A 56,003-nucleotide genomic window follows, 5' to 3' on the forward strand; every position below is an offset into this window, starting at 1 on the left:
GCCCGAGGCTTCGGCCCGGGTGCGCGAGCTCCTCGCGCGCATGACCATCGAGGAGAAGGTCGCCCAGCTGGTCGGCTTCTGGGTCGACCAGGGCGGCGAGGTGGTCGCTCCGATGGCCGGTGAGATGGCCACGTCGGGGCGGCTAGCCGAGGCCACGCAGCACGGTCTGGGACACCTCACCCGCGTCTACGGCACCAGGCCGGTCGACCCGGCCGAGCGCATGGCGTGGCTCTGGGCGGAGCAGCGTCGGCTGCGCAGCCAGACCCGTCTCGGCATCCCGGCGCTCGTCCACGAGGAGTGCCTGACGGGACTCGCCGCGTGGCAGGCCGCGACGTATCCGACCCCCCTGGCCTGGGGGGCCACGTTCGACCCGGACCTGGTGCGCGAAGCCGCCGGGTTGATCGGTGCCAGCATGCGCGACCTCGGCGTGCACCAGGGGTTGGCACCGGTGCTCGACGTCATCCGCGACCCGCGGTGGGGCCGGGTGGACGAGTGCATCGCCGAGGACCCCTACCTGGTCGGGACGGTCGGCACCGCCTACGTCCAGGGCCTGCAGGGAGCGGGCGTGCACGCGACCCTCAAGCACTTCCTCGGGTACTCGGCGTCGCGTGCGGGGCGCAACCACGCGCCGGTCGAGGCCGGCCCGCGCACCATCGCCGACGTCTTCCTCCCGCCGTTCGAGATGGCGCTGCTGGACGGCGGCGCGCGATCGGTCATGAACGCCTACGTCGAGCTGGACGGCATCCCGGTGGCGTCGAGCTCGCAGTACCTCACCGACGTGCTGCGTGACGGGCTCGGCTTCGACGGCGTCGTGGTCGCGGACTACTTCGCGGTCGCCTTCCTGCACCTCATGCACGCCGTCGCGGCGGACCGGGCCGAGGCCGCGACGCTGGCACTCACGGCCGGCATCGACGTGGAGCTGCCCGGGGCCGACGCGTACCCGGAGCTCGTCGAGCTCGTGCGCAGCGGCACGCTCGACGAGTCGTGGGTCGACCGTGCCGTGCTGCGCGTCCTGAACCAGAAGGAGTCGCTCGGGCTGCTCGACGCGACCTTCGAGGACGCCCCGCCGACCGAGATCGATCTCGACCCGCCCGAGCAGCGCGAGATGGCCCGCCGCCTCGCCGAGGAGTCCGTGGTGCTGCTCACCAACGACGGGCACCTGCCGTTGGCCGGCCCTGCCCGGGTGGCCGTGATCGGGCCGAACGCTGACCGGTCCGAGGCCCTCATGGGCTGCTACTCGTTCGTCAACCACGTCATGCCGTACCACCCGGACGAGCCCGCGGGCATCGAGGTGCCCACCGTGCTCGAGGCGCTTCGTTCGGAGCTGCCCGGTTCCACCGTCCGGTACGCCCCCGGGTGCACGGTCGAGGGCGAGGATCGCTCGGCCTTCGATGAGGCGGTCGCGCTCGCACGCGAGAGCGACGTCGCCATCCTCGTGATGGGCGACCAGGCAGGCCTGTTCGGCCGCGGCACCGTCGGCGAGGGCAACGACAGCGAGAGCCTCGAGCTGCCGGGCGTGCAGCGCGAGCTGGTCGAGGCCGTCCAGGCCACCGGCACCCCGGTCGTGCTCGTGCTCGTCACCGGCAGGCCGTACGCGATCGGCTGGGCCGTCGAGGGGCCGGGAGCGGCCGCCGCCGTCGTCCAGTCGTTCTTCCCGGGCGAGGAGGGCGGCACCGCGATCGCCCGGGTGCTGTCGGGCCGGGTCAACCCGTCCGGTCGGCTCCCCATCACGATGCCGCGCTCTGCGGGCGCCCAGCCCTACTCCTACCTGCACCCGATCCTGGGCGGTCCGTCGGACGTGACGGCCGCGACGAGCGCGCCGGTCCTGCCGTTCGGGCACGGTCTGTCCTACACGACGGTCGAGCACAGCGGCCTGGCGGTGGACCCGGAGGTGCCTACCGACGGCACGGTGGTGGTGGACGTCGTGGTCCGCAACACCGGCGACCGGGCGGGCACCGACGTGGTCCAGCTCTACGGGCGCGACGTGCACGCGGCCGTGACGCGCCCGGTCGCCCAGCTCCTGGGCTACCGCCGTGTCGACCTCGAGCCCGGCGAGTCGGCGTCGGTGCGGTTCGCGGTCCCGACTGCGCGGCTGGCCTACACCGACCGTTCGATGCGCAAGGTCGTCGAGCCCGGCGAGGTCGAGCTGTGGGTGGGTCCGTCCTGCGAGGCGAAGGAGACCTCGGCCACCGTCCGGCTCACCGGTGCGGTGCACGCCGTCACGACCGCGGACCCCCGCCTGACGACCAGCGAGGTGCTCGGCGACGGCCTCGGGGAGGTGGCGCTGGCCGACGCGGCCGTGCCGCTCGACGAGGCGGGAGCGCTCTGACCCGCCCCCAGCGACCATCGCGCGACCGGGCCGTCCGGTGCGCCCGTCCACCCGGAAGGACCCTCCGCCGTGCCAGACCTCACCGCCACCGTCGTCGTGGATGCCGACATCCCCGGCCCTGCGATCAGCCGTCACCTGTACGGGCAGTTCGCCGAGCACCTGGGACGGTGCGTGTACGGCGGGTTCTGGGTGGGCGAGGACTCGCCGATCCCCAACGTCGGTGGCATCCGGTCGGACGTGGTCGAGGCGCTGCGCGAGCTGGACATCCCGAACCTGCGGTGGCCCGGGGGCTGCTTCGCCGACGAGTACCACTGGCGTGACGGCATCGGGCCGCGCTCCGAGCGGCCCCGGATGGTCAACACCCACTGGGGCGACGTGGTCGAGGACAACGCGTTCGGCACGCACGAGTTCATGGCGCTGTGCGAGCTCCTCGGCGCCGAGCCGTACATCTCGGGCAACGTCGGGTCCGGCACGGTGCGCGAGATGGCCGACTGGGTCGAGTACCTCACCCGCCCGGGGACCGCGCCGATGGCCGACCTGCGGCGCGCGAACGGTCGCGACGAGCCCTGGCGTCTCCGGTTCTGGGGCCTGGGTAACGAGCCGTGGGGCTGTGGCGGGCGGATGAGCGCCCAGGCCTACGCCGACCTCGCACGCCAGTACGGCACCTACAGCCGCGACCACGGCGACAACGTCCTGTACCGGATCGCCGCGGGCGCCTCGGACTGGGACGTGGAGTGGACCGAGGCGCTCATGAAGGCGGTTGCCGATCTGGACCGCGGGCCGTTCCCGGCGCTGCCGTTCCAGGCCGCCTCGGTGCACTACTACACGATCGGCGGCACCTGGACGGCCAAGGGCAGCGCCACCGAGTTCGGTGCCGACGACTACTGGCGCACGATCGTGGCCGCCCGGGACGTCGAGCCGCTGCTCCGCCGGCACATCGCCGTGATGGACCGCTACGACCCGCAGCGCCGCGTCGGGCTCGTCCTGGACGAGTGGGGCACCTGGTGGGACGTCGAGCCGGGCACCAACCCGGGCTTCCTGTACCAGCAGAACACCATGCGCGACGCGATGGTGGCGGCACTGCACCTGGACGTGTTCCACCGGCTCGCGGACCGGCTCGTGATGGCGAACATCGCGCAGACCGTCAACGTGCTCCAGGCGATGATCCTCACGGACGAGGAGACTGGCGCGCTGGTGCGCACGCCCACCTACCACGTGTTCGAGATGAACAAGGTGCACCAGGACGCGACCGCCGTGCCGACGTACGTCAAGGCGCCGGACCTGGTGCGCGAGGTCGGGGACCGGCAGGTCCCGACCCTGTCGGCCTCGGCAAGCGTCCGGGACGGACGGTGCCACGTGTCGCTCACCAACACCGACCTCGAGCAGGCGGTCGAGGTCACGCTCGACCTGCGCGGCGCGGACGTGTCCGCGGTGCGCGGCAGGCTGCTCAGCGCGCCGGGGGTCGCCGCGGCCAACACTCCCGCCGAGCCGGACGCAGTGGCCCCGCGCGAGGTCGCGCTGGGTGCCGGGCCGGGTGGTGTCACCGTGGTGCTGCCCCCGCACTCGTTCGCCGTCCTGGAGGTCGACGTCCCCGGGCTCACCCTGCCGTCCGTGCCAGCCGTCGAGGAGCGCCGCCCGTGCCCGACCTGCCCGTGATCGTCCCCGCCACCCCGATCGGTCCGATGCCCGACGCGTGGCGGCAGTGCGTGGGCACCGGCCGGATGAACCTCGCCCTGCGCGCGGACTACCAGGAATCCCTGGCTCGCGTGCAGCGGGAGATCGGCTTCGCGCACATCCGCGGGCACGGCCTGCTCAGCGACGACATGGGCGTGCTGCGCGAGTCGAGCGTGGCCGGCCGGACCCACCGTCGGCACTCGTTCACGTACGTCGACCAGGTGCACGACCGCTTCCTCGAGCTCGGGCTGCGGCCGTTCGTCGAGCTCGGCTTCATGCCGTCCGCGCTGGCGTCGGGCCACGACTCGGTGTTCTGGTGGCGTGGCAACATCACCCCGCCGTCCTCGATGGCCGAGTGGGTCGAGCTGGTCCAGACCCTGGTACGCCACCTGGTCGACCGGTACGGGCCGGCCGAGGTCCGTCGCTGGCCGATCGAGGTGTGGAACGAGCCCAACCTCGACGTCTTCTGGAAGGGCGCCGACCAGGCCGCGTACTTCGACCTGTACGCCGCTACCGCGCGCGCGATCAAGGACGTCGACGCCGACCTCCAGGTCGGCGGCCCCGGCCTGGCTCCCGGACCCACCTGCGAGGCGTGGTGGCCGCCGTTCGCGGACTTCGTCGAGCGGCACGACGTGCCCATCGACTTCGTGAGCCGGCACGCGTACTCCGCGCTCGACCCGGAGCACGTCCCGTTCGGCACCTACCAGGGCCTGCGCCCACCGCAGGACCTGCTCGACCAGTTCGCCGAGCCCCACGAGCACCTCGCGGGCACGCGGCTGGCCGGGCTGCCGGTGCACATCACGGAGTTCAACACCTCCTACCGGCCCGACAACCCGGTGCACGACACCGCGTACAACGCCGCGTACCTCGCGCCCGTGCTGGCCGGGGGAGGGGACCTCGTCGACTCGTTCTCCTACTGGACGTTCAGCGACGTGTTCGAGGAGTCCGACGTCCCGACGTCGTTCTTCCACGGCGGCTTCGGCATGCTCACCCATCGTCAGGTCGCCAAGCCGACGTTCCACCTCTTCGCGTTCATGGCCCGGATGGGCGCACACGTGCTCGACCGCGGCGCCGACCACCTGGTCTGCGCCGACGACGACGGTCGGGTCACGGTGCTGGCCTGGCAGCCGGTGGGCGGAACCGACGAGCCGGCCGCTGAGCGGCACGAGGTCGCGCTGTCGCTGCCGATCTCCCGGCACGGTGTGGCCGCAGAGGACGGCACCGGGGTGTTCGTGCTCCGGGAGCGCGTCGGCGAGGTGGACGGCAACGCGTTCGCGGCGTGGCGCGAGCTCGGCCGGCCGATGTCGCCGACCGCGCGAGAGCTCGACGTGCTGCGGGCCTGCGAGCGTCCTGCGGTGGAGCACTCCCGCCTGACGGCCGCCGGTGGGCGCGTCGAGCTCCGGCTGCCGCTCAGCCGCCACGAGGTCACGTTCGTCGAGCTGACCGCGGTGGTGGACACCCACCACGAGGGCCTGGACGACCGCCGCCTGGGCGCGGCCGTCGCCCGTCCCTGACCCCACCCGGTGCGTCACCACCCCGTGCGCGACCACCCCGTGCACGACCACGCCGTGCGCGACCACCCCTCGGTGATCAAGGAACTCATGTCCGCCGGGTGAGCACGAGTTCCTTGATCACCGGGAAGGGTGGGCCCCGGGGGGCTGTGCTGGGTGGGCCCCGGGGGGCTGTGCTGGGTGGGCCGGGGGTCAGGCGGGGCGGTCGGCCACCATGTCGCGGACCTGGGCGTACCGCGCGCGGACCTGCGGGGTCGGCTCGGCCGTGCGCAGCTCCTCGCCCGCCAGGACCCAGCCCGGCGCCGGTGCGGCCGGGTCGGACTCCCGGGCCAGGGCCCACGCTGCCTGCCGTGCAGCGCCGTCGGCGACGTATTCGCCGGCCTCCGGCACCAGGACGTCCAGCCCCAGGACCGCGGGCGCGATCGCGCGCACGGCCTCGGACCGGGCACCGCCGCCGATCAGCCGGACCCGCTCGACGGGGACACCCTGGTCCCGCAGTGCGTCCAGCCCGTCGGCGAGGGCGCAGAGCATGCCCTCGACGAAGGCCCTCGCGAGGTGTGCCGGGTCGGTGTTGGCCAGCTGGATGCCGTGCAGCGCGCCGGTGGCATCCGGCTTGTTCGGGGTGCGCTCGCCCTCGAGATAGGGGACGAGCACCAGACCGTCGGCACCGGCGGGGGCGGACAGCGCCAGCGCGGACAGGGCGGCGTGGTCCACGCCCAGCAGGCGGCACGCCGCGTCCAGCACGCGTGACGCGTTGAGCGTGCAGGCGAGCGGCAGGTAGGCCCCGGTCGCGTCGGCGAAGCCGGTCACCAGGCCTGAGGCGTCCGCGGTGGCGTGCGGACTGATCGCCGAGACCACCCCCGACGTGCCGATGGACACCGTGACGTCGCCGGGCACCATGCCCAGACCCAGTGCCGCGGCGGCGTTGTCCCCGGCGCCGGGGGAGAGCAGCAGGTCCCCGGCGGCGTTGCCCGGCCGCGCGACCCGCTGGGCGACCTCGGCCGCACCGACGACGCGCGGCAGGACGACCTCGTGACCGAGCGCCCGCTCGACGAGCTCGGGCAGGTACTCGCCGGTCGCTGCCGACCAGTACCCGGTCCCGGAGGCGTCCGAGCGGTCGGTGGTCAGCGCCGACAGGTCGGGGACACCGCCCTCGGCGGCCGGGCCGTAGCCGGCCAGCCGCCAGGTCAGCCAGTCGTGCGGCAGCGCTACGGCGGCGACCCTCGCGGCGAGCTCGGGCTCGTGGTCCCGCAACCAGCGCAGCTTGGTCACGGTGAACGACGCGACGGGTACGGAGCCGATCGCGTCCGCCCAGGCCTTGGCGCCTGCGGCGGGGTCCCCGTCCCCGAGCTCGGCGATCAGGTCGACGGCGGCCTGCGCCGAGCGGGTGTCGTTCCACAGCAGGGCGTCGCGCACCACGCTGCCGTCGGCGTCCAGGGCGACCATGCCGTGCTGCTGGCCGCCGACGCCCACCGCGGAGACGTCGTCCAGCCCGCCGGCCTCGGCCAGGGCGGTGGCCAGCGCATCCCACCAGAACCGGGGGGCGACCTCGGTACCGTCGGGGTGGGTGGCACGGCCGGTGCGGACCAGCTCCCCGGTCGCTGCGTCCCGGATCACGACCTTGCAGGACTGGGTGGACGAGTCCACCCCGGCGACGAGAGTCATCGCTCCTCCTCGGGCATCGCGCCGGGGTGGATGCGCCGGCGCATGGGTGGGTCTTGCGGGTATGGAACAGCCCGCCGGGCGATGGGATCAGCCACCGCCCGGCGGGCCGGGGTGGTCAGCGGGCGCCGAGGGCGTGCTCGAGGGCCAGCTGGTTGAGGCGGACGAAGCCGTAGTTGCGCTCGGCGACTGCGTCGACGTCGAGGTCCTCGTAGGCGGACCGGTCGGCCAGCAGGTCGGCGAAGGTCTCGCCCTCGGACATCGTCGGGATGGCGAGGTCGAACACGCCGGCCTCCTCCATGGCGGCCTTGACCTCGGGGTCCTCGCGGAACGCCTTGGCGCGCTCGGCGAGCAGGATGTAGGTCGCCATGTTGGCTGCGGCGGAGTCCCACACGCCCTGCAGGTGCTCGGTGCGCGACGGCTTGTAGTCGAAGTGCCGCGGGCCGTCGTAGGTGGGGCCGCCGCTCGGGAAGCCGTTCTCGAGCAGGTCGACGGTGGCGAACGCGGAGAACAGGTCGCCGTGACCGAACACCAGGTCCTGGTCGTACTTGATGGACTTCTGGCCGTTGAGGTCGATGTGGAAGAGCTTCTCGGCCCACAGCGCCTCGGCGATGCCGGTCGTGTAGTTCAGGCCGGCCATCTGCTCGTGCCCGACCTCGGGGTTCAGGCCGACGATGTCGGCGTTGTCGAGCCGGTCGATCAGCGCCAGGGCATGCCCGATGGTCGGCAGCAGGATGTCGCCGCGGGGCTCGTTCGGCTTGGGCTCCAGGGCGATCTTGAGGTCGTAGCCCTGCTCCTTGATGTAGCCGGCGACCGCGTCGATGCCCTCGGCGTAGCGGTCGTGGGCGGCCTTGAGGTCCTTGGCGCTGTCGTACTCGGCGCCCTCGCGGCCGCCCCACATGACGAAGGTCTTGGCGCCCAGCCGGCCGGCCAGGTCGACGTTGCGCAGCACCTTGCGCAGACCGTAGCGACGCACCCGGCGGTCGTTGGACGTGAACGCGCCGTCCTTGAAGATCGGGTGGGTGAAGGTGTTGGTGGTCACCATCTCCACCTCGATGCCGGTCTCCGTCAGAGCGGCCTGGAAGCGCTCCAGGATGCGCTCGCGGTCGGCGTCGTTCGACCCGAACGGGACGACGTCGTCGTCGTGGAAGGTGACGTAGGACGCGCCGAGCTCGGCGAGCTTGTGGACGGACTCGACCGGGTCCAGGTCGGGACGGGTGGCGTCGCCGAACTGGTCCCGGGCGGGCCACCCGACGGTCCAGAGGCCGAAGGAGAACTTGTCCTCGGGGGTAGGGGTGCGCACCATGGCGGGCTCCTCGCTGAGCAGGATTTGTTGTGTGAATGAACTTATCGACCGCGGTGCGGTATGGTCAAGCGGTGGCCGTCGATCCGACCCCGGCGCCGCTGGCAGCGGCAGCGCGCGATCGACTGCGCATCCCCGCCCGCGCCGCGCGGCAGCAGAGCCTGCGGTCGCACAACCTCGGTCTGGTGTTCCGCGAGGTCCTCGAGGCCCCGTCACCGGTCTCGCGCGCCGATGTGGCAGCGCTGACCGGGCTCACCCGGGCCACGGTCTCGGCTCTGGTCGAGCAGCTCGTGGCGGCGCGTCTGGTGGGCGAGCTGACCCCTGTCGCGGGCCAGCGTGCCGGACGCCCAGCCGTGCCGCTGGTGCCGGCGCGCGGGACGGTGGCCGCGGTCGGCATGGAGGTCAACGTCGACTACCTCGGCGTGTGCGCCGTGGACATGGCGGGGGAGACCCTGGTCGAGCACATCGTGCGCGACGACTTCCGGCACTCCGATCCCGAGCCGGTCCTGGACCGGCTCGCCGGGCTCGCCGCCGGGGTCGTCGACGAGCTCCAGGCGCGCGGCGTTGCGATCGTCGGGACGGCACTGGCGATCCCCGGACTGGTGGACAGCGTCACGGGACCGCTCCGTCTGGCGCCGAACCTCGGGTGGCGCGACCTCGACGTGCTCGCAGTGGTCGCCCGCCACCCCGTGCTCGCAGCGGTACCGCCGCGACTGGGCAACGACGCGAAGCTCGCGGCGATCGCGGAGTCGCGGGCACGACGCCGTACGGGCCCGAGCAGCTTCGTCTACGTGTCGGGGGAGGTCGGCATCGGTGGCGCGATCGTGCTGGACGGCGCGATCTTCCGCGGTGTGCACGGCTGGAGCGGCGAGATCGGTCACGTCGCGGTGGGCACCGACGGCCCGCCGGACGTCGGGGGGACGCTCGAGAGCTACGCCGGCCAGGACGCCCTGATGGACGCGGCAGGGCTGCCGCGCACGGCGCCCATCTCGGAGCTGTTGGCGGGCGGCCAGACGGCGGACCGCGCCATGGATGCCGCGGCGGGCGCCCTCGGGGTCGTGCTGTCGTCGGTGGTGAACATCGTCGATGTCGATCACGTCGTCCTCGGCGGGATCTACGCCGAGCTGGCCGACCGGCTGGGCCCGGCCGTCGAGGCACAGCTGCGTGACCGGGTGATCGCCGCGTCGTGGACGGAGGTGGCCGTGGAGGCCGCCATCGCGGGCCGTTACCCGGCGATGACGGGGGGAGCGCTGTCGGTGCTCGAGGCGATCGCCGAGGACCCAGCGGAGTGGATCGGGTCCGAGGAGGACACCGCTCTCGCGCAGTGATCGCGAGCCTCCACCTCCTTGCGTTCAACTTGTGATCGAATCGTGACCCACTTCCCCCCGGAAGGACCTTGTGCACGATGTCGACGTTGATATGTTCAGTGAACCAACAAACATCCCCTCGCGGGGTGACCACGTGCGCCGCAGCGGTTGCGGTGCACACCTACCGGAAGGTGACAAAGATGTCGTGGAAGTGGAAGAGGGCGGCTGCGGGTCTCGCGGCTGCCTCCCTCCTGATGACCGGCCTGGCTGCATGCTCCTCGTCGCGCACCGACGAGGGCGGCGCAGCGAGCAGCAGCGCCGCGGCCTCGGGTGACGCGACGAACCTCGCCGTGGGCATCGCGATGCCCACCCGTAGCCTCGAGCGCTGGAACAAGGACGGCGCGAACCTCGAGAAGCTCCTCAAGGACAAGGGCTACACCACCAACCTGCAGTACGCCGACAACAAGGTTGACCAGCAGATCTCGCAGATCCAGAACATGATCAACGAGGGTGACAACATCCTCGTGATCGCGTCGATCGACGGCACCGCGCTCGCGCCGATCCTGCAGACCGCTGCGGACCAGGGCATCAAGGTCATCGCGTACGACCGCCTGATCAACGGCACCCCGAACGTCGACTACTACGCGACCTTCGACAACTACATGGTCGGCCAGATGCAGGGGAAGTTCATCGAGGACGCCCTGGACCTGAAGAACCAGGCCGGCCCGTTCAACATCGAGCCCTTCGCCGGCTCGCCCGACGACAACAACGCGAAGTTCTTCTTCGCCGGTGCGTGGGACGTCCTGCTCCCGTACGTCCAGAAGGGCGTGCTGAAGGTCCCGTCCGGCAAGTCGCCGGCCAGTGACGACGAGTGGCAGTCCATCGGTATCCCCGGATGGGCCTCCGACTCCGCGCAGAACGAGATGACCACCCGGCTGAACTCCTTCTACGCCGGTGGCACCAAGCTCGACGCCGTGCTGTCCCCGAACGACTCCCTCGCGCTGGGCATCGCCCAGGCCCTCGAGGGTGCCGGCTACAAGCCGGGCCCGGACTACCCGGTGCTGACCGGCCAGGACGGCGACAAGGCGAACGTGCTGAACATCCTCGCCGGCAAGCAGTCGATGACGGTCTGGAAGGACACCCGTGAGCTCGCCAAGCGGGTCGCCACCATGGTCGACGAGATCGCGACCGGCGCCGACGTCGAGGTGAACGACACCTCGACCTACAACAACGGGATCAAGGTCGTCCCGACCTACCTGATCTCGCCGGTCGTCGTGACCAAGGACAACGTGCAGGACACGCTGGTCGCGTCCGGCTTCTACTCCGCGAGCGACCTCGGTCTCTGACGGGTAGCGCGCGTCCGTCCTGCCCGGTGGCACCCGCCACCGGGCAGGATGGTGCGGCGCCGCGAACCATCCCCCGAGTCCCGCGACCGAGGAGAAGCACATGTCGTACACGACGACGCCCTACAGCGCGCAGCCGAGCGCACCGCACGCTGAGACGATCCTTGAGATGCGCTCGATCACCAAGACGTTCCCCGGCGTCATCGCGCTGCAGGACGTGAACCTCGCGGTCCGCAAGGGTGAGATCCACGCGATCTGCGGGGAGAACGGCGCCGGGAAGTCGACGCTGATGAAGGTGCTGTCCGGGGTCTACCCGCACGGCACCTACGACGGCTCGATCGTGTTCGAGGGCAGCCCGGTGCAGTTCCGCAACATCCGGGACTCCGAGCACCACGGCATCGTGATCATCCACCAGGAGCTCGCCCTGAGCCCGTACCTGTCGATCGCGGAGAACCTCTTCCTCGGCAACGAGCGGTCCAGCCGGGGTGTGATCGACTGGAACAAGACCAACGCCGAGGCGACCAAGCTGCTCGCCCAGGTGGGCCTGAAGGACAGCCCCGAGACCCGGATCTACGACATCGGCGTCGGCAAGCAGCAGCTGGTCGAGATCGCCAAGGCGCTGAGCAAGGACGTCAAGCTGCTCATCCTCGACGAGCCGACCGCCGCGCTGAACGACGAGGACAGCGCCCACCTGCTCGGCCTCATCGAGACGCTGCGCCAGCGTGGCATCACGTCGATCATCATCAGCCACAAGCTCGCCGAGATCATCCGGATCGCCGACCGGACGACCGTCATCCGCGACGGGCGGACGATCAAGACCCTGGACATGAAGGCCGACGCGGTGACCGAGGAGGTCCTCATCCGGTCCATGGTCGGCCGCGAGATGGGCAGCCGTTTCCCCACCCGCACGCCGAACATCGGCAGCGAGGTGCTGCGGGTCGAGGACTGGACCGTCCACCACCCGATCCAGCAGGACCGCAAGGTCGTCGACAACGCGTCGATCACCGTGCGACGGGGCGAGGTCGTGGGCCTGGCCGGCCTGATGGGCGCCGGGCGCACCGAGTTCGCGATGAGCGTCTTCGGCCGTGCCTACGGCACCAGGATCACGGGTCGTGTGATCAAGGACGGCAAGGACGTCACGCCGCACTCGGTCGGCGCCGCGATCGACGTGGGCATCGCGTACGCGACCGAGGACCGCAAGCGCTACGGGCTCAACCTGCTCACCGACATCAAGCGGAACATCGCCTCGGCGTCGCTCAAGAAGGTCTCCAAGTACGGCGTCGTCGACGGTGGTGCCGAGGCCAAGGTGGCCGAGCGGTACCGCACCGAGATGAACATCAAGGCGCCCAACGTGGACGTCGTCACCGGCAACCTGTCCGGCGGCAACCAGCAGAAGGTCGTCCTGAGCAAGTGGATCTACACCGACGCGGACGTGCTCATCCTCGACGAGCCGACGCGAGGCATCGACGTCGGTGCGAAGTACGAGATCTACACGATCATCAACGACCTGGCCAGCGCGGGTAAGGCCATCATCATGATCTCCTCGGAGCTTCCCGAGCTGCTGGGGATGTGCGACCGGATCTACGCGATCAGCGAGGGCCGGGTGACCGGCGAGGTGCTTCGCGAGGACGCGAACGAGGAGACGCTCATGCGTTACATGACCATGGAGAACGACACGGACCAGGAGGTGGCCCGGTGAGCGCGGTGAAGCAGATGCTGGGCGGCAACATCCGTCAGTACGGCATCGTCGGCGCGCTGTTCGCCATCGTGCTGATCTTCCAGTTCCTCACGGACGGCAAGCTGCTGCTGCCGAACAACGTGGCGAGCCTGATCCAGCAGAACGCCTACGTGATGATCCTCGCGGCGGGCATGGTGATCGTCATCATCGCCGGGCACATCGACCTGTCGGTCGGCTCGATCGTCGGGTTCATCGGCGGCGTGGTGGCGATCATGATGCAGCACTGGGGCTGGCCGTGGTGGCTCGCGATCCTCGCGGGGCTCGCGCTGGGTGCCGTGGTCGGCACCTGGCAGGGCTTCTGGGTCGCCTACGTCGGGGTCCCGGCGTTCATCGTGACCCTGGCAGGATGGCTCGCCTTCCGCGGCCTGGCGATCCTGCTGGTCGGGGTCACTGTGTCGATCGGCACGCAGCCGCAGTTCGTGGCGATCTCGAACGGCTCGATCGCCAACTTCCTCGGCTACATCGACAACCGGGACGTCGTGACCCTGGTGATCGGTGCCCTCGTCATCGCCCTGATGGTGTTCAGCCAGCTGCGTTCGCGCCGGATCATGCAGAGCCACGGCCTCGCCGTGGAGCCCGCCGTCGCGGTGTGGGCCCGCCTGGCGGTGCTCACCGTCCTCGTGGCGTTCTTCGCCTGGACCCTGGCGGGCAGCCGCGGCGGCACCCCGATCGTGCTCATCATCGTGGGCATCGTGATCGTCACCTACTCGTTCGTCACACGCCGCACGGTCTTCGGCCGCAACGTGTACGCGATGGGCGGCAACCTGCAGGGCGCGATGCTGTCCGGCGTCGACACCAAGAAGATGAACTTCTTCATCTTCGTCAACATCGGCTTCCTCGCCTCGATCGCCGCGGTCGTCACGACCTCGAAGGCCGGTGCCGCGGTCGGCAGCGCCGGCAACCTGTACGAGCTCGACGCGATCGCCGCGTGCTTCATCGGTGGCACCTCGGTGTCCGGCGGCATCGGCCGGATCTCCGGTGTGATGGTCGGTGCGCTCATCATGGGCGTGCTGAACATCGGCCTGTCGATCCTGCAGGTCGACCCGGCCTGGCAGCAGGTCCTCAAGGGCCTCGTGCTGCTGCTGGCCGTCGCGTTCGACCTGAACGCGAAGCGGCGCGCCGGCACCCGCTGAACCGCGGGCGCTCGTGCCACGAGCGTCGACGGCCCCGGGCACCCTCACGGTGTCCGGGGCCGTTCTCGTCCGAGGTGCCCCCGGCCGCCCGGGTGTGGTCAGATCGCTGCGTGCCAGCTGCGACCGGACCCCAGCCCGATGACCGCCCCGCCCCCGCGCTGCGCGCCTGGGTCGGGACCTACCCCGCGGTGGGCGCGGGCTCGGCCGTGGACACCGGTGAAGGCATCTGGGCGGTCACCGAGGACTCGGCGGGCCGGTTCGATGCCCGCCAGGTCTCCCGCGGACCGGCGCCTTCGTTCCTGGCCCTGAGCCCCGACGGGTCGACCCTCCTCGCGGTCGGGGAGACCAGCCCCGGCATGGTCGTGCGCTACGCGGTGCAGCCGGGTGGCGGGCTGGTCGAGCGCGAACGCGTCACCTCCGGCGGCGCCGACCCGTGCCACCTCCTGGTGCATCCGTCGGGTCGGTCGGTGTACGTCTCCCAGTACGGCAGCGGGTCGCTCGCTGTCCTGCCGCTGGAGCCGGACGCGGACGAGTGGCGGTTCGCCGGTGGCATCGGGCAGGTCTTCGAGCACTCCGGGCGCGGTCCGCGCGAACGACAGGCCGGCCCGCACGTGCACTCGAGCGTGCTCCTGGGGGACTGGCTGCTCGCGCTGGACCTGGGGACCGACGAGCTTCGCCGGTACCGCGTCGCGCCGGACGGTGCGCTGACCGTCGAGGGCGTCGCGGGTCGGCTGCCGCACGGCGCCGGCCCCCGGCATGCCGCGGTCACCTCCGAGGGCCATCTCGCCGTGACCGCAGAGCTCGACGCACACCTGTACCTGCTGCGGTGGGACGCCGAGGCCGGCGTCGTCGAGCCGCTGGACCGCATCGCGCTCGGCGAGCCCGGCGCCGCGCTGCCGGCCCACGTGGTCGCCCACGGCGACCGGCTCGTGGTCGGCGTGCGCGGTCCGGACGAGGTGGTGACGGTCCGGGCGGCGGGCGGCCGGCTGGCCGAGGTCGGGCGCCGCGTCGTAGCGACGTGGCCGCGCCACCACGCCCTGCTGGGCGACAGGTTGCTCGTCGCGGGCGAGCGCGCGCACCGGGTCGACGTCCACCTCCAGGGGCGTGACGGCACGGACTCGGGCGAGGCTGTGCAGGCGCTCACCATCCCGTCACCCGCATGCGTGCTGGCGGTCTGAGCCATGGCGGACGGTGGAACGCGCCGTGCCGCCGAGGTCAGCCGACGAACAGCGTCGCGTCGAACGTGTAGCGCGACGCCCGGTACACGTGCCGGCCGAACTCCACGGGCGTGCCGGTCTCGTCGAACGCGGTGCCCTCGACCGTGAGCAGCGCCGCCCGGGCAGGTTCGCCGAGGAGGCGGGCCTCGGCGGCGGTCGCGCTGCGCGCCCCGATGCGCCGGTTGGCGACCCGCGGCATCACGCCGCGGGTCCGCAGACAGGCGTACAGCCCGTCCGACTCCAGCTCGACGCGGTCCGGTGCGATCGACACCGGCAGGAAGTTGCCGAGCACCGCCAGTGGCTCGCCGTCCGCGAGCCGTAGCCGGCGCGTGGCCACCACTGCCGCGCCTTCGGCGAGGTCGAGGGCCTCTGCGACCTCGGGTGATGCAGGAACGGTTCTGTGCTCCAGCACCGTGGTGGACGGGGACCGGCCCGCGCGGTTCAGGTCGTCGAACAGCGAGGTGAGGTCTGCCGGGCGGCGGATGGCGGCCGGTGCCACCCGAGTGCCGGCGCCGCGCCGCCGGACGAGTCGCCCCTTGTCGACCAGCTCGCGCAGGGCCTGGCGCGCGGTGGGTCGGGAGATGCCCAGGCGGGCGGCCAACGAGACCTCGTTCTCCAGAAGGGCCCCGGAGGGAAGCCGCCCGTCGTCGATCGCGGCCTGGATGGCCTGAGCGACCTGGTGGTAGAGCGGTACGGGGCTCGACCTGTCGAGCTCGACGCGCAACGGCTGCGGCACAGCTCCTCCAGGGGGGTACCCGGCGTCGAGGTGGGCGGCGTCACGCTAGCACTGTCCGCAGCGTGGCCCGTGCGGCGGCATCGCGCCCGACGCACCACAATGGTGCGGCGGTCGAGGAAGGGATGAGGGCATGGTCCGGCGGGTTGCGATGCTGTCGGTGCACACGTCGCCGCTCGACCAGCCCGGCACCGGTGACGCCGGCGGGATGAACGTCTACGTCGCGGGCCTCGCGACAGCCCTGGCCGCGCAGGGCACCTGCGTCGAGGTCTTCACGCGCGCCACCTCCCCGCGCCAGCCCGCGTGCGTCGAGCTCGCGGACGGGGTGCTCGTGCGGCACGTGCCCGCGGGACCGCTCCACGGCCTGGGCAAGGACGACCTGCCGGGCCAGCTCTGTGCGTTCACGGCCGGTGTGCTGCGGTGGGCGGCCGCTCGACGCCCCGGCTGGTTCGACGCCGTGCACGCGCACTACTGGTTGTCCGGACAGGTCGGCTGGCTGCTCGCCGAGCGCTGGGACGTGCCCCTCGTGCACACCATGCACACCATGGCGAAGGTGAAGAACGCTGCCCTCGGGCCGGACGACCGGCCTGAACCTGCGGGCCGCGTGATCGGGGAGGAGCAGGTGGTAGCGGCGGCCGACGCCCTGGTGGCCAGCACCGCGGAGGAGGCGACGGACCTGGTCGACCTGTACGACGCCGACCCCGACCGGGTGCACGTCGTGGCACCTGGCGTCGACCTCGAGGTCTTCCACCCCGGCACCGAGGCCACCGACGCGCGTGCGCTCGCCGCCGCCCAGGCCGCGGCCCGGGCGGAGCTCGGCGTGCCGCGGGGGGAGCAGGTCGTGCTGTTCGCCGGCCGGGTGCAGCCGCTCAAGGGCCCGGACGTCCTGGTCCGGATGCTCGCCGAGCTGCGGCGCGCCGGGCGGTGCGTCCCCGTGCTGTGGGTCATCGGCGGCCCGAGCGGGGACCCGGAGGCACTGCACCGGCTCGCCCGGTACGCGGCGGAGCTCGGCGTGGGCGACCGGGTCCGCTTCGGGCCGCCCGTGCCCCAGGAGCAGCTGGCCCGGTGGTTCCGCGCCGCGGACCTGGTGGCGATGCCCTCCAGGTCCGAGTCGTTCGGGCTGGTCGCGGCGGAGGCGCAGGCATGCGGCACGCCGGTGGTCGCCACGGGTGTCGGCGGCCTGCGGACCGCGGTCGCCGACGGGGTGGGCGGCGTGCTGGTGCGCGGGCACGACCCGCTGCTGTGGGCCGACGCCGTGGGTGGCCTGCTGGCCGACGCCCAGCGGCGTGCTGAGCTCGCAGCCGGGGCCCGCCGGCACGCTCTGCGGATGGGCTGGGACGCCGCCGCGGAGGCGATGGCGAAGGTCTACGCCCTGGCCGCCCAGTGCCGGGGCGCGGGGCCCGAGGTCCCGTCGGCCTCCGCGGCCCGATGAGGCAGGATGGTCCCATGACCTACACCCTGGTGCTCCTCCGCCACGGCGAGAGCGAGTGGAACGCGAAGAACCTGTTCACCGGCTGGGTGGACGTCCCCCTGTCCGCCAAGGGCGTCGAGGAGGCGACCCGTGGTGGGACGTTGCTGACCGACGCGGGTGTGCTGCCCGACGTGGTGCACACCTCGCTGCTGCGGCGCGCGATCACGACCGCCAACCTCGCGCTGGACACCGCGGACCGGCACTGGATCCCGGTCAAGCGCAGCTGGCGGCTCAACGAGCGGCACTACGGTGCGCTGCAGGGCAAGGACAAGAAGCAGACGCTCGAGGAGTTCGGCGAGGAGCAGTTCATGCTCTGGCGTCGTTCCTACGACGTGCCCCCGCCCGCGATCGAGGCAGGCGCCGAGTTCTCCCAGGACTCCGACCCGCGCTACGCCGGCGAGCCCATCCCGGCCTCGGAGTGCCTCAAGGACGTCCTCGAGCGCGCCCTGCCGTACTGGGAGTCGGACATCGTGCCGGACCTCAAGGCCGGCAAGACCGTGCTGGTCGCAGCGCACGGCAACTCGATCCGGGCGATCGTGAAGTACCTGGACGACATCAGTGACGCGGACATCGCCGGCTTGAACATCCCGACCGGTATCCCGCTGCTGTACGAGCTCGACGAGACCACGCTCAAGCCCGTCACGCGCGGCGGGACCTACCTGGACCCCGACGCCGCCGCCGAGGCGATCAAGGCGGTCGCGAACCAGGGTCGCTGACCGCGCACGGAGCCGAGAGGAGCGAGGGCCCGGGGCAGCCGATCGGCTGCCCCGGGCCCTCGTCCGTCCGTCTGAGGATCAGTGCGCGTGGTGCTCCTCGACCTCACCGGTGACGAGGTAGACCACACGGGAGGCCACCGAGACCCCGTGGTCGCCGAACCGCTCGAAGTACCGCGCGAGCAGCGTGACGTCGACGACGGCCTGCGCCGTCATCGCCGCCGACCCGCTGGTGGTCAGCGTGAACGTCTGGGCCAGGAGGTCGTCGAGGGTGTCGTCGTCGGACTCGATCTCGGCGGCCAGGTCGAGGTCCAGGTTCTCGATCACGGTGGTGACCTTGCGGGCCACGTCGACCGCAGCGTGGTGCATCGCCGTGAACGTGGGTTCCACCTCGGCGGGCAGCGCCGCTGCGGGGTATCGCAGCCGCGCGAGCTCGGCGACGTGCCGCGCGAGGTCGCCCATGCGCTCGAGCGACGCGCTCATCCGCAGGCCCGCGATGATGATGCGCAGGTCGCGCGCGACGGGCTGCTGCTGGGCGATGAGCTGCACGCAGCGCTCGTCCAGGTCGCGCTCCATCGCGTCGATGGTGTGGTCGTCGGCGATGACGCCCTCCGCGAGCGCCAGGTCCTTGGTGAGCAGCGCCGTGCCGGCCGAGGAGATGGCGGTCTCGACGAGGCGGCTCATCGCGACGAGGTCTTCGCCGAGCGCGGTGAGCTCGGCGGTGAAGATGTCCCGCATGTGTTCCCTTCCGGTCGTCGGGCCACGTTCGCAGCACAACGTGAACGGCGACTCACCGTCAGGTGAACATCCTGTCCCACCCGGGGATACGTTCGCCCTCGGGCGCGCCGGGCGCCACGGGCCCAACCGTACGCTGTGCGCGTGAGCATCGGACTGGAGCTGTTGGTCGCGGGCGTGCTCGGCGTCGTCGTCGGCGTGGTGGCCGCGTTCGCGTTCCGGTCCTCCGAGCGGGAGCAGCACGACGTCGTGCCTACGCCCGACCCGGAGCTGGAGGACGCGGCCGCCGCCGTCCTCGCCCTGCTGCGCTCGGCCACCGTCGTGGTGCGCACGGACCTGACCGTGGTCCGGGCCAGCAGCGGCGCGCACGCGTTCGGGCTGGTCGTCGGTAACCAGGTCGCCCCCGGGCCCGTGCGGGACCTCGTGGCGGCGGTGGTCGGCGACGGGGAGACCCGAGACGCCGAGGTCGACCTGCCTCGCGGCCGGTTCGGCCAGAGCACCCGCGTGCTCCAGGTGCGGGTCGCGGCGCTCGGCTCAGCGCTGGTGCTGGTGCTCGCGGACGACCACACCGAGGCGCGGCGGGTCGAGGAGGTCCGGCGGGACTTCGTGGTCAACGTGTCGCACGAGCTCAAGACGCCGATCGGGGCGATGTCCCTGCTCGCCGAGACCGTCGAGCAGGCGGCCGACGACCCGGAGGCGGTGCGCCGGTTCGCGGGCAAGATCCAGGTCGAGGCGGCCCGGTTGTCGGCGCTCGTCGCCGAGATCCTCGAGCTCTCCCGGCTCCAGGTGGCCGACTCCCTGGTCGAGCCGGCGGCGGTGCGCGTGGTGGACGTCGTCGCCGAGGCGGTGGACCGGGCCAGGACCGGGGCGACCGCGAAGGACATCGTGCTGGAGGCCGGCGAGGATCCCGGGGTCTCGGTGTGGGGCGACCGCGACCTGCTGGTGACGGCGCTGCGCAACCTGGTGGACAACGCGATCTCCTACTCCGACCCCGGGACGCAGGTGGGGGTCGGGGCCACGGTGCGCGACGGCGTGGTCGAGATCGCGGTGGTGGACCAGGGGATCGGGATCGACGCGCGGGACGTGCCGCGGCTCTTCGAACGGTTCTACCGGGTGGACCCGGCGCGCTCGCGCGACACGGGGGGTACGGGGCTCGGGCTGAGCATCGTCAAGCACGTGGTCGCCGACCACGGGGGCGAGGTCACGGTCTGGTCGGAGCCCGGCAAGGGCTCGACGTTCACCATCCGGCTACCGTTGCTGGGCGAGGACGCCGACACGGAGCCCACCGTGCCGCCGCGGCTGGTGCCGCACACCGCGGAAGGAGAACCCGGACGATGACGCGCATCCTCGTGGTCGAGGACGAGGAGTCCTACCGCGACCCGTTGGCCTACCTGCTGCGCAAGGAGGGCTTCGACGTCTCCCTGGCGGCGACCGGCCCTCAGGCGCTGGACGAGTTCGACCGGGGCGGGGCCGACCTCGTGCTGCTCGACCTGATGCTGCCGGGCATGAGCGGTACCGACGTGTGCCGCGCGCTGCGCGCCCACAGCTCGGTCCCGGTCATCATGCTGACCGCGAAGGACAGCGAGATCGACAAGGTCGTCGGCCTGGAGATCGGCGCGGACGACTACGTCACCAAGCCGTACTCGTCGCGCGAGCTGCTGGCCAGGATCCGCGCCGTGCTCCGCCGTCAGGCCGAGGCGCCCGCCACCGAGCGCGCCGCGATCGAGGTGGGCAACGTCACGTTGGACCCGGAGCGGCACACCGTGGAGGTCGACGGCGAGCCGACGGCGTTCCCCCTCAAGGAGTTCGAGCTCCTCGAGGTGCTGATGCGCAACGCGGGCCGCGTCCTGACCCGCGGACAGCTCATCGACCGGGTCTGGGGTTCGGACTACGTCGGCGACACCAAGACGCTCGACGTCCACGTCAAGCGGATCCGGGCCAAGATCGAGCCCGACCCGGCCAACCCCGTACGGTTGGTGACCGTCCGCGGCCTGGGGTACAAGGTCGTGGACGACTGAACCGTCGAGGGACGCCGCCCACGCGAGGCCGTCGGGCCTGCGTGTCGGCTCCCGCGCATGACAACTCGCCCCCGGGTGTTCACTGCCTGTTCACCGTGCATGGGCCAACGGGTCACCGTCCATGCCTAGCGTCGGTACCAGCCCCGGGCGCCCGCCTGGGCTGATCACGACAGGACGGGACACAGTGAAGCTCAACCGACACAGCCGGATGGCTGGGGCCGCCGCCGTGATGGGTGCACTCGCGCTGACCCTCGCAGCGTGCGGTTCGGACAACAACACGACGCCGGGCGCGAGCGGCAGCTCCGCGGACACCTCGGCCTCGGCGAGCGGCGGCACGAGCCTGAGCGGCGAGCTCGTCGGCGCCGGCTCGTCGGCGCAGGAGAAGGCGATGGACGCCTGGCGTGCGGGCTTCCAGAACGCCAACCCGGACGTGACGGTCAGCTACGACCCGATCGGCTCGGGTGGTGGTCGGACCAAGTTCATCTCCGGTGCCACCGACTTCGCGGGCTCGGACGCCGCCCTGAGCGGTGACGAGATCTCCAAGGCCGACGCCCGGTGCGCCCCCGGCACCGCGATGGACCTTCCGGTCTACATCTCCCCGATCGCGATCGTGTACAACCTGCCGAGCGTGAAGGACCTCCAGCTCTCGCCCGACACGATCGCCAAGATCTTCGACAACAAGATCACCACGTGGGACGACCCGGCGATCAAGGCGGACAACCCGGACGCCACGCTGCCGTCCGACCCGATCGTCATGGTGCACCGCTCCGACGAGTCCGGAACGACGCACAACTTCACGGACTACCTTGCCCAGGCCGCCCCCGACGCGTGGCCGTACAAGGCGAGCGGTGACTGGCCGAACAACGGTGGCCAGTCCGCGCAGGGCACCTCGGGCATCATCCAGACCGTGCAGGGCGCGAAGGGCACGATCAGCTACGCCGACGCCTCGCAGGCCGGCTCGCTGGGCGTGGCCAAGGTGAAGGTGGGTGACACGTACGTGGCCTACACCGCCGACGCGGCGGCGGCCGTGGTGGCGGACTCGCCGCGGGACACGAGCCGCGCCGCAGGTGACATCGTGGTCAACATCGACCGCAAGACGACCGACCCGACGCACTACCCGATCGTGCTGCTCTCGTACCAGATCGCCTGCACGAGCTACCAGGACCAGGCCACCGCCGACAAGGTCAAGGCATGGCTGACCTGGGTGTCCAGCTCCGAGGGCCAGCAGGCCGGTTCGCAGGCCTCGGGCTCGGCGCCGATCTCGGACGCGCTGCGCGCTGACATCCAGAAGTCGATCGACATGATCTCCGCGGGCTGACCGTCGGATGACCAGCGGGTGTGGCCGGCCCTACGCTGCGTAGGGTCGGCCACACCCGTCCGCACAGATCACGGAGACTCCAGGTGACCACCACCCCGACCCGATCCCCCCAGGGGGCTGAGGGGCTGCGCAGGTCGCGACGGTCCGGCGTCGGCAGCGGGCTGTTCGCCGGCCTCTCCGTCGGCTCGGGCGCGCTGATCCTCGTCGTCCTCGCCGCGGTCGCCGCCTTCCTGCTCATCCAGGCGTGGCCCGCGTTGACGAGCGCCCCCGCCACCCTGCACGAGTCCATCGCCTGGTTCCCCGACAAGACCTCGCTGGTGTCCTTCGTCGGCCCCCTGGTCTTCGGCACGCTGCTCGCCGCCGCGATCGCCCTGGTGATCGCCACACCGATCGCGGTGGGGATCGCGCTCTTCATCTCGCACTACGCACCCCGGCGCTTCGCGGCGGGGCTGGGCTACCTGATCGACCTGCTCGCGGCGATCCCCAGCGTGGTCTACGGCCTGTGGGGGGTCCGGGTCCTGGTGGGCCAGAACGGTATCGGCCAGCCCATCCAGCAGGTCCTGCACGACGTGCTCGGGTTCATCCCGCTGTTCGCCGGGACACCGGCCCGGCCGGCTCGCAGCCTGTTCATCGCCGGCATGGTGCTCGCGGTGATGATCCTGCCGATCATCACCGCTGTCGCGCGCGAGGTGTTCCTGCAGACCCCCCGCCTGCACGAGGAGGCGTCGCTGGCCCTGGGCGCGACCCGCTGGGAGATGATCCGGATGGCCGTGCTGCCCTTCGGGCGGTCCGGCGTGGTGTCCGCCGCGATGCTGGGCCTCGGCCGGGCGCTGGGGGAGACGATGGCCGTGCTGATGATCCTCTCGCCGGGCTTCACCTACAGCTGGCACATCCTCGAGGCGGGCAAGCAGCAGACCATCGCCGCGAACATCGCCGCGCAGTTCCCCGAGGCGAACCCGCTGGGCGTCAACACCCTGATCGCCACGGGCCTCGCGCTGTTCGTCATCACGCTGGCCGTCAACATGCTCGCGCGCTGGATCGTCTCGCGCCGGGCCGAGTTCTCGGGAGCCAACTGACATGGCCACCGCGACGGCCGCGCCGGCCTTCCAGGTGCACCGGATCGAGACCCGTCGTCGGGTCACCAACCACGTGATGACCGGGCTGGTCGTCCTGGCGTTCCTGCTGGCGATGACCCCCTTGGTCTCTGTGACCTGGTCCGTGATCGCCGAGGGGTACAAGCAGCTCTCCCCGTACTTCCTGACCCACTCGATGCGTGGGGTGTTCGGGGGCTCGGAGAGCGGCGGCATCTACCACGCGATGCTCGGCACCGTGCTCATCACCCTGGCAGCGACGGTGATCTCGGTCCCGATCGGGTTGTTCACGGCGATCTACCTGGTCGAGTACGGCAGGGGCCCGTTGGCCCGCGCGGTGACGTTCTTCGTCGACGTGATGACCGGCATCCCGTCGATCGTCGCCGGGCTGTTCGCGTACGCGCTGTTCGCGGTGATCCTGGGGCCGGGCGCGACGTTCGGGCTGATCGGCGGGATCGCACTGAGCGTGCTCATGACCCCCGTCGTGGTCCGGTCGAGCGAGGAGATGCTCCGGCTGGTGCCCAACGAGCTGCGCGAGGCCGCGCTCGCGCTGGGCGTCCCCAAGTGGCTCACCGTCGTGAAGGTGGTGCTGCGCACCGCCGTGGCGGGCCTGACCACGGGCGTGATGATCGCGATCGCCCGGGTCATCGGCGAGACGGCACCGCTGCTGCTCACGGCAGGGTTCTCCGACTCGATCAACAGCGACCTGTTCCACGGACGCATGATGACCCTGCCCGTGTTCATCTACTCCTCGTGGCACAAGGGCTACGTGCCGTGCAACGCGGGCGACGTGGCCTGCAACCCGAACATCAACTTCGAGCGGGCCTGGGCGGCGGCGTTGACGCTGATCGTCATCGTGATGCTGCTGAACCTGGTCGCCCGGCTCGTCGCCAGGTTCTTCGCCCCCAAGACCGGAACCCACTGACAGGACCCCGATGGCACAGCGGATCGACGTCAAGGACCTCAACATCTACTACGGCTCGTTCCTGGCCGTGGCGGACGTGACGATGAACATCCCGGCCCGGTCGGTGACGGCGTTCATCGGGCCGTCCGGCTGCGGGAAGTCGACCTTCCTGCGCACCCTCAACCGGATGCACGAGGTGATCCCCGGGGCCCGGGTCGAGGGCTCGGTGTCGGTCGAGGGCGTCAGCCTCTACAGCTCGGACGTCGACCCGGTGGCCGTACGCCGCCAGATCGGCATGGTGTTCCAGCGGCCCAACCCGTTCCCCACGATGTCGATCGCCGAGAACGTGCTCGCCGGCGTTCGGCTCAACAACCGGCGGATGTCCAGGTCCGACGCGGCGGACCTGGTGGAGGAGTCGCTGACCGGCGCCAACCTGTGGAACGAGGTCAAGGACCGGCTCGACAAGCCCGGGTCCTCGCTGTCCGGCGGCCAGCAGCAGCGGCTGTGCATCGCCCGGGCGATCGCGGTGCGCCCGCAGATCCTGCTCATGGACGAGCCGTGCTCGGCCCTCGACCCGATCTCGACGCTGGCGATCGAGGATCTCATCCAGGACCTCAAGGACGAGTACACGATCGTGATCGTCACCCACAACATGCAGCAGGCGGCGCGCGTCAGCGAGCAGACCGCGTTCTTCAACATCGAGGGCACCGGCAAGCCCGGGCGGCTCATCGAGATGGACGACACCCGGGTGATGTTCTCCTCGCCGAGTCGCAAGGAGACCGAGGACTACATCTCGGGCCGGTTCGGCTGAGCCGCTCGCCGGTTCGCCGGCGTCAGCTCGAGGGGACCAGGCTCGCGTAGGCCGGCAGGGTTCCGTCGAGCACCGGCACCTGGACCGTCGTCCTGCCGGACACGTCCGAGGCGACCGAGACGGAGACGAGGGCGCCGGGTGGCGCGGGCACCGAGCGCACGTCCACCGTGGTGGCCGGCGGCGCGGCGGGCGCGTTCTGCTGCGGGCCGAGCAGCACCGTCGACCTCGCGGGGACCTGGACCGGGACCACAGCCGATCCCACGCCGAGCTGGACCGTCATCGGCTGGTCGCCGTCGTTGATCAACGCGCCGAGCATGGTGCCCGGGTCGCCCTTCGCCGCGGTGAGCACCATGAGGTTGTCGCCCGTGAGGTGCCCGAGCGTGACGTCCACCCCGTCCGAGGCCGCGTAGTTGGTCGTCTCGCTGGCCCCGCAGCCGGCGAGGACCGCCGCGGACGCCAGGGCGGCGGTGGCGAGCAGGGCGCGGCGGGTGCGCGTCGAACGTGTCACGGTCTCTCCAGTGTCCCGGGGCGTGCTGCGCGTCAGCCTAACGGTCGGCCAGGATCGCGGCTCGTCGGAGCCGGCCTGTGGCCGCCCCGATGGCCTCCCACCTGCGGGCCTACCGGGTACGGCCCGCTGACCAGCGCAAACGGTCCTGCAACCGGATCGGTGCGGGGCAGGGCGTGCTAGTATGGGTCTCCGCGAAAGGGGACTCCTGCACATGACCTTCACCGTCGGCGAGACCGTCGTCTACCCGCATCACGGCGCAGCACTCATCGAGGAGATCAAGACCAGGACCATCCGCGGCGAGGAGAAGCAGTACCTCAAGCTCAAGGTGGCCCAGGGCGACCTGACCATCGAGGTTCCCGCGGACAACGTCGACCTGGTCGGGGTCCGTGACGTCGTCGGTGCCGAGGGGCTGGAGCGCGTGTTCGACGTGCTGCGCGCGCCGTACACCGAGGAGCCCACCAACTGGTCGCGCCGGTACAAGGCGAACCTCGAGAAGCTGGCCTCCGGCGACGTCATCAAGGTCGCCGAGGTCGTCCGCGACCTGTCGCGCCGGGACGCCGACCGGGGGCTCTCCGCCGGTGAGAAGCGGATGCTCGCCAAGGCGCGGCAGATCCTCGTCTCGGAGCTCGCCCTCGCGGAGCACACCGAGGAGGACAAGGCCGAGGCCATCCTCGACGAGGTCCTCGCCTCCTGACGCGGCGGGTCGACCCCACCAGGACAGGCGGACCGAGGTGACGCTGGCCGCGGTGCTCGTGGCCGCCGGCAGCGGGACGCGGCTCGGCCGTCCGATGCCCAAGGCGTTGGTGCCGCTGGGCGGCGAGACGATCCTGGCGCGTGCGGCGCGGGCCCTGGTCTGCGGGTGTGACGCACGCGAGCTCTCGGTGCTCGTGGTCACGGCGCCGCCGGAGCACGTCGCACCCTTCACCGACCTGGTCGAGGCCCTGCATCTCGGCGTGCCCACGGTCGTGGTCGCGGGGCGCGCGACCCGCCAGGGGTCGGTGGCCGCGGCACTCGAAGCCCTGGAGCCCTTCCCGGCGGTCGACCTCGTGCTCGTGCACGACGCGGCGCGCCCCGGCGTCCCGCCGGAGGTCGTCGACCGGGTGGTGCGGGCGCTGCGCGCCGGCCACGGGGCCGTGGTGCCCGCCGTTGCCGTGGTCGACACCGTCAAGCGCGTCGGGGCGGGCGACGGCGACGCGGAACCGGTCCTGGAGACCGTCCCCCGGCTCAGCCTGCGGGCGGTGCAGACCCCGCAGGGGTTCGACCGTGCCCTGCTCGAGCGGGCGCACGCGGCTGCCGCCCGGCACGCGCACGACGAGGCCGTCGCGGCCTCGGACGACGCCGGCCTGGTCGAGATGCTCGACGAGCAGGTCTGGGTCGTCGCCGGTGACGAACGGTCTGCCAAGATCACCACGCCGCGGGACCTGACCGTCGCCGAGCTGCTCCTGGGGCGGGAGGACCGATGAGCGGACTGCCTCGGACGGGGATCGGTGTCGACGTGCACGCTTTCGCGCCCGCCGGGTCGGACCGGGAGATGTGGCTCGCCGGCCTGCGCTGGCCCGGCGAGGTCGGCCTGGTGGGGCACTCCGACGCCGACGTCGCGGCGCACGCCGCCGCCGACGCTCTGCTGTCCGCCGCCGGGATCGGCGACCTGGGATCGGTGTTCGGCACGTCAGACCCCCGTTGGGCCGGGGCCTCGGGCGCAGCCCTGCTCGCCGAGGCCGCCCGCCTGGTCCGCGAGGCCGGCTTCCAGGTGGGCAACGTCGCGGTCCAGGTGATCGGGAACCGGCCGCGCCTCGGCGCTCGGCGCGCCGAGGCTCAGGAGGCGCTGTCCGCGGCGTGCGGGGCGCCGGTCACCGTGTCGGCGACCACTACCGACGGCCTGGGTCTGACGGGCCGCGGTGAGGGCGTCGCGGCGGTCGCGACGGCGCTCGTCATGGGCCGCTGATCCTCAGGGCAGCAGGACGATCTTCCCGGTGACGTGACCGTCGATACCTGCCCGGTGCGCCCGACGGGCCTCGGTCAGGCGGTAGGTGGCTCCGACGCGCACGTCGATCTTGCCCGCCTCCCACAGCCGTAGGAGCTTGTGCCGGGCGGCCATCCGGATCTCGGTTCCCGGATCGGAGCCCTCGCCGCCCCCCAGCAGCTGGATGCCGAGCTTGGCTCCGAGCGCGTGCCCTGCCAGCGTCGCGATCCTCCCGTGCGGGGCCAGGGCCACGGAGGTCTCCAGGGCCTCCGTGGTGCCGGCCGCGTCGATCGCCGCGGTGATCGTCCCCAGGGTGCGCACCCGCTCGGTCAGCCCGGGACCGTAGGCGACCGGAGTCGCACCGAGGTCGGTCAGGTACTCATGGTTGGCGGGGCTGGCGGTGCCGACCACGCGGGCGCCCCGGCAGTGCGCCAGCTGGACCAGCATGGCGCCGACGCCCCCGCTGGCGCCGTGCACCAGCACGGTGTCCCCGGCGCCGACCCCGGTCGCGGTCAGGGCGTGTACCGCTGTGACCCCCGCGACCATGAGGCCGGCCGCCTTCTCCCAGCTCATCGAGGCGGGCTTGGGCAGCACCGCGTCGGCGGGCACGAGGATCTGCTCGGCGTAGGCGCCGTGCGCTGGGTAGACGATCACCTCGTCCCCGACCTGGACGCCGCTGACCTCCCGACCGTGCATGAGCACCACGCCTGCGGCCTCGCTACCCAGCCGCATCGGCAGCACGGTGGGGTCCGTGGTCCACGCCCCGGAGTACGCCTTCCAGTCCGCGGGGTTGACGCCGGCGGCCCGTACCTGGACCAGGACGTCGTACGGCCCCATGACACCCGGGTCGGCGTTCACCACCGCGAGCATCTCGGGGCCACCGAATCCCGTCGCCACCACCGCACGTGTCATGTCTCGATCATTCTCCGGCCCGGCACACCGGTCCAGGGTTCGGCCCCCTCCCAGCGGTGGGGGGTGAGACGGTCCGTCCGTAGCGTGAGAATTCCGGGGGCTCGGGCCCCACCGTCGCCGTCTGTGGCGTGGGCGGTGCGCCGGTACCCTGGCGCGGTGAGCCTCCACCTGTTCGACACCGCGACCCGCGAGCTGCGCGAGCTCGTCCCGCTGCGTGACGGTGAGGTCGGGCTCTACGTCTGCGGCGCAACGGTCCAGGGCTCGCCGCACATCGGTCACCTGCGCACGGACGTGGCCTTCGACGTCCTGGTGCGGTGGCTGCGCCGCAGCGGCCTGCGGGTCGCCCTGGTGCGCAACGTCACCGACATCGACGACAAGATCCTGGCCAGGGCCAAGGAGGCCGGCGTGCCGTGGTGGGCGTGGGCGCTGCGGCACGAGCGCGAGTTCACCGCGGCACGCGAGGCGCTCGGGGTGCTGCCGGCCGACTACGAGCCGCGCGCCACCGGCCACGTCACCGAGATGGTCGACCTCATGCGGACGCTCGTGGACGCGGGGCACGCGTACACCACGGGCGACGGTGACGTCTGGTTCGACGTCCGCTCGTGGCCCGACTACGGGAGCCTGACACACCAACGGCTGGACGACCTGACGCCCTCGGAGGACGAGGCGTCGCCGGGCAAGCGAGACCCTCGCGACTTCGCGCTGTGGAAGTCGGTCAAGCCCGGCGAGCCACCCACGGCCGCCTGGCCGACGCCCTTCGGCGCCGGGCGACCGGGGTGGCACCTGGAGTGCTCCGCGATGGCTCAGCGCTACCTGGGCACGGAGTTCGACCTGCACGGTGGCGGCATCGACCTGCGGTTCCCGCACCACGAGAACGAGCAGGCGCAGTCCCGCGCGGCCGGGTACGGCTTCGCGCGGATGTGGCTGCACACGGCGTGGGTCAGCCAGGCGGGCGAGAAGATGAGCAAGTCGCTGGGCAACACCGCCGGCGTCGCCGCGCTGCTCGCGCAGACCTCGGCGCCCGTGCTGCGTTACGCGCTGGCGTCCGTGCACTACCGGTCGGTCGTGGAGTGGGGGCCGGAGACCGTCGCCGAGGCGGAGGCCACCTGGAACCGGCTGTCCGGTTTCGTGCACCGTGCCTGCGAGCTCGCCGACCCCGGCGACCCGCAGGCGGCACCGCTCCCGGCGGAGTTCGCGGCCGCCATGGACGACGACCTCAACGTCTCCGCGGCCCTGGCCGTGGTGCACGACCATGTGCACCGAGGGAACACCGCCCTCGCGGACGGCGACCTCGCCGACGCCGCTGACGAGGTCGCGGCCGTCCGGGCCATGCTCGACGTACTGGGCCTGGACCCCCTGGCCTGGCAGACCACCGGGGACGGCCGCACCGAGCAGGCGCTGGACGCGCTCGTGCGGGCCGAGCTCGAGACCCGCGCCGCCGCCCGGGCTGCGCGTGACTGGGCCACGGCCGACGCGGTGCGCGACAAGCTGGCGGCCGCCGGGATCGTCGTGGAGGACTCGCCCACCGGTGCCCGGTGGGCCGTGAAGGAGCAGAGCTGATGGCCGGCAACTCCCGTCGTCGTGGCGCGACCCGCAAGCCCGGCACCAAGAAGCAGCCGACGGCCGGAACGGGCGGTAAGGGCCGGCGCGCACTCGAAGGCAAGGGGCCCACACCCAAGGCCGAGGACCGCCCGTACCACGTCGCGCACCGGCGCAAGGTCGCCGCCGAGCGGGCCGAGCAGCGCGGTGGTGAGCCGCAGCGCCGCCGACCGCAGCGCGACCTGGGCTCGCGGACGCGGCACAGCGGTGTCGAGGTGGTCGCGGGCCGCAACCCTGTGGTCGAGGCGCTGCGCGCCGGCGTCCCGTGCACCGGCGTGTGGTTGGCCCACCAGATCGATGCGGACGACCGCGTCAAGGAGATCCGTGCCGCCGTCACGACGCGCCACCTGCCGCTGGCGGAGGTGACCAGGGCCGAGCTGGACCGGATCACGGACGGCCTCGCGCACCAGGGTGTGGCGATGCAGGTGCCGCCCTACGAGTACGCGGACCTGGATGCCGTGCTCGCCCGCGCCCGGCGGGCCGGCAGCGCACCGCTGCTCGTCGCGCTGGACGGTGTCACCGATCCGCGCAACCTCGGCGCGGTGCTGCGGTCGGCCGGCGCCTTCGGGGTGCACGGCGTCGTGGTGCCGGAACGCCGTGCGGCCGGCGTGACCGCCGCCGCGTGGAAGGTGTCCGCCGGTGCCGCGGCGCGGGTACCCGTGGCCCGCGTCACGAACCTGGTCCGCGCGCTCGGTCAGGCCCGCGACGCCGGGTGCGCGATCGTCGGGCTGGACGCGGACGGCACGATGCCGGTCGCCGACCTGCACCTGGCCGTCGACCCGGTGGTCCTCGTGGTCGGCTCGGAGGGCAAGGGACTGGGCCGGCTGGTGCGGCAGACCTGCGACGTGATCGCCTCGATCCCCATCGCGAGCGCCGTGGAGTCGCTCAACGCCGGGGTGGCCGCCGGCATCGCCCTGTACGAGGTCGCCCGGCTGCGCGGCGGGTCGTCCGCGGTCCGGTGAGCCCCGCGTCCGGCGCCGATCAGGGTCCTGCGGGTCGCTCGTCCACGTCGGCGTCGGCGATCTGCGGGAGCTGGGCGGTGTCGACGCCGAGGATCGCCTGCTCGTCGGGACGGCCGCGCAGGACGGCCGCCACGTAGCTGCGGGCGGCCTCGAGCATCGGCACGTCGCGGTTCTGCTCGGCCGACACGAACCACCGGTGGTCCAGCATCTCGTGGAACATCTGGGCGGGCTCGAGCTTGCCCCGCAGGTCGGTGGGGACCTCGCGGACCGCCGGCTCGAACACCTCGGTGAGCCACTCGCGCGCCACGGCGGTCTCGGGCGCTCCCTGGCGCTCCGTCGAGGCGCGGAACTGGTCGAGGTCGTTGAGCAGCCGGCGGGCCTGGTTCTCCTCGACCGTCAGCCCCGTGAGGCGCGCGAGCCTGCGCGCGTGGTGCCCGGCGTCGACCACCTTGGGCTGGATGGACACCGTGGTCCCGTCGACGTCGGTCACGATGTCGAGCTCTGCGACGTCGAACCCGAGCTCGTTGAGCCGCTCGATGCGGGCCGCGACCCGCCACCGGTCGGTCGCGCCGAAGGACTCGACACCGGTCAGGGCGTCCCACAGCCGGGTGTAGCGGTCCGCGAGCCGGTCGCCGATCGCCACCGGGTCGACCTCCGCCTCGAGCATCCCACCGGCCTCGAGGTCCATCAGCTCGCCGATGATGTTCACGCGGGCCACGTCCAGGTCGTAGGCGCGCTGCCCGTCGGACAGGTGGTCGTGCAGGTCGCCGGTCTCCGCGTCCACGAGGTAGGCGGCGAACGTCTCCGCGTCGCGGCGGAACAGCGTGTTGGACAGGGAGACGTCACCCCAGTAGAAGCCGGTCAGGTGCAGGCGCACGAGCAGCACCGTCAACGCGTCGACCAGCCGGGCGCTGGTACCCGGCTGCAGCTGCTGGCTGAACAGTGCGCGGTAGGGGAGCGAGAACTGCAGGTGCTGGGTGACGAGCGCCGCCTCGAGGTGCTCCCCGTGCGCGTCCCGGCGACCGGTGATGACCGCGAGCGGCTCGACACTCGGCGTGTCGAGCCGATGCAGCGCGCGCAGCAGCTCGTACTCGCGGTAGGCGACGGTCTCCCCGATCTCCTTGACCGCGATGATCCGCCCGGACAGCCGCACGAAGCGCACGACGTGCCGGGAGATCCCCCGGGGCAGCGCGGCCAGGACCGACGCCGGCCACTCCTCCAGCGGGATGTCCCACGGCAGGTCGAGCAGTGCGGGGTCGGGTGCGGCCGCGGTGATCTGCAGCCGGTCCGCCATGGTGCTCCTTCACAGCGGAGGGCGGGGACGGCAACCGCCGGCCCCGCCCTCCGTGGTGTGTCAGGCCTCGATGCGGGCGCCGCTCGAGGGACGGAACAGGTGGCGCTCACCTTCGCGGATGGCGACCGAGATGACGTCGCCCTTCATCGGGGTCTCCCGCGGGTTGACCCGGACGATGATCTGGTCCTCGCCGGCGCCGGAGGTGATGCCACCCTCGGCTCCCGGCTCGGCGATGGTGCCGTACGCCAGGGCGTCCGAGCCCAGCTCCTCGATGAGGTCGACCTTGACGTGGAACGCGCCGGTCGAGCCCTCGGGAACCAGGTCCAGGGACTCGGGGCGGAAGCCGACGGTGATCCGACCGCCGTCCTCGCTGCTCAGGGCGTCGAGCGCAGCGCGGGGCAGCGGGATCCGGGCGGCGCCGAGCTTCGCGGCGTTGTCGGCGACCTGGAAGTTGCCGATGTTCATGGCCGGCGAGCCGATGAAGCCGGCGACGAACACGTTCTTCGGGTGGTCGTACAGGTCACGCGGGGTGCCGACCTGCTGGAGGATGCCGTCCTTGAGCACGCAGATCCGGTCGCCCATCGTCATGGCCTCGGTCTGGTCGTGCGTGACGTAGACCGTGGTGACGCCGAGCCGACGCTGCAGCGACGCGATCTGGGTACGCGTCTGGACGCGCAGCTTGGCGTCCAGGTTCGACAGCGGCTCGTCCATGAGGAACACCTGCGGCTGGCGGACGATCGCGCGGCCCATGGCGACGCGCTGACGCTGGCCACCGGACAGCGCCTTGGGCTTGCGGTCCAGGTACTCCGACAGGTCCAGGATCCGGGCGGCCTCCTCGACGCGCTGGCGGATCTCCGCCTTCGGGGTGCCGGCGATCTTCAGGGCGAAGCCCATGTTGTCCGCGACGGACATGTGCGGGTACAGCGCGTAGTTCTGGAAGACCATGGCGATGTCACGGTCCTTCGGCTGGACGTCCGTGACGTCGCGGTCGCCGATGAGGATGCGACCCGCGTTGACGTCCTCCAGGCCGGCGAGCATGCGCAGCGAGGTGGACTTCCCACAGCCGGACGGGCCGACGAGCACCAGGAACTCGCCGTCGGCGACCTCCAGGTCGAGCGAGTCGACCGCGGGCCGCTCGGTCCCCGGGTAGATCCGGGTCGCCTTGTCGTAGGTGACAGTTGCCATGTTCTTTCCCTCCACCGGCAGGTACGTGCCGGACGATCCGAGTAGAGGACGAGGGCCTGGCGGGCCCACGCCGACGCCGATGGCGACGGGGTCATCCTGCCACACCCCACCAGGCCTCCGGCGGGCGATGGGGCGGCCGCCAGCACCGGGGCCGCCGCCCGGGCCCGGGGTTCAGGACCCCAGGAGGTCGGCGAGCCGGTGCAGGGTGCGGGCCATCGCCTCGGGATCCGCGACCCGGTACGGCGCGACGGACTCCCCGTCCCCGACCCGGATCGCGACGTCCCCGGGGCCGAGGACGGCCATCGCGCGCTCGTCGGTGACGTCGTCCCCCGCGAACAGGACGGGACCGGCCCCGGTGCCGGAGCGCAGCTCGCGCAGCGCGTCGCCCTTGGTCACCCGCAGCACCGACAGCTCGACGATGTCCCGGCCCGCCATGGTGTCCAGGTCCAGCCGTTCGCCCAGTGCGAGGGCCGCGTCGACCAGCCGGTCCGTGTCCTGCGTGGGCACGCCGCGGGTGTGCAGCACCACGGTGGTGGGCTTGACCTCGATCCGCGCGGTGGTTCCCTCGACCAGCCGGGACAGCTCGTCCGCCGCGCGCGCGAGCAGGCTGGACTGCTCGTCGTCGAGGGCGGGGTCGCCGGGGCGCAGGCCGCCGTCCCAGGCGCCCACCTCGGCGCCGTGGGATCCCACCAGCAGCGTCCCGTCGGGAACCTCCGCGACCGCCGCGAGGTCCGCGAGCCCGCGCCCCGAGATCAGGGCGAGTCGCACGCCGTCGGCGCCGGACAGGCGCCGCAGCGCCGCGGCGCCCTCCGGGGTCGCGCGGGACCGTGACGGCACGTCGACGAGCGGGGCCAGCACGCCGTCGAAGTCCAGCGCGACCAGGAGCGTGCGCCCCGCCCGGACCGCGTTCGACAGCCCGGCGAGCGCGCCCTCGAGGGCGGTGGTGTCGCTCATGCCGAGTTCCCGGTGGTGGAGGACGGGACGTCGACGTGCCGGTCGACGTCGCCCAACGCCTCGAGGAAGCTGCGCGACCAGCGCGACACGTCGTCGGTCAGCACGCGGCGGCGCAGCCGGCGCATCCGGGAGCGCACCTCCCGCTGGTCCATCGTGACCGCACGCTCGACGGCCGCCTTGAGGCCGTCGATGTCATGCGGGTTGACCAGCAGGGCCCCGTTGAGCTCGTCCGCCGCGCCCGTGAACTCCGAGAGCACCAGGACGCCTGCGTCGTCCACGCACGCGGCGACGAACTCCTTGGCGACCAGGTTCATGCCGTCCCGCAACGACGTGACGAGCATGACGTCGGCGGCCCGGTACAGCGCCGCCATCTCCTCGGGCGGGTAGGAGTGGTGCAGGTAGTGGATGGGCTGGGTGCCGATCCGGCCGTGCTCGCCGTTGATGCGGCCGACGGCCAGCTCCACGTCCTCGCGCAGCTGCTGGTACGCCTCGACGTTCTCCCGGCTGGGACTGGCGACCTGCACGAGGGCTGCGCCGGGCACCTCGAGCCGTCCCTCGTCGAACAGCTCCCCGACGGCCTTGATCCGGTGCCGGATCCCCTTGGTGTAGTCCAGCCGGTCGACGCCGAGCAGCAGCACCTCGGGTGAGCCGAGGTCCGCGCGGATCTCCGCGGCGCGCGCCCTGACCCACGGGGACCGGGACAGCTCGTCGAAGTGCTGGGAGTCGATGGAGATGGGGAAGGACCCCGCGCGGACCTTCCGCTCGGGGCCGGGTTCGGCGACCGTCACGGTCCCGGCCCGGACGGGCAGGTCCGTCCACCGCCGCACGACGCGCAGGAAGTTGGCTGCGTCGCCGGAGCGCTGGAAGCCCACCAGGTCCGCGCCGAGCAGCCCCTCGATCACCTGGCGGCGCCACGGCAGCTGTGCGAACAGCTCCAGCGGCGGGAACGGGATGTGGTGGAAGTACCCGATGCGCAGGTCGGGGCGCAGCTCGCGCAGCATCGCCGGGACCAGCTGGAGCTGGTAGTCGTGCACCCAGACCGTGCCTGCCTCGGACGCCTCCGCGGCGGCCGCCTCCGCGTACCGCCGGTTCACCCTGCGATAGGCGTCCCACCAGTGCCGGTGGTACACGGGTGGGCTGATGACGTCGTGCGACAGCGGCCAGAGGGTGTCGTTGGAGAAGCCCTCGTAGAAGTCCGCGACCTCCTGTGCGGACAGGCCGACGGGCACCAGGTGCATCCCGTCGGCGTCGAACGGTTCCGGCGCCTCACCGGGCGAGCCGGGCCAGCCCACCCAGGCCGCATCGGCCTGGCGCATCACGGGTTCCATCGCCGTCACCAGGCCCCCGGGGGAGCGCTGCCAGGACGGCGTGCCGTCAGGTTCGACCGTCAGGTCCACGGGCAGTCGATTGGCCACCACCACGAGCGGGTGTGTCACAGGATGCCTCCCAAAGGTCCGCCCCGAGGCTAGTCGTCGGACCCGGCGGTTGCAGGGCGTCGAGTGCCGCGGGGGACGGTCCGGCGCCCTGCGTGGGGCCGGGCCGGGGCGGGGACCGGCCGGTAGCGTGACGGCATGGAGCGGATCGGACCGGCCCCCGGCGACGAGCTCGGGGGGTACCGCGTGGTCGGCCCGCTGGGCCGCGGCGGCATGGGCGCGGTGTACCGGGTCCGCGACGCCGACGGGGCGGACGTCGCGCTCAAGCTCGTCCACCCGTACCTGGTGGAGGGGCCCGCCCGGGAGCGGCTGGGTCGGGAGGTCGCGGCGCTGCGCCGCGTGCGCCACCCGGGCGTCGCACGGGTCCTGGACGCCGAGCTCGACTCGACCGAGCCGTTCGTGGTGACGGAGCTGGTGGACGGTCCGTCGCTCGCGGCGCGCGTCGCGGACCGCGGCCCGTTGACGGTGGCCGAGCTGGCCGACGTCGCCGAGCGGCTGCGCGCCGCGCTCGTCGCCGTGCACGAGGCCGGTGTCCTGCACCGCGACCTGACGCCCGCGAACGTCCTGGTCTCCGACGAAGGCCCGGTGCTCATCGACTTCGGGATCGCGCAGACCGTCGAGGACGCCCGGGTGACCGAGGCGGGCTCGGTGGCCGGCACCCCCGGGTACCTGAGCCCGGAGGTGCTGGATGGCGCCGAGCCGAGCCAGGCGACGGACTGGTGGGGCTGGGCGGCCACGCTCGCCTTCGCCGCCACCGGACGAGCGCCGTTCGGGGTGCGGCCCCTTGCGGCGGTCCTGGCCAGGGTGCGCACCGGCGACGCGGACCTCGACGGCCTCGAGCCCGCGGTCGCCGAGGCCCTGGCAGGTGCGCTGCGGACCGACCCGGCGGCACGTCGCGATCCGAAGGCCCTGGTCGACAGGCTCCGCGCGGCCGTCGATGGGGTCGTGCCCGGGACGGGCTCGTTGCCGCGGACCGCGGTCCTGCCCACCGGCGCCGCCCCGGTGGTGGTCGGCTCGCGTGCGGCGGTTCCGCCTGACGCCGACGTTGAGCCGACGGTCGTCGTGGGGGAGCCGTCCGGCAGCGTCGAGCCGGGCTCGGCCCCGCCCTGGACGCAGCCGCCACCCCCGTGGGACGAGGCGGTGCAGCCGCAGTGGCAGGGGACGGCCGAGTGGGGCGGCCCGCGGGAGTGGGACGGCGAGCCGGAGGTCCCCGCGGACACGCTGCCCGAGGAGGCGGCGCGCCGCCGGGTGGTCTCGGTCCTCGCCATGGGGGTGCTGCTCGCCGCGGTGGGCGCGGGGTGGCCCGGTCTGGCGTTGGCGGTCGCCGTCGGGCTGGCCGTGCTGGTGCGCAGCGTGGGGCTGGACGTGGTGGCCCTGCGCCGCCGCAGGGCCCGCGGCGGCGCGCGACGCGGCGGCACGGCCGGCGCCGTCGCCGGCTGGCCGTGGTACCTCCTGCGCGCCGTGCTCGGCGTGCTGCCCGCAGCGCTGGTCGCGGCGAGCGCCGTCCTCGTGGTCGGCGGGGTGGGCTGGTGGCTGATCGGCACGGGTCACTGGACCCCGGTGGCCCTGCGGGCCGGGGAGGTCTCCGGCGACCTGCCCGGCACGCAGGCGTGGGTGGAACGTGCGTTGCTGGTGGTGGCGGTCGTGCTCGGGCTCGTGGTCGTCTGGTTCGGCCCGATGAGCCGCAGCACCCGGATCGGGGCCCGGTTCGCCCTGGCGGCACTCGCTCCGCCGCGTGCCGGCGCGGTCACGTTCGTCCTGCTGGCGCTCGCGGCCGCGGGAGCGGTGGCGACCGCGATCGTGCTGGGGCAGGACGTGGTGTGGTGGCCCTTGCCGGGGCCGCCCGACCTGGGCTGAGCGAGCCGCCGTCCGCCCAGCAGGCCGGGGCGCGCGTCGAGGTGGGCCCTGCCGTCGGGACGGTTCGGCGCGTATCCTCCACCCGTGGACCGGACACGCGTCGCGCCCGCACCGCTGGCCGCGGTGCTCGCTGCGCTGAGCGTGGTGGGCGTCGGGTTCGCCACGGCGTCCCGGTTCGGCGCGATCCTCGTCCACCAGTGCGTGGCCGGCGACGGGATGGCCGGGGCGCTCGGTCTGCGTCTGGCGCTGCTCCGGCCCGACGCCGCCTGCCCGTCGGGTGCGCTCGCGGTCGGCGGCGACTCCCGGCAGGTGATGGGCGTACTGGTGGTCGTGGCGCTGCCCCTGCTGCTCGTCCACCTCCTCGGTCTGACCATGGCGGCCGGGTTGCTGGCTCGCATCGGCCTCGCGGTGCGCACCGTCGTGCGGGTCCTCGCAGGGCTGGTCCGACGTCCGGAACCCGCACGCCCCGCACTGCCCCGGTGCGCACGCCCGGTCCCGGCCGGCCTGCTGAGGGGCGCCGTGGAGGGTGCGCCGGTCGGCTCCCCGCTCCTGCGAGGACCGCCGCTGCGGTTCGCCTGAGGCGCGCCGAGCCCGGCGCGCCCGTCCGCCGTGCCCTCAGGAGAACCGCATGTCAGATCCCGATCCCGTCCTGCCCGCGGGGCGGTGGGCGACCGCCCGGCCGTGGGTGTCCACCGTCGTGCGTCTGGCCCTGGCCGTCGTCAGCCTGTGGGCCGGCCTCGCCAAGGCCGGCGACCTGGCCGCGAGCGTGCGCGCGGTGCGCGCGTTCGAGCTGCTTCCCGAGGCGCTCGCCAGGCCGGTGGGCTACGGCCTGCCGGCCGTGGAGATCGTCGTCGGGGTGCTGCTCCTGCTCGGCCTCGTCACGCGCTATGCCGCCGCGATCATGGGTCTGCTGATGCTCGCGTTCATCGTCGGCATCGCCTCGGCGTGGGCGCGCGGCCTGTCCATCGACTGCGGCTGCTTCGGCGGCGGCGGCGCCACCTCGCCCGACCTCACGCAGTACCCGTGGGAGATCACCCGCGACCTCGCGATCGCCGCCGGCGCGGCGCTGCTGGTCCGCTGGCCGTACTCCCGCTTCTCCCTCGACCAGACCCTCGGCCTCACGCGGGCCGCACAGTAACCGGAAGGACCCTCATGGCTCCCTCGTCCAAGGACCGTCGCGAGCAGGCCAAGGCCGCCGCGGACGCCCTCCGCGCCAAGCAGGCCAAGGCTGCGCAGCGACAGCGCACGATCGCGATCGTCTCGCTCGTGGTCGGCATCGTCGTGGTCGTGTCGCTCGTGCTCGTCATCCTCAACAACGGCACGTCGGCCGCGCCTGCGGCCCAGGTGACCCCGACGGTCGCCACCGGGCACGGCGGCATCGTGTTCGACAGGTCGGGTCTGGTGACCCCGCCCGACGGGGCCGGCGCGGCGGCGCCCGGCGCCAGCCCGTCGAGCGGCGTGACGCTGGGGCCGGCCGGGCTGACGTCCGACTGGCCGCAGAACGGCGACTTCGCCGGCAACCCGGTCGTGGTCAGCGTGTACTTCGACCCCATGTGCCCCTACTGCGGCCACTTCGAGCAGCAGAGCGGGAAGCTGCTGGACCAGCTGCGCGCCTCCGGCGAGATCGTGATCGACTCCCACCCGCTGTCGTTCCTGGACCGCAGCTCCGCGGGCACCAACTACTCCACCCGCGTCGCCAACGCCGCCTGGACGCTCGCCGAGAAGGCCCCGGACGCGTACTTCGGCTTCCTCGAGGGCGTGTTCGCCGACGGTGTGCAGCCGCAGGAGGGCACCGCCGGCCTCACGGACGACCAGATCGCCCAGATCGCGCTGTCCGCCGGTGCGCCGAAGGACGTCGTCGACACGTTCACCGACGGGACCTACACCTGGTGGGTCGCCCAGGCGACCGACATCGCCTCGCAGGATCTCGGCAGCATCGCCACCCCGGACGTCATGCTGAACGGGGTCTCCATCAGCAAGACGGTCGACATCTACGACCCCACGGCGCTCAAGGCGGCGATCGACGCCGCGGCCAAGGGCTGATCCACCGGCGGCCCGGGACCTCGAGGTCCCGGGCCACCGGCATGCCCCCGGATGGCAGACTGTCCGGCACGCTGGCACGCCAGTGCCGCCTTAGCTCAGTGGTAGAGCACCCGCCTTGTAAGCGGACGGTCGTCGGTTCGATCCCGACAGGCGGCTCCCATACCCCGCCGATCACTGCGCCGAACGGGTGATCAACGGGCCGACATGTCCGGTTTGCCCAGGTTGTCGGGTGCGCAATCCGGACTCATCGGGGTGAACCCGCGTCATCAGGGCTCAAGATCGGACTCGCATGCGACGAATGACCCCGTGATCGGCCCACCCAGCCGGTCATCCCCCTCAGTGGCGTCGCTTCCCCCGCGCCGCCTGATACCCGACACGAAGGACTCTCACCCATGCCCGACAACCGTCGCAAGTCCGCTGCCATCGCCCTCGCCGTCATCGGTGTCGCGGGCCTCTCGCTGGCCAGCGCGTCGAACCTGAGCCTGTCCGGCGGGACCATCCAGGCGGGCAGCACCAACGTCTCCGACTGCCAGCCGTCCGCCTCGCCGGTCGGGACCCGGCTGACGGCGGGAGCGTACGACGCGGGCGCGAAGGCCTTCCTTGCGACGAGCGTGACGTTGACCGGGATCAACACGACGGCGACCGCTGCCAACCCGTCGTGCGTCGGCAAGCAGGCGCAGGCCGTGCTGCTGGACGGTTCCGGCGCCGTGCTCGCGACCTCGGGGAAGGTGCAGATCACTGCCTCCGGCACGGTGGACGTCGCAGTGCCGAGCACGACGTCCGTCGACGCCGCGAAGGTCGCGTCGATCTCGGCCGTCATCTCCGACAGCTGAGCGGTCCCCGCCCCGCCCGACCATGACCGCCACTGAGGGACCCGCAGCCGGCGCAGGATGCCTGCGCCGGCTGCGGCGGCACCTCGGTGACGCGCTGTTCATGGTCGGCGCACTCGTCGTCGGGTACGTCCTGTGGCCGAGCTCACTCGGTGGGTGCACCACCCTGACGATCGTCTCCGGGCACTCGATGGAGCCGACGTTCTACACCGGGGACCTCGTGGTCTCGCGGTGCGGGGAGCCCGCGGTGGGCGACATCGTGGTCTACAACCCGCCGAACGTCGGCTCGGCTCGCATCATCCACCGGATCATCGGCGGAGACGCGACCGGCTGGACCGTCCAGGGCGACAACAACAGCTTCGTGGACCCGTGGACGCCGTCCGACCGGCGGATCCTCGGCCGCGCCGTGCTCCACATCCCCAAGGTCGGGCTCGTCGGCTCGGTCCTGGTGAGCCCCGTCACGTGGGTCTCGCTGTTCCTCATCGCAGGAGCCCTCCTGATCTGGCCGAGCCGGGCCCAGGACACCCCGGGCGGGGAGGCCGAGGGGTCGGAGGCGGCCGCGACGTCTCGACCCCGTCCCTCTGATCGACCACCGCAGGACCTGGAGACCCGATGACCGCCCGCCTGCGTCCGTCGCGCCGCGTGGTGGCGCTGGCGCTCGCCGCGCTGGCGGTCGCGGGCATGCAGGCAGGGTCCGCCTCCCAGCTCTCGGTCGACGGCGGAACCATCCAGGCCGGTGCGGGTCAGGTCGTCGACTGCCAGCCGCCCTCCCGGACCATCGCAGTGAGCCTCGACAGCACGTTCAGCGGCGACACGTACCGGACCAGTGCCGTGCGGCTGGACGACGTGAGCCCGGCGTGCGTGGGGCTGGACTACCGTCTCCAGCTCCTGGACACCACCGGCACGCCGCTCGATGCGAACGGACCTGCCGCCGGGACGGATCCCGCGGGTCGGATCGGCACTGGGCAGGTGGTCGTCCCGGTCTCCGACGCGGCCGACCAGCCCATCCCGACCGCGGCCATCGGCAGCGTGGCGCTGGTGATCACCGGATGAGGCGCGCGACGGCGCGGGCCTGGCGCCCGTTGGTCCTCCTCGCCGTGCTCACGGCGAGCTTCGTGGCGCCGCACCTGGCGTCGGCGTCCGGCGTGGCGGTCTCCGGGGGGACGCTGTCGGTGCGCAGCATCTCCTCGCCGTGCCCCGGCGTCGCGACGGCCGCGCCTGCCGCCCCGGCCGGTGGTTCGGGTGCCCGCTTCGACGCCGTGGCTGTCACGCTGCCCCCCGGGTGCGGGGTCCACCAGGTCCGGCTCGAGCTCCGGGACCGCAACCCGTGGCGCAGCGGATCGGCCACCCTCGACGGCTCCGGTGTGGTGCTGCTCGACCATCACTACACCGCGCGGTCCGACACGGTCGTCGTCGCCACCCTCGACGGGTGGGACCTGCCCGTCGCCTGGAGCCTGGGCGCTCCGTGACCGCCCGGGTCAGTCGTCGCGGACGACGGTGACGAGCTCCGGGCGCTTCGCGTGCCTCGTGTCGCCGCTGGAGGTCTGCCGCAGGCGTCGGGTCGCCCACGGGTAGGCGTGGTCGCGCAGCCAGGCGGCGTCGGTGCGCCACCGTTGCACGGCCGGGGGCTCCGGCAGCGGCGCCAAGGGGTCGTCCCAGCGCTCGTCGTCCGGCTCCAGCCCGAGAGCGACCAGCGCTCCCTGAGCGACCCGGCGATGGCCCTCGGACGTCAGGTGGATGCGGTCCGGCGCCCACATCCGCCAGTCCATCAGCGAGCGCATCCCCCACACGTCCAGCACGTGTGCCCCGTGCCGGCGCGCGATGCTCCAGATGTGCGCGTTGAAGATCCCGGTGCGCGGCCGCGTCCGGCGGACCACGGGGCTGTACCGGGTGTCCATCCCGGTGGCGAGCAGCACGTCCGCACCGACGGCTCGCGCGCGCGCCACGGCGTCCTCGAGCAGCGCCGCGAGATCATCCGGATCGCCCGAAGGCCTCAACAGGTCGTTCCCGCCGCCGATGATGCTCACCAGATCCGGTTCCAGGCCGAGAGCCACGGGCAGCTGCTCGTCGACGATCGGCCGCATGAGACGGCCCCGGATCGCGAGGTTGGCATACCGGACCGGCTCACCGTCGGGGCGGGCGCGATCGGCGAGGTGGTCGGCCAGCAGGTCGGCCCAGCCCCGGACGGGCAGCGTCGGGTCCACGGTGGAGGTGCGTCGGGGCGGGTGCCCGCCGGGGACGTCCCACAGCCCCTCCGTGAACGAGTCGCCGAGGGCCACGTAGCGGCGCCATGGATGTGCGGCATCCGGGTGGTGCGTACGGGTGAATCCCACCTGCCAAGTCACCCCCAATGCCTACCAGTGGTGCCAAACCGGGCGCGGTCCGATCTGGACGGGTTCCCGGTCCTCGGTCATCCTGGATTCGTCAGCGACAAAGGGCAAACCCATCGCGAGGTGGGGACGCAGAGCCACGGGACCCTTGCCGGGTCAGCCGAGCTGCCGAACGACGAAGGATCCACGATGACGGCACGTCGGAGCCTCGCTCCGTACCGCCCCACCCCTGAGCCGGGCGCCGTCGTGCGCTCGGCTGGTGCGTGCCGCGCCCCCGAGAGGGGGTCTCGCCCGGCATAGCCCGGGCACCCGTGCCCCGGCCCACAGGACGTGTGGTCGGGCACCCGGAGGGCAGGACGCCCCACGGGAGCTGGACCCCGCGTAGCGGAACCCATGGAGGGGGGTGACGACGTGAGCGCGACGAGTCGCAAGGTCACTGCGGTGGCGCTGGTGGCGATGGCGCTCGCCGCGATGCCGACGGCCAATGCGCTCGGCTCGTCGTTCGCCGCGCCGGCCCTGCTCGTCGGGCAGGCCGGTTCCGACGCGTGCGGGTCCTCCACCGTCGACGTCGCCTACGACGTCGCCTACGACGCCGACCTCGGAGGTTTCGGGGTCAGTGCCGCCCGGCTGTCGGGGCTGGACGAGCGCTGCCAGGGATACGACGTCACCGTGTCCCTCGACGGGCCCGGGGGGGCTCCGTTGGCCGAGATGACCACCAAGGTCGTGGCGACGCACCTGCGCGTCGCCGTTCCGGCGGGTACGCCGGTCTCCGCTGAGCAGCTCACGGGGGTGAGCGTCGTGCTCAGGGGTCCTGGGGCCTAGGCCTCGCGTGCGGTGGACGTGGTGCCGCCCCGCTGGGGAGCGGGGCGGCACCGGTCGGCAGCCCGGTCCGGCCGTCAGGCCAGGCACCACCGCACGGGCGGTGCGTCCTGCTCTGCGAGCAGGGCGTCCACCCGGGAGAACGGGCGGGAGCCGAAGAAGCCTCGGGACGCGGACAGCGGGCTCGGGTGCGGGCTGGCCACCGTGGGCACCCCCCGCAGGATCGGGCGCAGCTCCTGGGCCTGGGATCCCCACAGGACGGCCACCAAGGGGCCGCCGCGGTCGACGAGGGCCTGCACCGCTCTGGTCGTGATCTCCTGCCACCCCAGGTCGCGGTGCGACGCGGGCGTGCCGGAGCGGACCGTCAGCACCCGGTTGAGCAGCAGCACGCCCTGCTCCGTCCACGGCGTCAGGTCGCCGTGGGCGGGCGCCGGGCAGCCCAGGTCCGAGCCGAGCTCGGTGAAGATGTTGGCCAGGGACCTCGGGACGGGCCGCACGTGCGGGGCTACGGAGAACGCCAGCCCCACGGCATGGCCGGGGGTGGGGTAGGGGTCCTGGCCCACGACGAGGACTCGGACCTGCGACATCGGCCGCGCGAAGGCGCGCAGCACGGCATCGGGTGCGGGGAGCCATGCGCGCCCTGCCGCGTTCTCGGCGCGCAACGCGTCACCGATGCGGCGCAGTGTGGGTTCGACCGGAGCGAGCGCCTGCGCCCAGTCCGCGGCCATGATCCGGTCGAGGGGCTGGGGCGGCACAGCGGCAGGGTAGCCGTGCGCGCCGTCCGGTGACGCCGCGCGGGGAATGACACGGGTGTGATTCCGGACGTACCATGGGCGGGTCCGCCAGGAGGGAGCCCCCATGGACGCCGCAGCTCGGCAGCTGACCGCGGTCAGTGCCTCGGACCTGTCCGAGCGTGACCGCGAGGTGCTCGCCTTCGAGCGGCAGTGGTGGAAGTACGCGGGGGCCAAGGAGCAGGCGATCCGCGAGCTGTTCGACATGTCGGCCACCCGGTACTACCAGGTCCTCAACGCCCTCATCGACTCCCCGGCCGCGCTCGCGCACGACCCGATGCTGATCAAGCGCCTGCGCCGGATGCGGTCGAGCCGCCAGCGTGCCCGGACGGCGCGTCGGCTGGGCGTCGACCTCTGACGCCCGGCGCCGCCCGGCGTTCCGGGTGATGGACTGCGCCCGGAAGCCGATACCCTGTCGGCCGTGAGGTCGCCCGACTACCCGTACCCCCCCGACGAGTTCGACGCGGCCGCCGGCGCTGGAGGGCCCCGTGGTGTGCATCGCACGCCACGCTCCGCCTGGAGTCGCTGGTGGCCGTTCCTGGTCGTGGTGATCCTCTTCCCTGCCCTCGCGTACGGCGCGGTCACGTTGTTGTCCGGCGGACTGCCCTTCGGGTCGAGTGCGGCGACCGCGTCCAGCTCCACGTCCCCGACGACGAGCGCCGCACCCTCGCAGACCGGCACGCCGTCCCAGACGCCCACCGCGACCCAGACGCCCACCCCGACGCCGACACCCGACCTGACGAGCCCGGTGTCGGTGCAGAACGCCACCCGGAAGGCCGGCCTCGCGGGCGGGGCGAGCGACCTGCTGAAGGCCGCGGGCTTCACCGACGTCTCGATCGGCAACTGGACGGGGGCGACCCAGCAGAGCAGCGCCGTGTTCTACCCGGCGCCCGAGGACCAGGCCACCGCGACGAAGGTCGCCGAGTCGCTCGGGATCTCCCGCGTCGAGCAGGACGCCGCGCTGGCCGGCACGTCGATCCTCGTGGTGCTCGAGGGCGACTACACGCCCTGACCGCGCTTGCACTCTCCGGGGTCGAGTGCCAATAATCTGCTTAGCACTCTCGGATCGAGAGTGACAGCAGTACCTGGCCAGGTGAGGCCCGGCAGGGGCGCGGGACATGACCGCGCTCGAGCCGGGCCGTCCGTCGCGGGCACCATGGCCAGCAACCGCCACAACCGGAGGACTGTTCCGCATGGCCAAGCTCATCGCGTTCGACGAGGACGCTCGCCGCGGCATGGAGCGAGGGATGAACGCCCTCGCCGACGCCGTGAAGGTGACTCTCGGCCCCAAGGGCCGCAACGTCGTCCTCGAGAAGAAGTGGGGCGCACCCACCATCACCAACGACGGGGTCTCGATCGCCAAGGAGATCGAGCTCGAGGAGCCGATGGAGAAGATCGGCGCCGAGCTGGTGAAGGAGGTCGCCAAGAAGACCGACGACGTCGCGGGTGACGGCACCACGACCGCGACCGTCCTCGCCCAGGCCTTGGTCAAGGAGGGGCTGCGCAACGTCGCCGCCGGCGCCAACCCGATCGCCATCAAGCGTGGCATCGAGAAGGCCGTGGAGGCCGTCACGGGCCAGCTGCTCAAGGCCGCCAAGGAGATCGAGACCAAGGAGGAGATCGCCGCCACCGCGGGCATCTCCGCCGGTGACCCCGCGATCGGCGAGCTCATCGCCGAGGCGATGGACAAGGTCGGCAAGGAAGGCGTCATCACGGTCGAGGAGTCCAGCGGCCTCGGCCTCGAGCTCGAGCTGACCGAGGGCATGCGCTTCGACAAGGGCTTCCTGTCGGCGTACTTCGTGACCGACGCCGAGCGCCAGGAGGCCGTCCTCGAGGACGCCTACGTGCTGCTGGTCGAGTCCAAGATCTCCAACGTCAAGGACCTGCTGCCGCTGCTGGAGAAGGTCATCCAGTCCGGCAAGCCGCTGTTCATCGTCGCCGAGGACATCGAGGGCGAGGCCCTGGCCACGCTCGTCGTCAACAAGATCCGCGGCACCTTCAAGTCCGTCGCCGTCAAGGCCCCGGGCTTCGGCGACCGCCGCAAGGCGATGCTGCAGGACATGGCCATCCTCACCGGCGGTCAGGTCATCTCCGAGACCGTGGGCCTCAAGCTGGAGAACGCCGACCTGTCGATGCTGGGCCAGGCCCGCAAGGTCGTCGTCACCAAGGACGAGACCACGATCGTCGAGGGTCAGGGTGACGCCGACCAGATCGCCGGCCGGGTCGCACAGATCCGCGCGGAGATCGAGAACTCGGACTCGGACTACGACCGCGAGAAGCTCCAGGAGCGCCTCGCCAAGCTGGCCGGCGGCGTGGCCGTCATCAAGGCCGGCGCGGCCACCGAGGTCGAGCTCAAGGAGCGCAAGCACCGCATCGAGGACGCCGTGCGCAACGCCAAGGCGGCCGTCGAGGAGGGCATCGTCGCCGGTGGTGGCGTGGCCCTCATCCAGGCGGGCAAGCTCGCGTTCGAGGACCTGGTGCTCGACGGTGACGAGGCGACCGGTGCCAAGATCGTCCACCTGGCGATCGACGCTCCGCTCAAGCAGATCGCCATCAACGCCGGCCTCGAGGGTGGCGTCGTGGCCGAGAAGGTCCGCGGCCTGCCGACCGGTCACGGCCTGAACGCCGCCACCGGCGAGTACGAGGACCTGCTGGCCGCCGGTGTGAACGACCCGGTCAAGGTCACCCGCTCGGCGCTGCAGAACGCCGCGTCGATCGCCGCGCTGTTCCTCACCACGGAGGCCGTGGTCGCGGACAAGCCGGAGAAGAACGCGCCGGCCCCCGCGGGCGACGGCGGCATGGGCGGCATGGACTTCTGAGCCGCTGAACCTCGAACGGCGGGCGCCCAGGGCGCCCGCCGTTCGTCGTTCCCGGGTGCGGGCCGAGGACGCGCCGAGCCGGGGTCGCCCGGCCCACCAGGGCCCCGGCCCGTCAGAACCGGTCGCGCGCCCTCACGCGCAGACCGGACGCGCGAAGCCGCCGGATCAGCTCCCGGCCGTCGACCAGCACCGCGCCCAGCGCGACGAGCCGCTCGTAGTGCTCGGCGGGGACGTCGTAGTGGTCCTGGTCGAAGCCCCGCTCGGGCAGTCCCGCGCGGGCCGCGAAGGCGTGCAGCTCCGCGAGCGATGCATCACTGACCAGGTGCCCCCACACGCGGCCGTGCCGCGGCCACATCGGGGGATCGACGAGGACGGTCACCCGTCGATGGTGCCATCAGCGGCTGCCGAGCTCAGCGCAGGAAGAGCCGCGTGGCGTGCTGCTCGGCAGCCTCGTACTGCGCCGCCGCGGTGCTGAGCGCGGCGGTGATCCGGTCCAGGCTCTCCTCGACGCGCGCCTGCGTCGCACTCCAGTCCGCCAGGACGGTCCCGAACGCGCTCGCGGCCCCGCCCCGCCAGCCGGCCTGCAGGTCTGCCAGGTTCCTCAGCAGTGACGCGGACTCGCTCCGGATCGCGGCCACCGAGGTGCCGGCAGCCGCCGACGCCCGCGCGACCAGGTCGCTGTCGACCTCGTACCTCATGCGTGCTCCCTCCATCGGTCGGTCGCGACGCTAGGAGGAGCAGGCGCCGCCGGGCCGCGGGGGACCCGACCGGTGTGGACGGGCTCCGCCGCCGTGGGGTGTGCACGGCGTGACCGTCAGGCGCTGCGGGGGTCGCGGGTGTCGGACGAGGGAGTGGCCGGCGGGCGGGTCGCGGGCCGGTCGGACTCCAGCGCCGACAGCTCCTTCTCCAGGCGGTGCAGCTCGGCCTGGACGTTCTGACGCGCCGGGGCCTCCCAGGCCGCGCCGAGCGGGGTGTGGAACAGCGACGTGCGGCGCTCGAGCTTGCGCAGGATCGCGATCCGGGCCCGGACGAACTCCTCGACGGGCAGGTGCTCGTACTCGGCGCGGACCTCGGTGAGGTACGTCTTGTAGCGCTGGGGGTCTCCGGCGAGCATCGCGAGATCCGCGTCGCACAGCACGGCACAGTCCACGTCCTCGGGTGCCGGAGCGTGCCGACGCAGCGCGATGACGAGCTCGGCGACCCGGTCGGGGGCCGGTGCCGGCAGGCCCAGCTCGGTGAGCTCCGCCCGTGCCAGAGCAGCGGACGCCAGCTCGTCCTCGCCGCCGAGCTGGGCGTAGGACGTCTGCTCGTCGGCGTCGAAGATCGCGCCGTGGTACCAGGCGGCAAGCCGGACCAGGTGCGGCTCGTGGGTCTCGCGTTCGAGCTCGTCGACCCGTGCCAGCACGTCCGTCAGGTGCCGGATGTTGTGGAAGTGCCGGCCGGGCTGCATCCACCGCTCGATCAGCCGTGCACCGGTGACCTCGATCTCGGGGTCGTCAGCAGTTGCCCCGGCAGCGTGGCAGGTCCGCGTCCACTCGCTGATCAACCACTGGGGTGCGTCGGGAGCGTTCATCGCCCTTTCCGTCCCGTCAGAAGACAACGGTTGCACATCGTAGACCCGGAGCACAGGTGCTCCAGACCATCATCTGACGGTTACGGGAGCGGTGCCTCCGTTTCGCCCGGCGAGGCGTCGGGAGCAGTGGGCAACGTCACCCTGACGGTGGTCCCGCCGCCGGTGGTGCCACGCAGCACCACCTGGCCCCCGTGCGCCTCGACGATGGCTGCGACGATCGCCATGCCCAGGCCCGCGCCGCCGGACTCTCGGCCGCGCGCGGCGTCGACCCGGTAGAAGCGCTCGAACACGCGCTCGGCGTGCTCGGCGGAGATGCCCGGCCCGTGGTCGCGGACCTCGAGCACGACCGACCCGTCGGCGCGGCCCACGGCGATCTCCGCCGGCGTCCCGGCCGGGGTGTGCTGAGCCACGTTGCCGATCAGGTTCGCGACCACCTGGCGCAGGCGCTCCTCGTCCCCGGTCGCGAGCGCCCCCGCGGTCGTGCCGCCCTCGGTCAACGGCTCGAGGCGGACCGGGCGCGCCGGGTCGAGGGCCCTGAGGTCCGCCACGGCGTCGGCGGCGAGCACTGCCAGGTCCACCTCGTCGTGCCGCATCGGACGGTTCTCGTCGAGCCGCGCCAGGTGCAGCAGGTCCTCGACCAGTGATCCCATCCGACGTGCGGAGTCCTCGATCCGGCGCATCGCGGCGGCCTGCTCCTCGGGCGGCAGTGCGCCCATCCGGTACAGCTCGCCGTAGCCGCGGATCGTGGCCAGCGGCGTGCGGAGCTCGTGGCTGGCGTCCGCCACGAACCGGCGCATGCGCTCCTCCGAGGCGGCGCGCACCGCGAAGGCCTGCTCGATCTGGCCGAGCATCGTGTTGAGCGCGATCGAGAGACGGCCGACCTCGGTGCTCGGCGGCTCCGCGGGGACTCGTCGGCTCAGGTCGCCCGCGGCGATCGTCGCGGCGGTGTCCTCGATGCGGCGCAGCGGGCGCAACGAGCGCCGGACCGCCCACCAGCCTCCGATCGCGCCGATCAGGACGACACCCACCGCGATCGCCGCGAGAGCGAGCTGCATCTGGCGCAACGTCGCCTCCGCCGCGTCCATCGGCAGGGCGATGGCGACCGACCCGACCACGCTGCCGGTGCGGTCGGTGAGGTTGAGTGCGAGCACCCGCCAGTGGCTCTCGCTGCCCTGGCCGCCGACGGTGAAGCCCTGGCCCCGGCGGGCGGACACCTCGCTCGTGGTCATGCTCGGGATGGCGGGCGCATCGCCCGTGCTGCGCTTGGCCAGGGTCATCGAGAGCTCGCCGGTGGGCTTCTGGAACACGACGTAGTAGTCGCTGGGAAGGCCGCCGCTGCTGCCGGGGTCGTCCGCGCCCAGGAGGTCTCCGTGCGAGACCTCGCGCAGGAGCGCCTGGGTCGAGGCGCGCAGCTGGGAGTCCAGCTGACCCACCAGCGAGCGCTCGAGCAGTGTCAGGGCCACCGTGCCGGTCAGCGCGAGACCGATCACCAGCAGGCCGGTGAACGCCACCGTGAGCTGCGTGCGCAGCGGCAGGCGGGACCAGGCGGCAACCGGATGCATCCTGGTGCTCAATGCGGCTGGGTGCGCAGCACGTAGCCGACCCCGCGCTTGGTGTGGATGAGCGGCTCGACCTCTCCGAGGTCCGGGTCCCGGTCCACCTTGCGGCGCAGGTAGGAGATGTACGACTCGACGATCGACCCGTCGCCGCCCCAGTCGTACTGCCACACGTGGTCCAGGATCTGCGTCTTGGACAGCACCCTGCCCGGGTTGAGCATGAGGTAGCGCAGCAGTGCGAACTCGGTGGGGGACAGCTCGATGAGGTGTCCCGCCCGGCGGACCTCGTGCGAGTCCTCGTCCAGCTCGAGGTCCTCGTAGCGCAGCACGGACCCGTCGTCGTCGGCCCCGCGACCGGTGCGCCGCAGCACGGCGCGGATCCGCGCGACGACCTCCTCCAGGCTGAAGGGCTTGGTGACGTAGTCGTCTCCGCCGACGGTGAGCCCGGTGACCTTGTCCCCGGTGTCGTCCCGGGCGGTGAGGAACACCACCGGCACGTGCTGGCCGCGCTCGCGCATCCGACGCGTCACGGCGAAGCCGTCCAGGTCCGGCAGCATCACGTCGAGCACCACCAGGTCGGGCTGGGTCTCGGCGACCAGGGACAGGGCGGACGCGCCGTCGGCGGCGGGGTGCACCTCGAAGCCCGCGAACCGCAGGGACGTCGTCAACAGCTCCCGGATGGTGGGTTCGTCGTCGACGACGACCAGCCGGGCCTCGGGCTCGGAGTCACGTGCCATGCGGCAAGTCTGCCGCCCCGACCTGAGAGTTTCCTGGGAGATCCCTCCACCTCCTGCTGCTCAAGGAACTCGTGCCCGTTGCGGTGCACAGATTCCTTGATCACGGGCCGGGGCGCGGGCAGGGATTCCTTGATCAGCAGGGGATCAGTGGGACTTGAGGGCGGCCAGGCGGGCTTCGATCTCCAGGGACTCGGTGGCGTCCTCGAGCTCCTCGAACTGGGCGTCCAGGGAGCTCGCCGCGATCTCGGCCTGACCGGCGACCTTGGCCTCCTCGCGGCGCACCTTCTCCTCGAAGCGGGCGACCTCGGTGGTCGGGTCGAGCACGTTGATCGAGCCGATCGCGCTGCGCACCTGGGCCTGGGCCTGGGCGGACTTCGCGCGGGCGACCAGCTCGTCGCGCTTGGACCGCAGGGCGTCCAGCTTGGCGCGCATCTGGACCAACCCGTCCTTGAGCTTGGCCACAACCTCGGTCTGCGAGGCGATCATCGGCTCGGCGTCCTTGGCCTCCTTCTCGAACTGGATCTGCTTGCCGAGCGCGATCTTGGCCAGGTTGTCGAACCGGTCGGCCTCGGCGGTGCTGCCCGTGGCGCGCAGCTGGTCCGCCTTGGTCGACGCCGCAGCGGCCTTCGCTCCCCACTCCCGGGCGGCCGCGACGTCCTCGGCGTGGTCGGCCTCCGCCAGGCGCAGGTTGCCGATCGTGACGGCGACGGCGTCCTCCGCCTCCGCGATCGAGTTGGTGTAGTCCCGGACCATCTGGTCCAGCATCGTCTCCGGGTCCTCGGCGCGATCCAGCAACGCGTTGATGTTGGCGCGGGTCAGCTGGGCTATCCGCCCGAGGATGGTCTGCTTCTCGGCCATCGGTGGTGCCTTCCTGTGAGTGGTGTGCCCGGGCAGTGGTGCTCCCGGGGAGTGCCGCACGGCGGGCTGATGCGTGGGGGTCAGAACCGGCCGCCTCCGCCGCGTCGGGCGCGGGTGCCGCCGCCGCCGAAGGACCCCGGTCCCCGGCCTCCTCCGAAGCCGCCGAAGCCCCCGAAGGCGCCGCGGCGCCCGTAGCCGCCCCGTCCGCCGCGCATCATCTGGTCCAGCAGGATGCCGCCCAGCACGAGTGAGGTCGCGCCGGACGGGCCCTGGCGGCCGGCCTGCCACCGGCGCACGTCCGCCTCGGCGAGCTGCTCGGCCTCGGCGGCGAGCGACGCAGCGCGGCGGACTAGGTCCAGCGCGGCTCCCGGGTCGGTCGCGCTGGTGCGCTCGGCCTCCTGCGCCGTGCGGGAGGCCTCCGCGAGCCGCGTCCGTGCCGCCGCACCGACCGCGCCCCGCCGGGTCTCGATGAAGGCGCCGACCGAGCGGACCTGGGCGCTCACCCGGTCCAGCGCGTCGGCGAGCTGCGTGCGCATCCGCTCGAGCCGCTCCGCCTCCGCGCGGGCCGGAGCGAGGGCCGCATCCAGGGCGGCCTCCGCCTCGGTGAGCCGCTGCAGGGCGCCCAGCCGGTCCCCGCCCTCGCGCGCCGCGGTCGCTTCCGCGATGGCGCGCCGCGCCACGCCCGCGGCCGCGCCGACGGTCGTGTCCTGGGCGCCCAGTCGCTCGGCGTCGGCCACGTCGGCTCCGAGCGAGGCGAGCCCCGCGTCGATCTTCGCGGCGGCCTGCTCGAGGTCCGTCCGGGCGCGGTCCACCGCGTCCAGCAGCCGCACGGCCTGCTCCACGGCGTCCTCGGCCGCCCGGGCGAGCGCGACGGCTGCGGCGCGGTCCGTGTCGACGACGGCCTGCCCGCGCCTGACGCTCTCGCGAGCGGCGTCCAGCAGGGCCGCCGCCTGGTCGGCGTTGGGCGTCACGGTGGTCAGTGCCGCGGCGGAGTAGGTGGTCGCCAGGGCGTCGAGGGTGGCGTGCGCGGCGCCCAGCCGCGAGGCGACCTCGTCGGCCCGCTGCGCCGTCTCGGTGAGCAGCTGCGGCGCGCGTGCCTGGAGGTCGCGCAGCCGGTCGAACTCCTCGGCCTGCGCGTCGAGCTGCTCGTCCGCGGCCCGGCACAGCTCGAGGATGCGGGTCATCATCGCGCGGGCCTGCGGCTCGGTCTCCGGCTGGTCGTCGTCCAGCTGCTGGCGCAGCGTGAACCCCTCGGTCAACGCGGCCTTGGCATCCTGGAGGACGGCTGCGAACCGGCGCGTGGCCTCGACCCCGAACTGGGCCTGCGCGAAGCCCAGCTCCTGCTCGGAGGTCTTGACCGCGTCGTCCAGGGCGACCAGGGCGGTGCTCGCCCGCGAGCTCAGCTGCGCGGTCGGCAGCCGAGCGGGATCCTGGCGGTCGCGCCGGTGTCGCGCCGCGAGCACGACGACCGCGAGCACCAGGAGGACCAGCACGGCCGCCAGCAGGAGCCCCGTCGAGCCCGACGTGGTCCCGGCTGCCCCGGTGCCGCCCCCCGCGGCGTCGCGCAGCCCGTCCGCGGCGGCGATCGCGGCGCCGGCCCAGTCGTCCTTGCCCAGGTGTTCCTCGACAGCGCGGCGGACGGTGGCGACCTGGGCGTCGGTGAGCGTGGAGTCGACCAGGACGTAGTAGCGACGGTCCGTGACCGCCACGGCCAGCAGGGCGTCGTCGTCGCCCAGGCCGGACGCGTCGAAGGTGGCGTTCGCCCAGTCGGCGGGGGGCGTGCCGTCGAACGACGGCACGTACGCGACGAAGAGCTGGAAGCCCGTGTCGGACTGCAGGCGGTCGATCGCGCCCTGCACCCGGGCCGTGTCGGAGCCCAGCACGCCGGCGGTGTCGGTCACCTCACCCGCCAGGTTGCCGGGGGCGTCGATCGTCACGCGGTGGGCGGCCGACGGAGCGGCGGCGGCGGGCAGCGCGAGGCTGCCGGCAAGGACCACGGCCCCGAGCAGCACGACCCCGAGCAGCACGACCCCGAGCAGCACAGCGACGGCGCTCCGGTGCCCGACGGGCCACCCGCCGCGCCGACGGACGGTGACGTCGATCACGTCGTCGATCCTCGACCACCGGGGCCCGGGACCGCAACGGTCGACGTGGGGCACATCACACCGCCGACGCCCGGTCATCCCATGAGAGCGATCTCATGGCGTCCGTACACTGCTCCGATGATCCTCACCGTCATCGAGCACGCGCCGAGCGCCCACCTGGACCGCTTCGCCGGCTGGCTCGCCCAGGCCCCGGAGGCCCCCGAGATCGCGCTGGTGCGCCCCTGGGCCGGCGACCGTGTCCCCACCCTCGCCGAGTCGGGCGACGGCCTGCTGGTGCTCGGCGGCCCCCAGCACGCCTACGACGACGAGGGGTCGCCCTGGTTGCCTGCCACCCGCGCCCTGCTCGCCGACGCCACGCACGCCCAGCTGCCCACCCTCGGCATCTGCCTCGGCGCCGAGCTGCTCGCGGTCGCGACCGGTGGGGCGGTCCAGGTCGCGGCACCCCCCGGACGCGAGGCCGGCGCGATCGCCGTGGCGCCGAGGCCGGATGCGGCGACCGACCCGTTGCTCGGCGATCTCGCGGCCGACGTGCCCGCCGACCACCCCCTGGGCGGCGGCGTGCTCGCCTGGGTGCCGTCGATGCACGCCGACGCCGTGGTGACCCTCCCGCCGGGAGCGGTATGGCTGGGCTCGTCGCGGCAGTACCCCTACCAGGCGTTCCGGGTGGGGGCCGCGGCGTGGGGCCTGCAGTTCCACCCGGAGGCCTCGGCGGCGACCGTGGTGGGCTGGGCCCACGGGCTCGGTGGGGTGGACGCCGAGGACGTCGCGGCGCAGCTGCACGAGCACGCGGACGACGTGGAGCGCGCCGGCCGCGCGATCGCGCTGTCCTTCGCGGAGCTGGTGGCGACCTCGGCGCGCACGGCGCGTGAGCTCGCGGGCTGACCTCAGCGCGGGGGCGCGTCCAGGTCGTGCGCGTCCACGATCCGGTAGGCGTAGCCCTGCTCCGCCAAGAACCGCTGGCGGTGCGCCGCCATCTCCTGGTCGACCGTGTCTCGAGTGACCACGGCGTAGAAGTGCGCCGTGCGCCCGTCGGCCTTGGGACGCATGATGCGGCCGAGCCGCTGGGCCTCCTCCTGGCGTGACCCGAACGACCCGGACACCTGGATCGCGACCGCGGCCTCGGGCAGGTCCACGGAGAAGTTGGCGACCTTGCTCACCACGAGACGTCGGATCTCGCCGGCCCGGAACGCGTCGAACAGCCGCTGCCGCTCCTTCACCGTGGTCTGCCCGGTGATGAGCGGGGCGTCGAGGTGATCGGCCAGCAGCTCGAGCTGGTCCAGGTACTGGCCGATCACCAGCAGCTGGTCCTCGGCGTGCCGCGCGACAAGCTGCTCGACCACGGTGTTCTTCCCCTCGGCGCTCGCGGCCAGCCGGTAGCGGTCCTCCGCCTCGGCGGTCGCGTAGACCATCCGCTGGGCGTCCGGCAGCGAGAGCCGTACCTCGGTGCACACCGCCGGCGCGATGTAGCCCTGAGCCTCGATGTCCTTCCAGGGTGCGTCGTAGCGCTTCGGGCCGATGAGGGAGAACACCTCGTCCTCCCGGCCGTCCTCACGCACCAGCGTCGCGGTGAGCCCGAGCCGGCGCCGGGCCTGCAGGTCGGCGGTCATCCGGAAGATCGGCGCGGGCAGCAGGTGCACCTCGTCGTAGACGATCAGGCCCCAGTCGCGTGCGTCGAGCAGCTCGAGGTGCGGGTACACCCCCTTCCGCTTGGTGGTCAGCACCTGGTACGTCGCGATCGTGACAGGCCGGATCTCCTTGCGCGCACCGGAGTACTCGCCGATCTCCTCCTCGGTCAGGGTCGTGCGGCGCAGCAGCTCGTCGCGCCACTGGCGGGCGGCGACGGTGTTGGTCACCAGGATGAGGG

The 56,003-nt window shown here is 72.6% G+C and carries 54 protein-coding genes, 1 tRNA gene and 1 riboswitch (2 of these 56 only partly in view); of the genes, 35 read left to right on the forward strand and 20 right to left on the reverse strand.

Translation table 11 applies throughout. From position 1 onward, the window contains the following. The 3 genes from Q6348_RS05285 to Q6348_RS05295 form a co-directional block, all read left to right on the forward strand. Positions 1-2,329: the 3' portion of a beta-xylosidase/alpha-l-arabinosidase gene (locus tag Q6348_RS05285; protein WP_304601921.1), read on the forward strand. Its footprint begins 2 nt before the window's first position; 2,329 of the gene's 2,331 nt are visible here — the last part of the coding sequence; only part of the start codon is in view: it crosses the left edge, with 1 base visible at position 1; the stop codon is at positions 2,327-2,329. 69 nt (positions 2,330-2,398) lie between these two features. Continuing rightward, positions 2,399-3,985 carry an alpha-N-arabinofuranosidase gene (locus Q6348_RS05290; protein WP_304600255.1) on the forward strand — a complete coding sequence of 529 codons (1,587 nt, stop codon included), beginning with the start codon at positions 2,399-2,401 and terminating at the stop codon, positions 3,983-3,985. Then, entirely contained in the window at positions 3,967-5,517 is a 1,551-nt protein-coding gene (locus Q6348_RS05295; protein ID WP_350339641.1) for a GH39 family glycosyl hydrolase, read from the forward strand. The genes Q6348_RS05290 and Q6348_RS05295 overlap by 19 nt, the downstream gene beginning before the upstream one ends. Before the next feature lie 189 nt (positions 5,518-5,706). On the opposite strand, the gene xylB is transcribed toward Q6348_RS05295, so the two are convergent. Both xylB and xylA read right to left on the reverse strand, forming a co-directional pair. After that, on the reverse strand, positions 5,707-7,179 hold the full coding sequence (xylB, locus tag Q6348_RS05300; protein WP_304600256.1) for a xylulokinase: 1,473 nt from the start codon (positions 7,177-7,179) through the stop codon (positions 5,707-5,709). Between the two features lie 115 nt (positions 7,180-7,294). Next, the gene (xylA, locus tag Q6348_RS05305; protein WP_304600257.1) at positions 7,295-8,482 is read right to left on the reverse strand and encodes a xylose isomerase; all 1,188 of its coding nucleotides are present in this window, start codon (positions 8,480-8,482) and stop codon (positions 7,295-7,297) included. Between the two features lie 71 nt (positions 8,483-8,553). Between xylA and Q6348_RS05310 the strand changes: the two genes are divergently transcribed. The 5 genes from Q6348_RS05310 to Q6348_RS05330 all read left to right on the forward strand — a co-directional run bounded on the left by Q6348_RS05310 (position 8,554) and on the right by Q6348_RS05330 (position 15,178). After that, entirely contained in the window at positions 8,554-9,807 is a 1,254-nt protein-coding gene (locus Q6348_RS05310) for an ROK family protein (protein WP_304600258.1), read from the forward strand. 179 nt (positions 9,808-9,986) lie between these two features. Further along, positions 9,987-11,132, forward strand: a complete 1,146-nt coding sequence (chvE, locus tag Q6348_RS05315) for a multiple monosaccharide ABC transporter substrate-binding protein (protein WP_304600259.1) — start codon at positions 9,987-9,989, stop codon at positions 11,130-11,132. A 100-nt stretch (positions 11,133-11,232) separates the two neighbouring features. Next, positions 11,233-12,828, forward strand: a complete 1,596-nt coding sequence (mmsA, locus tag Q6348_RS05320) for a multiple monosaccharide ABC transporter ATP-binding protein (RefSeq protein WP_304600260.1) — start codon at positions 11,233-11,235, stop codon at positions 12,826-12,828. After that, positions 12,825-14,000 (forward strand): multiple monosaccharide ABC transporter permease, encoded by a 1,176-nt coding sequence (gene mmsB, locus Q6348_RS05325; RefSeq protein ID WP_304600261.1) that lies wholly within the window; start codon positions 12,825-12,827, stop codon positions 13,998-14,000. The genes mmsA and mmsB overlap by 4 nt, the downstream gene beginning before the upstream one ends. 110 nt (positions 14,001-14,110) lie before the next feature. Beyond that, entirely contained in the window at positions 14,111-15,178 is a 1,068-nt protein-coding gene (locus tag Q6348_RS05330; RefSeq protein ID WP_304600262.1) for a lactonase family protein, read from the forward strand. A gap of 37 nt (positions 15,179-15,215) precedes the next feature. Here the strand turns inward: Q6348_RS05330 and Q6348_RS05335 are convergent, their stop codons facing one another. Beyond that, a complete protein-coding gene (locus Q6348_RS05335; RefSeq protein WP_304600263.1) occupies positions 15,216-15,953 on the reverse strand; it encodes a GntR family transcriptional regulator in 738 nt (245 codons plus the stop codon). Between the two features lie 130 nt (positions 15,954-16,083). Between Q6348_RS05335 and mshA the strand changes: the two genes are divergently transcribed. Together mshA and Q6348_RS05345 are read left to right on the forward strand one after the other, a co-directional pair. Beyond that, positions 16,084-17,382 carry a D-inositol-3-phosphate glycosyltransferase gene (gene mshA / locus Q6348_RS05340; RefSeq protein ID WP_304600264.1) on the forward strand — a complete coding sequence of 433 codons (1,299 nt, stop codon included), beginning with the start codon at positions 16,084-16,086 and terminating at the stop codon, positions 17,380-17,382. A 14-nt stretch (positions 17,383-17,396) separates the two neighbouring features. After that, positions 17,397-18,137 (forward strand): phosphoglyceromutase, encoded by a 741-nt coding sequence (locus Q6348_RS05345; protein WP_304600265.1) that lies wholly within the window; start codon positions 17,397-17,399, stop codon positions 18,135-18,137. Between the two features lie 78 nt (positions 18,138-18,215). Here the strand turns inward: Q6348_RS05345 and phoU are convergent, their stop codons facing one another. Further along, positions 18,216-18,872, reverse strand: a complete 657-nt coding sequence (gene phoU, locus Q6348_RS05350; RefSeq protein ID WP_304600266.1) for a phosphate signaling complex protein PhoU — start codon at positions 18,870-18,872, stop codon at positions 18,216-18,218. Between the two features lie 141 nt (positions 18,873-19,013). On the opposite strand from phoU, the gene Q6348_RS05355 reads away from it, so the two are divergent. From Q6348_RS05355 to pstB, 6 genes are all read left to right on the forward strand, one after another. Beyond that, positions 19,014-20,207 carry a sensor histidine kinase gene (locus Q6348_RS05355; RefSeq protein ID WP_350339642.1) on the forward strand — a complete coding sequence of 398 codons (1,194 nt, stop codon included), beginning with the start codon at positions 19,014-19,016 and terminating at the stop codon, positions 20,205-20,207. Then, positions 20,204-20,887, forward strand: coding sequence for a response regulator transcription factor (locus Q6348_RS05360; RefSeq protein WP_304600268.1), 684 nt, complete (start codon positions 20,204-20,206; stop codon positions 20,885-20,887). Before Q6348_RS05355 ends, Q6348_RS05360 begins: the two co-directional genes overlap by 4 nt. Before the next feature lie 184 nt (positions 20,888-21,071). Further along, positions 21,072-22,205, forward strand: a complete 1,134-nt coding sequence (pstS, locus tag Q6348_RS05365) for a phosphate ABC transporter substrate-binding protein PstS (protein ID WP_304600269.1) — start codon at positions 21,072-21,074, stop codon at positions 22,203-22,205. An 83-nt stretch (positions 22,206-22,288) separates the two neighbouring features. Then, positions 22,289-23,281 (forward strand): phosphate ABC transporter permease subunit PstC, encoded by a 993-nt coding sequence (pstC, locus tag Q6348_RS05370; RefSeq protein ID WP_434062003.1) that lies wholly within the window; start codon positions 22,289-22,291, stop codon positions 23,279-23,281. Position 23,282: 1 nt separating this feature from the next. Then, the gene (pstA, locus tag Q6348_RS05375) at positions 23,283-24,221 is read left to right on the forward strand and encodes a phosphate ABC transporter permease PstA (protein ID WP_304600270.1); all 939 of its coding nucleotides are present in this window, start codon (positions 23,283-23,285) and stop codon (positions 24,219-24,221) included. A gap of 10 nt (positions 24,222-24,231) precedes the next feature. Then, positions 24,232-25,011: a phosphate ABC transporter ATP-binding protein PstB gene (pstB, locus tag Q6348_RS05380; protein WP_304600271.1), complete on the forward strand. Its 780-nt coding sequence runs from the start codon at positions 24,232-24,234 to the stop codon at positions 25,009-25,011. Between the two features lie 22 nt (positions 25,012-25,033). Here pstB and Q6348_RS05385 read toward each other — a convergent pair whose 3' ends face one another. Next, complete coding sequence (locus Q6348_RS05385) at positions 25,034-25,519, reverse strand: hypothetical protein (protein WP_304600272.1); 486 nt, start codon at positions 25,517-25,519, stop codon at positions 25,034-25,036. A gap of 211 nt (positions 25,520-25,730) precedes the next feature. Between Q6348_RS05385 and Q6348_RS05390 the strand changes: the two genes are divergently transcribed. The 3 genes from Q6348_RS05390 to ispF are packed head-to-tail and all read left to right on the forward strand — an operon-like array spanning position 25,731 to position 27,464. Next, positions 25,731-26,213, forward strand: coding sequence for a CarD family transcriptional regulator (locus Q6348_RS05390; protein ID WP_304600273.1), 483 nt, complete (start codon positions 25,731-25,733; stop codon positions 26,211-26,213). A 37-nt stretch (positions 26,214-26,250) separates the two neighbouring features. Then, positions 26,251-26,982, forward strand: coding sequence for a 2-C-methyl-D-erythritol 4-phosphate cytidylyltransferase (gene ispD, locus Q6348_RS05395; protein ID WP_304600274.1), 732 nt, complete (start codon positions 26,251-26,253; stop codon positions 26,980-26,982). Then, positions 26,979-27,464: a 2-C-methyl-D-erythritol 2,4-cyclodiphosphate synthase gene (gene ispF, locus Q6348_RS05400; RefSeq protein WP_304600275.1), complete on the forward strand. Its 486-nt coding sequence runs from the start codon at positions 26,979-26,981 to the stop codon at positions 27,462-27,464. Before ispD ends, ispF begins: the two co-directional genes overlap by 4 nt. 3 nt (positions 27,465-27,467) lie before the next feature. Here ispF and Q6348_RS05405 read toward each other — a convergent pair whose 3' ends face one another. Next, on the reverse strand, positions 27,468-28,394 hold the full coding sequence (locus tag Q6348_RS05405; protein WP_304600276.1) for a quinone oxidoreductase family protein: 927 nt from the start codon (positions 28,392-28,394) through the stop codon (positions 27,468-27,470). A 156-nt stretch (positions 28,395-28,550) separates the two neighbouring features. Between Q6348_RS05405 and cysS the strand changes: the two genes are divergently transcribed. Then, entirely contained in the window at positions 28,551-29,954 is a 1,404-nt protein-coding gene (gene cysS / locus Q6348_RS05410; protein ID WP_304600277.1) for a cysteine--tRNA ligase, read from the forward strand. Then, positions 29,954-30,955, forward strand: coding sequence for a 23S rRNA (guanosine(2251)-2'-O)-methyltransferase RlmB (gene rlmB, locus Q6348_RS05415; protein WP_304600278.1), 1,002 nt, complete (start codon positions 29,954-29,956; stop codon positions 30,953-30,955). The genes cysS and rlmB overlap by 1 nt, the downstream gene beginning before the upstream one ends. Positions 30,956-30,974: 19 nt before the next feature. On the opposite strand, the gene Q6348_RS05420 is transcribed toward rlmB, so the two are convergent. The 4 genes from Q6348_RS05420 to Q6348_RS05435 form a co-directional block, all read right to left on the reverse strand. After that, positions 30,975-32,249 carry a DUF4032 domain-containing protein gene (locus tag Q6348_RS05420; protein WP_304600279.1) on the reverse strand — a complete coding sequence of 425 codons (1,275 nt, stop codon included), beginning with the start codon at positions 32,247-32,249 and terminating at the stop codon, positions 30,975-30,977. Between the two features lie 60 nt (positions 32,250-32,309). Further along, positions 32,310-33,434, reverse strand: coding sequence for an ABC transporter ATP-binding protein (locus tag Q6348_RS05425; protein ID WP_304600280.1), 1,125 nt, complete (start codon positions 33,432-33,434; stop codon positions 32,310-32,312). Positions 33,435-33,605: 171 nt separating this feature from the next. Further along, positions 33,606-34,388, reverse strand: coding sequence for a trehalose-phosphatase (gene otsB, locus Q6348_RS05430; protein ID WP_304600281.1), 783 nt, complete (start codon positions 34,386-34,388; stop codon positions 33,606-33,608). Continuing rightward, on the reverse strand, positions 34,385-35,824 hold the full coding sequence (locus Q6348_RS05435) for an alpha,alpha-trehalose-phosphate synthase (UDP-forming) (RefSeq protein ID WP_304600282.1): 1,440 nt from the start codon (positions 35,822-35,824) through the stop codon (positions 34,385-34,387). Before Q6348_RS05435 ends, otsB begins: the two co-directional genes overlap by 4 nt. Positions 35,825-35,959: 135 nt before the next feature. On the opposite strand from Q6348_RS05435, the gene Q6348_RS05440 reads away from it, so the two are divergent. The 9 genes from Q6348_RS05440 (at position 35,960) to Q6348_RS05480 (ending at position 42,020) form a co-directional block, all read left to right on the forward strand. Further along, complete coding sequence (locus Q6348_RS05440) at positions 35,960-37,678, forward strand: serine/threonine-protein kinase (RefSeq protein ID WP_304600283.1); 1,719 nt, start codon at positions 35,960-35,962, stop codon at positions 37,676-37,678. A gap of 84 nt (positions 37,679-37,762) precedes the next feature. Further along, a complete protein-coding gene (locus Q6348_RS05445; protein ID WP_304600284.1) occupies positions 37,763-38,257 on the forward strand; it encodes a hypothetical protein in 495 nt (164 codons plus the stop codon). Between the two features lie 49 nt (positions 38,258-38,306). Continuing rightward, entirely contained in the window at positions 38,307-38,816 is a 510-nt protein-coding gene (locus Q6348_RS05450; protein ID WP_304600285.1) for a MauE/DoxX family redox-associated membrane protein, read from the forward strand. A 14-nt stretch (positions 38,817-38,830) separates the two neighbouring features. After that, the gene (locus Q6348_RS05455; RefSeq protein WP_304600286.1) at positions 38,831-39,721 is read left to right on the forward strand and encodes a DsbA family protein; all 891 of its coding nucleotides are present in this window, start codon (positions 38,831-38,833) and stop codon (positions 39,719-39,721) included. An 84-nt stretch (positions 39,722-39,805) separates the two neighbouring features. After that, a tRNA-Thr gene (locus Q6348_RS05460) sits at positions 39,806-39,877 on the forward strand. Positions 39,878-40,113: 236 nt separating this feature from the next. Then, positions 40,114-40,554 carry a hypothetical protein gene (locus Q6348_RS05465; RefSeq protein ID WP_304600287.1) on the forward strand — a complete coding sequence of 147 codons (441 nt, stop codon included), beginning with the start codon at positions 40,114-40,116 and terminating at the stop codon, positions 40,552-40,554. Between the two features lie 22 nt (positions 40,555-40,576). After that, the gene (locus Q6348_RS05470; RefSeq protein WP_304600288.1) at positions 40,577-41,167 is read left to right on the forward strand and encodes a signal peptidase I; all 591 of its coding nucleotides are present in this window, start codon (positions 40,577-40,579) and stop codon (positions 41,165-41,167) included. Next, entirely contained in the window at positions 41,164-41,604 is a 441-nt protein-coding gene (locus Q6348_RS05475) for a hypothetical protein (RefSeq protein WP_304600289.1), read from the forward strand. The genes Q6348_RS05470 and Q6348_RS05475 overlap by 4 nt, the downstream gene beginning before the upstream one ends. After that, positions 41,601-42,020, forward strand: a complete 420-nt coding sequence (locus Q6348_RS05480) for a hypothetical protein (RefSeq protein ID WP_304600290.1) — start codon at positions 41,601-41,603, stop codon at positions 42,018-42,020. The genes Q6348_RS05475 and Q6348_RS05480 overlap by 4 nt, the downstream gene beginning before the upstream one ends. A 9-nt stretch (positions 42,021-42,029) precedes the next feature. Here Q6348_RS05480 and Q6348_RS05485 read toward each other — a convergent pair whose 3' ends face one another. Then, positions 42,030-42,896, reverse strand: a complete 867-nt coding sequence (locus Q6348_RS05485; RefSeq protein ID WP_304600291.1) for an SGNH/GDSL hydrolase family protein — start codon at positions 42,894-42,896, stop codon at positions 42,030-42,032. Between the two features lie 81 nt (positions 42,897-42,977). Then, a riboswitch (cyclic di-GMP riboswitch) is annotated at positions 42,978-43,054 on the forward strand. Between the two features lie 238 nt (positions 43,055-43,292). Between Q6348_RS05485 and Q6348_RS05490 the strand changes: the two genes are divergently transcribed. Next, positions 43,293-43,703 carry a hypothetical protein gene (locus Q6348_RS05490; RefSeq protein ID WP_304600292.1) on the forward strand — a complete coding sequence of 137 codons (411 nt, stop codon included), beginning with the start codon at positions 43,293-43,295 and terminating at the stop codon, positions 43,701-43,703. Between the two features lie 74 nt (positions 43,704-43,777). Here Q6348_RS05490 and Q6348_RS05495 read toward each other — a convergent pair whose 3' ends face one another. Further along, on the reverse strand, positions 43,778-44,455 hold the full coding sequence (locus Q6348_RS05495) for a uracil-DNA glycosylase (RefSeq protein WP_304600293.1): 678 nt from the start codon (positions 44,453-44,455) through the stop codon (positions 43,778-43,780). Between the two features lie 103 nt (positions 44,456-44,558). Here Q6348_RS05495 and Q6348_RS05500 point away from each other — a divergent pair, with 103 nt between their 5' ends. The 3 genes from Q6348_RS05500 to groL all read left to right on the forward strand — a co-directional run bounded on the left by Q6348_RS05500 (position 44,559) and on the right by groL (position 47,310). Beyond that, a complete protein-coding gene (locus Q6348_RS05500; protein WP_304600294.1) occupies positions 44,559-44,849 on the forward strand; it encodes a DUF3263 domain-containing protein in 291 nt (96 codons plus the stop codon). 63 nt (positions 44,850-44,912) lie between these two features. After that, positions 44,913-45,503 (forward strand): LytR C-terminal domain-containing protein, encoded by a 591-nt coding sequence (locus Q6348_RS05505; RefSeq protein ID WP_304600295.1) that lies wholly within the window; start codon positions 44,913-44,915, stop codon positions 45,501-45,503. Positions 45,504-45,684: 181 nt separating this feature from the next. After that, on the forward strand, positions 45,685-47,310 hold the full coding sequence (gene groL / locus Q6348_RS05510) for a chaperonin GroEL (protein WP_304600296.1): 1,626 nt from the start codon (positions 45,685-45,687) through the stop codon (positions 47,308-47,310). A gap of 112 nt (positions 47,311-47,422) precedes the next feature. On the opposite strand, the gene Q6348_RS05515 is transcribed toward groL, so the two are convergent. From Q6348_RS05515 to Q6348_RS05545, 7 genes are all read right to left on the reverse strand, one after another. Next, positions 47,423-47,689: a DUF4031 domain-containing protein gene (locus tag Q6348_RS05515; protein WP_304600297.1), complete on the reverse strand. Its 267-nt coding sequence runs from the start codon at positions 47,687-47,689 to the stop codon at positions 47,423-47,425. Positions 47,690-47,720: 31 nt separating this feature from the next. Beyond that, positions 47,721-48,008 (reverse strand): WXG100 family type VII secretion target, encoded by a 288-nt coding sequence (locus tag Q6348_RS05520; protein WP_304600298.1) that lies wholly within the window; start codon positions 48,006-48,008, stop codon positions 47,721-47,723. A 116-nt stretch (positions 48,009-48,124) separates the two neighbouring features. Further along, positions 48,125-48,883 (reverse strand): HD domain-containing protein, encoded by a 759-nt coding sequence (locus Q6348_RS05525; protein WP_304600299.1) that lies wholly within the window; start codon positions 48,881-48,883, stop codon positions 48,125-48,127. Positions 48,884-48,963: 80 nt separating this feature from the next. Next, complete coding sequence (locus Q6348_RS05530; protein WP_304600300.1) at positions 48,964-50,445, reverse strand: sensor histidine kinase; 1,482 nt, start codon at positions 50,443-50,445, stop codon at positions 48,964-48,966. Positions 50,446-50,453: 8 nt separating this feature from the next. After that, positions 50,454-51,176, reverse strand: a complete 723-nt coding sequence (locus tag Q6348_RS05535) for a response regulator transcription factor (RefSeq protein ID WP_304600301.1) — start codon at positions 51,174-51,176, stop codon at positions 50,454-50,456. 144 nt (positions 51,177-51,320) lie between these two features. Next, the gene (locus tag Q6348_RS05540; RefSeq protein WP_304600302.1) at positions 51,321-52,034 is read right to left on the reverse strand and encodes a PspA/IM30 family protein; all 714 of its coding nucleotides are present in this window, start codon (positions 52,032-52,034) and stop codon (positions 51,321-51,323) included. A gap of 80 nt (positions 52,035-52,114) precedes the next feature. Then, on the reverse strand, positions 52,115-54,139 hold the full coding sequence (locus tag Q6348_RS05545) for a TPM domain-containing protein (protein WP_304600303.1): 2,025 nt from the start codon (positions 54,137-54,139) through the stop codon (positions 52,115-52,117). Between the two features lie 117 nt (positions 54,140-54,256). Here Q6348_RS05545 and Q6348_RS05550 point away from each other — a divergent pair, with 117 nt between their 5' ends. Continuing rightward, on the forward strand, positions 54,257-55,021 hold the full coding sequence (locus Q6348_RS05550; protein WP_304600304.1) for a type 1 glutamine amidotransferase: 765 nt from the start codon (positions 54,257-54,259) through the stop codon (positions 55,019-55,021). 2 nt (positions 55,022-55,023) lie between these two features. Here Q6348_RS05550 and Q6348_RS05555 read toward each other — a convergent pair whose 3' ends face one another. Next, a protein-coding gene (locus Q6348_RS05555; protein ID WP_304600305.1) for a DNA repair helicase XPB crosses the window boundary here: on the reverse strand, positions 55,024-56,003 show its 3' portion. The gene runs 667 nt beyond the window's last position; the window shows 980 of its 1,647 coding nt (coding positions 668-1,647); the start codon falls outside the window, past its right edge; it ends in the stop codon at positions 55,024-55,026.

It is taken from the genome of Actinotalea lenta, from assembly GCF_030586465.1.
Lineage (GTDB): Bacteria > Actinomycetota > Actinomycetes > Actinomycetales > Cellulomonadaceae > Actinotalea > Actinotalea lenta.

What these genes read in the sequence shown, in the direction of transcription:
- xylB (WP_304600256.1), bottom strand. Translation starts at nt 7,179, where the DNA reads ATGACTCTCGTCGCCGGGGTGGACTCGTCCACCCAGTCCTGCAAGGTC.
- xylA (WP_304600257.1), bottom strand. Translation starts at nt 8,482, where the DNA reads ATGGTGCGCACCCCTACCCCCGAGGACAAGTTCTCCTTCGGCCTCTGG.
- chvE (WP_304600259.1), top strand. Translation starts at nt 9,987, where the DNA reads ATGTCGTGGAAGTGGAAGAGGGCGGCTGCGGGTCTCGCGGCTGCCTCC.
- mmsA (WP_304600260.1), top strand. Translation starts at nt 11,233, where the DNA reads ATGTCGTACACGACGACGCCCTACAGCGCGCAGCCGAGCGCACCGCAC.
- mshA (WP_304600264.1), top strand. Translation starts at nt 16,084, where the DNA reads ATGGTCCGGCGGGTTGCGATGCTGTCGGTGCACACGTCGCCGCTCGAC.
- Q6348_RS05345 (WP_304600265.1), top strand. Translation starts at nt 17,397, where the DNA reads ATGACCTACACCCTGGTGCTCCTCCGCCACGGCGAGAGCGAGTGGAAC.
- phoU (WP_304600266.1), bottom strand. Translation starts at nt 18,872, where the DNA reads ATGCGGGACATCTTCACCGCCGAGCTCACCGCGCTCGGCGAAGACCTC.
- Q6348_RS05360 (WP_304600268.1), top strand. Translation starts at nt 20,204, where the DNA reads ATGACGCGCATCCTCGTGGTCGAGGACGAGGAGTCCTACCGCGACCCG.
- pstA (WP_304600270.1), top strand. Translation starts at nt 23,283, where the DNA reads ATGGCCACCGCGACGGCCGCGCCGGCCTTCCAGGTGCACCGGATCGAG.
- pstB (WP_304600271.1), top strand. Translation starts at nt 24,232, where the DNA reads ATGGCACAGCGGATCGACGTCAAGGACCTCAACATCTACTACGGCTCG.
- Q6348_RS05390 (WP_304600273.1), top strand. Translation starts at nt 25,731, where the DNA reads ATGACCTTCACCGTCGGCGAGACCGTCGTCTACCCGCATCACGGCGCA.
- ispF (WP_304600275.1), top strand. Translation starts at nt 26,979, where the DNA reads ATGAGCGGACTGCCTCGGACGGGGATCGGTGTCGACGTGCACGCTTTC.
- Q6348_RS05405 (WP_304600276.1), bottom strand. Translation starts at nt 28,394, where the DNA reads ATGACACGTGCGGTGGTGGCGACGGGATTCGGTGGCCCCGAGATGCTC.
- rlmB (WP_304600278.1), top strand. Translation starts at nt 29,954, where the DNA reads ATGGCCGGCAACTCCCGTCGTCGTGGCGCGACCCGCAAGCCCGGCACC.
- Q6348_RS05420 (WP_304600279.1), bottom strand. Translation starts at nt 32,249, where the DNA reads ATGGCGGACCGGCTGCAGATCACCGCGGCCGCACCCGACCCCGCACTG.
- Q6348_RS05425 (WP_304600280.1), bottom strand. Translation starts at nt 33,434, where the DNA reads ATGGCAACTGTCACCTACGACAAGGCGACCCGGATCTACCCGGGGACC.
- otsB (WP_304600281.1), bottom strand. Translation starts at nt 34,388, where the DNA reads ATGAGCGACACCACCGCCCTCGAGGGCGCGCTCGCCGGGCTGTCGAAC.
- Q6348_RS05440 (WP_304600283.1), top strand. Translation starts at nt 35,960, where the DNA reads ATGGAGCGGATCGGACCGGCCCCCGGCGACGAGCTCGGGGGGTACCGC.
- Q6348_RS05450 (WP_304600285.1), top strand. Translation starts at nt 38,307, where the DNA reads ATGTCAGATCCCGATCCCGTCCTGCCCGCGGGGCGGTGGGCGACCGCC.
- Q6348_RS05455 (WP_304600286.1), top strand. Translation starts at nt 38,831, where the DNA reads ATGGCTCCCTCGTCCAAGGACCGTCGCGAGCAGGCCAAGGCCGCCGCG.
- Q6348_RS05465 (WP_304600287.1), top strand. Translation starts at nt 40,114, where the DNA reads ATGCCCGACAACCGTCGCAAGTCCGCTGCCATCGCCCTCGCCGTCATC.
- Q6348_RS05470 (WP_304600288.1), top strand. Translation starts at nt 40,577, where the DNA reads ATGACCGCCACTGAGGGACCCGCAGCCGGCGCAGGATGCCTGCGCCGG.
- Q6348_RS05475 (WP_304600289.1), top strand. Translation starts at nt 41,164, where the DNA reads ATGACCGCCCGCCTGCGTCCGTCGCGCCGCGTGGTGGCGCTGGCGCTC.
- Q6348_RS05480 (WP_304600290.1), top strand. Translation starts at nt 41,601, where the DNA reads ATGAGGCGCGCGACGGCGCGGGCCTGGCGCCCGTTGGTCCTCCTCGCC.
- Q6348_RS05500 (WP_304600294.1), top strand. Translation starts at nt 44,559, where the DNA reads ATGGACGCCGCAGCTCGGCAGCTGACCGCGGTCAGTGCCTCGGACCTG.
- groL (WP_304600296.1), top strand. Translation starts at nt 45,685, where the DNA reads ATGGCCAAGCTCATCGCGTTCGACGAGGACGCTCGCCGCGGCATGGAG.
- Q6348_RS05520 (WP_304600298.1), bottom strand. Translation starts at nt 48,008, where the DNA reads ATGAGGTACGAGGTCGACAGCGACCTGGTCGCGCGGGCGTCGGCGGCT.
- Q6348_RS05525 (WP_304600299.1), bottom strand. Translation starts at nt 48,883, where the DNA reads ATGAACGCTCCCGACGCACCCCAGTGGTTGATCAGCGAGTGGACGCGG.
- Q6348_RS05530 (WP_304600300.1), bottom strand. Translation starts at nt 50,445, where the DNA reads ATGCATCCGGTTGCCGCCTGGTCCCGCCTGCCGCTGCGCACGCAGCTC.
- Q6348_RS05535 (WP_304600301.1), bottom strand. Translation starts at nt 51,176, where the DNA reads ATGGCACGTGACTCCGAGCCCGAGGCCCGGCTGGTCGTCGTCGACGAC.
- Q6348_RS05540 (WP_304600302.1), bottom strand. Translation starts at nt 52,034, where the DNA reads ATGGCCGAGAAGCAGACCATCCTCGGGCGGATAGCCCAGCTGACCCGC.
- Q6348_RS05550 (WP_304600304.1), top strand. Translation starts at nt 54,257, where the DNA reads ATGATCCTCACCGTCATCGAGCACGCGCCGAGCGCCCACCTGGACCGC.